This window comes from Desulfitobacterium dehalogenans ATCC 51507 (assembly GCF_000243155.2).
In the GTDB taxonomy this organism is placed as follows: Bacteria; Bacillota; Desulfitobacteriia; order Desulfitobacteriales; family Desulfitobacteriaceae; genus Desulfitobacterium; species Desulfitobacterium dehalogenans.
Genome location: NC_018017.1, coordinates 4206803 through 4264352, shown reverse-complemented (window position 1 = coordinate 4264352; position 57550 = coordinate 4206803). Strand labels below are relative to the sequence as shown.

Annotated in this window: 64 protein-coding genes, 1 pseudogene and 2 riboswitches (2 of these 67 cut by a window edge); of the genes and pseudogenes, 50 read left to right on the top strand and 15 right to left on the bottom strand. The window is 45.8% G+C overall.

The features are described 5' to 3' along the window. From eutJ to DESDE_RS20330, 13 genes are all read left to right on the top strand, one after another. Positions 1–492, top strand: partial view of an ethanolamine utilization protein EutJ gene (gene eutJ, locus DESDE_RS20390; protein ID WP_014795923.1) — the 3' portion only. The gene continues 351 nt to the left of window position 1, outside the view; only the last 492 of its 843 coding nucleotides appear in the window; its start codon lies beyond the left edge, outside the window; the stop codon is at positions 490–492. A 19-nt stretch (positions 493–511) separates the two neighbouring features. Continuing rightward, entirely contained in the window at positions 512–823 is a 312-nt protein-coding gene (locus tag DESDE_RS20385; protein ID WP_014795922.1) for a BMC domain-containing protein, read from the top strand. Then, positions 820–1080 (top strand): EutN/CcmL family microcompartment protein, encoded by a 261-nt coding sequence (locus DESDE_RS20380; RefSeq protein ID WP_014795921.1) that lies wholly within the window; start codon positions 820–822, stop codon positions 1078–1080. The genes DESDE_RS20385 and DESDE_RS20380 overlap by 4 nt, the downstream gene beginning before the upstream one ends. Before the next feature lie 20 nt (positions 1081–1100). Next, positions 1101–2429: a 4Fe-4S dicluster domain-containing protein gene (locus DESDE_RS20375; protein WP_014795920.1), complete on the top strand. Its 1329-nt coding sequence runs from the start codon at positions 1101–1103 to the stop codon at positions 2427–2429. A gap of 1 nt (position 2430) precedes the next feature. Then, entirely contained in the window at positions 2431–2979 is a 549-nt protein-coding gene (locus DESDE_RS20370; RefSeq protein ID WP_014795919.1) for a BMC domain-containing protein, read from the top strand. A gap of 51 nt (positions 2980–3030) precedes the next feature. Beyond that, the gene (locus DESDE_RS20365) at positions 3031–3693 is read left to right on the top strand and encodes a cupin domain-containing protein (RefSeq protein ID WP_014795918.1); all 663 of its coding nucleotides are present in this window, start codon (positions 3031–3033) and stop codon (positions 3691–3693) included. 29 nt (positions 3694–3722) lie between these two features. Then, positions 3723–4274 carry a BMC domain-containing protein gene (locus DESDE_RS20360; protein WP_014795917.1) on the top strand — a complete coding sequence of 184 codons (552 nt, stop codon included), beginning with the start codon at positions 3723–3725 and terminating at the stop codon, positions 4272–4274. A gap of 21 nt (positions 4275–4295) precedes the next feature. Further along, the gene (locus tag DESDE_RS20355; RefSeq protein ID WP_014795916.1) at positions 4296–5783 is read left to right on the top strand and encodes an acetaldehyde dehydrogenase (acetylating); all 1488 of its coding nucleotides are present in this window, start codon (positions 4296–4298) and stop codon (positions 5781–5783) included. A gap of 1 nt (position 5784) precedes the next feature. Then, on the top strand, positions 5785–6426 hold the full coding sequence (locus DESDE_RS20350) for a phosphate propanoyltransferase (protein WP_014795915.1): 642 nt from the start codon (positions 5785–5787) through the stop codon (positions 6424–6426). A 20-nt stretch (positions 6427–6446) separates the two neighbouring features. After that, entirely contained in the window at positions 6447–6734 is a 288-nt protein-coding gene (eutM, locus tag DESDE_RS20345) for an ethanolamine utilization microcompartment protein EutM (RefSeq protein ID WP_014795914.1), read from the top strand. Positions 6735–6846: 112 nt separating this feature from the next. After that, complete coding sequence (locus DESDE_RS20340; protein WP_014795913.1) at positions 6847–7173, top strand: thioredoxin family protein; 327 nt, start codon at positions 6847–6849, stop codon at positions 7171–7173. A gap of 317 nt (positions 7174–7490) precedes the next feature. Beyond that, on the top strand, positions 7491–9557 hold the full coding sequence (locus DESDE_RS20335; RefSeq protein WP_014795912.1) for a methyl-accepting chemotaxis protein: 2067 nt from the start codon (positions 7491–7493) through the stop codon (positions 9555–9557). Positions 9558–9736: 179 nt separating this feature from the next. Beyond that, a complete protein-coding gene (locus DESDE_RS20330) occupies positions 9737–10282 on the top strand; it encodes a 2'-5' RNA ligase family protein (protein ID WP_014795911.1) in 546 nt (181 codons plus the stop codon). A 47-nt stretch (positions 10283–10329) separates the two neighbouring features. On the opposite strand, the gene DESDE_RS20325 is transcribed toward DESDE_RS20330, so the two are convergent. After that, the gene (locus tag DESDE_RS20325) at positions 10330–11052 is read right to left on the bottom strand and encodes an MBL fold metallo-hydrolase (RefSeq protein ID WP_014795910.1); all 723 of its coding nucleotides are present in this window, start codon (positions 11050–11052) and stop codon (positions 10330–10332) included. Positions 11053–11183: 131 nt separating this feature from the next. Here DESDE_RS20325 and DESDE_RS20320 point away from each other — a divergent pair, with 131 nt between their 5' ends. After that, positions 11184–11567, top strand: a complete 384-nt coding sequence (locus DESDE_RS20320) for a VOC family protein (RefSeq protein WP_028305651.1) — start codon at positions 11184–11186, stop codon at positions 11565–11567. A 56-nt stretch (positions 11568–11623) separates the two neighbouring features. Here DESDE_RS20320 and DESDE_RS20315 read toward each other — a convergent pair whose 3' ends face one another. Continuing rightward, positions 11624–13006 (bottom strand): alanine/glycine:cation symporter family protein, encoded by a 1383-nt coding sequence (locus DESDE_RS20315; protein ID WP_014795908.1) that lies wholly within the window; start codon positions 13004–13006, stop codon positions 11624–11626. 152 nt (positions 13007–13158) lie between these two features. After that, positions 13159–13254: riboswitch (glycine riboswitch) on the bottom strand. Between the two features lie 504 nt (positions 13255–13758). Between DESDE_RS20315 and rnk the strand changes: the two genes are divergently transcribed. Further along, positions 13759–14175 carry a nucleoside diphosphate kinase regulator gene (rnk, locus tag DESDE_RS20310; protein ID WP_014795907.1) on the top strand — a complete coding sequence of 139 codons (417 nt, stop codon included), beginning with the start codon at positions 13759–13761 and terminating at the stop codon, positions 14173–14175. 144 nt (positions 14176–14319) lie between these two features. After that, positions 14320–15978, top strand: coding sequence for a glutamine--tRNA ligase/YqeY domain fusion protein (locus DESDE_RS20305; protein ID WP_014795906.1), 1659 nt, complete (start codon positions 14320–14322; stop codon positions 15976–15978). Between the two features lie 61 nt (positions 15979–16039). Here DESDE_RS20305 and DESDE_RS22165 read toward each other — a convergent pair whose 3' ends face one another. The 3 genes from DESDE_RS22165 to ybaK all read right to left on the bottom strand — a co-directional run bounded on the left by DESDE_RS22165 (position 16040) and on the right by ybaK (position 17918). Beyond that, the gene (locus DESDE_RS22165) at positions 16040–16198 is read right to left on the bottom strand and encodes a hypothetical protein (RefSeq protein WP_014795905.1); all 159 of its coding nucleotides are present in this window, start codon (positions 16196–16198) and stop codon (positions 16040–16042) included. 38 nt (positions 16199–16236) lie between these two features. After that, on the bottom strand, positions 16237–17322 hold the full coding sequence (locus tag DESDE_RS20300) for a putative NPN-dependent ornithine cyclodeaminase (RefSeq protein WP_014795904.1): 1086 nt from the start codon (positions 17320–17322) through the stop codon (positions 16237–16239). A gap of 116 nt (positions 17323–17438) precedes the next feature. Then, positions 17439–17918, bottom strand: coding sequence for a Cys-tRNA(Pro) deacylase (ybaK, locus tag DESDE_RS20295; protein ID WP_014795903.1), 480 nt, complete (start codon positions 17916–17918; stop codon positions 17439–17441). Positions 17919–18116: 198 nt separating this feature from the next. Between ybaK and DESDE_RS20290 the strand changes: the two genes are divergently transcribed. From DESDE_RS20290 to lysA, 3 genes are all read left to right on the top strand, one after another. Then, entirely contained in the window at positions 18117–18926 is an 810-nt protein-coding gene (locus DESDE_RS20290; protein WP_014795902.1) for a sulfite exporter TauE/SafE family protein, read from the top strand. Positions 18927–19007: 81 nt separating this feature from the next. After that, positions 19008–19220, top strand: coding sequence for a hypothetical protein (locus DESDE_RS20285; protein ID WP_014795901.1), 213 nt, complete (start codon positions 19008–19010; stop codon positions 19218–19220). 78 nt (positions 19221–19298) lie between these two features. Beyond that, a riboswitch (Lysine riboswitch) is annotated at positions 19299–19473 on the top strand. Between the two features lie 125 nt (positions 19474–19598). Continuing rightward, the gene (gene lysA / locus DESDE_RS20280; protein WP_014795900.1) at positions 19599–20849 is read left to right on the top strand and encodes a diaminopimelate decarboxylase; all 1251 of its coding nucleotides are present in this window, start codon (positions 19599–19601) and stop codon (positions 20847–20849) included. A gap of 113 nt (positions 20850–20962) precedes the next feature. On the opposite strand, the gene DESDE_RS20275 is transcribed toward lysA, so the two are convergent. Continuing rightward, positions 20963–21601 carry a hypothetical protein gene (locus tag DESDE_RS20275; RefSeq protein WP_014795899.1) on the bottom strand — a complete coding sequence of 213 codons (639 nt, stop codon included), beginning with the start codon at positions 21599–21601 and terminating at the stop codon, positions 20963–20965. Positions 21602–21919: 318 nt separating this feature from the next. On the opposite strand from DESDE_RS20275, the pseudogene DESDE_RS20270 reads away from it, so the two are divergent. After that, positions 21920–22171, top strand: a pseudogene (locus DESDE_RS20270) (hypothetical protein); the annotation flags it as partial. An 86-nt stretch (positions 22172–22257) separates the two neighbouring features. Here the strand turns inward: DESDE_RS20270 and gdhA are convergent. Then, positions 22258–23592, bottom strand: a complete 1335-nt coding sequence (gene gdhA, locus DESDE_RS20265; protein ID WP_014795897.1) for an NADP-specific glutamate dehydrogenase — start codon at positions 23590–23592, stop codon at positions 22258–22260. A 257-nt stretch (positions 23593–23849) separates the two neighbouring features. On the opposite strand from gdhA, the gene asnS reads away from it, so the two are divergent. The 30 genes from asnS to wecB all read left to right on the top strand — a co-directional run bounded on the left by asnS (position 23850) and on the right by wecB (position 51718). Further along, positions 23850–25241 (top strand): asparagine--tRNA ligase, encoded by a 1392-nt coding sequence (gene asnS, locus DESDE_RS20260; protein ID WP_014795896.1) that lies wholly within the window; start codon positions 23850–23852, stop codon positions 25239–25241. A 101-nt stretch (positions 25242–25342) separates the two neighbouring features. Further along, entirely contained in the window at positions 25343–25630 is a 288-nt protein-coding gene (locus DESDE_RS20255; protein WP_014795895.1) for a hypothetical protein, read from the top strand. A gap of 317 nt (positions 25631–25947) precedes the next feature. Continuing rightward, positions 25948–27120, top strand: coding sequence for a pyridoxal-phosphate-dependent aminotransferase family protein (locus DESDE_RS20250; protein WP_014795894.1), 1173 nt, complete (start codon positions 25948–25950; stop codon positions 27118–27120). 186 nt (positions 27121–27306) lie between these two features. After that, a complete protein-coding gene (gene sleB / locus DESDE_RS20245) occupies positions 27307–27993 on the top strand; it encodes a spore cortex-lytic enzyme (protein ID WP_014795893.1) in 687 nt (228 codons plus the stop codon). Positions 27994–28004: 11 nt separating this feature from the next. Further along, positions 28005–29369: a PepSY1/2 domain-containing protein gene (locus tag DESDE_RS20240; protein ID WP_014795892.1), complete on the top strand. Its 1365-nt coding sequence runs from the start codon at positions 28005–28007 to the stop codon at positions 29367–29369. 649 nt (positions 29370–30018) lie between these two features. Beyond that, the gene (locus DESDE_RS21410) at positions 30019–30264 is read left to right on the top strand and encodes a hypothetical protein (RefSeq protein WP_014795891.1); all 246 of its coding nucleotides are present in this window, start codon (positions 30019–30021) and stop codon (positions 30262–30264) included. 34 nt (positions 30265–30298) lie between these two features. Then, positions 30299–30730: a YwiB family protein gene (locus tag DESDE_RS20235; RefSeq protein ID WP_014795890.1), complete on the top strand. Its 432-nt coding sequence runs from the start codon at positions 30299–30301 to the stop codon at positions 30728–30730. Further along, positions 30727–32412: an arginine--tRNA ligase gene (gene argS, locus DESDE_RS20230; protein WP_014795889.1), complete on the top strand. Its 1686-nt coding sequence runs from the start codon at positions 30727–30729 to the stop codon at positions 32410–32412. The genes DESDE_RS20235 and argS overlap by 4 nt, the downstream gene beginning before the upstream one ends. Before the next feature lie 94 nt (positions 32413–32506). Beyond that, a complete protein-coding gene (gene rpoE / locus DESDE_RS20225) occupies positions 32507–32947 on the top strand; it encodes a DNA-directed RNA polymerase subunit delta (protein WP_014795888.1) in 441 nt (146 codons plus the stop codon). Between the two features lie 260 nt (positions 32948–33207). Continuing rightward, positions 33208–34806 carry a CTP synthase gene (gene pyrG / locus DESDE_RS20220; protein ID WP_014795887.1) on the top strand — a complete coding sequence of 533 codons (1599 nt, stop codon included), beginning with the start codon at positions 33208–33210 and terminating at the stop codon, positions 34804–34806. A 120-nt stretch (positions 34807–34926) separates the two neighbouring features. Next, positions 34927–36009 (top strand): lipid II:glycine glycyltransferase FemX, encoded by a 1083-nt coding sequence (locus DESDE_RS20215; protein WP_014795886.1) that lies wholly within the window; start codon positions 34927–34929, stop codon positions 36007–36009. Between the two features lie 33 nt (positions 36010–36042). Next, positions 36043–37227, top strand: coding sequence for an alanine racemase (alr, locus tag DESDE_RS20210; protein ID WP_014795885.1), 1185 nt, complete (start codon positions 36043–36045; stop codon positions 37225–37227). A gap of 41 nt (positions 37228–37268) precedes the next feature. After that, positions 37269–37625 (top strand): response regulator, encoded by a 357-nt coding sequence (locus tag DESDE_RS20205; protein WP_014795884.1) that lies wholly within the window; start codon positions 37269–37271, stop codon positions 37623–37625. 166 nt (positions 37626–37791) lie between these two features. Beyond that, on the top strand, positions 37792–38463 hold the full coding sequence (locus DESDE_RS20200) for a hypothetical protein (protein WP_014795883.1): 672 nt from the start codon (positions 37792–37794) through the stop codon (positions 38461–38463). 2 nt (positions 38464–38465) lie between these two features. Next, complete coding sequence (locus tag DESDE_RS20195; RefSeq protein WP_014795882.1) at positions 38466–39320, top strand: class II fructose-1,6-bisphosphate aldolase; 855 nt, start codon at positions 38466–38468, stop codon at positions 39318–39320. 14 nt (positions 39321–39334) lie between these two features. After that, positions 39335–39976, top strand: a complete 642-nt coding sequence (gene fsa / locus DESDE_RS20190; RefSeq protein WP_014795881.1) for a fructose-6-phosphate aldolase — start codon at positions 39335–39337, stop codon at positions 39974–39976. 282 nt (positions 39977–40258) lie between these two features. After that, positions 40259–41233 (top strand): class II fructose-bisphosphatase, encoded by a 975-nt coding sequence (glpX, locus tag DESDE_RS20185; RefSeq protein WP_028305648.1) that lies wholly within the window; start codon positions 40259–40261, stop codon positions 41231–41233. A gap of 52 nt (positions 41234–41285) precedes the next feature. Next, complete coding sequence (locus DESDE_RS20180; RefSeq protein ID WP_014795879.1) at positions 41286–41975, top strand: M23 family metallopeptidase; 690 nt, start codon at positions 41286–41288, stop codon at positions 41973–41975. A gap of 132 nt (positions 41976–42107) precedes the next feature. After that, entirely contained in the window at positions 42108–42305 is a 198-nt protein-coding gene (gene rpmE, locus DESDE_RS20175) for a 50S ribosomal protein L31 (protein WP_014795878.1), read from the top strand. Between the two features lie 138 nt (positions 42306–42443). After that, positions 42444–43511, top strand: coding sequence for a peptide chain release factor 1 (prfA, locus tag DESDE_RS20170; RefSeq protein WP_014795877.1), 1068 nt, complete (start codon positions 42444–42446; stop codon positions 43509–43511). Beyond that, positions 43511–44368 (top strand): peptide chain release factor N(5)-glutamine methyltransferase, encoded by an 858-nt coding sequence (gene prmC, locus DESDE_RS20165; RefSeq protein ID WP_014795876.1) that lies wholly within the window; start codon positions 43511–43513, stop codon positions 44366–44368. The genes prfA and prmC overlap by 1 nt, the downstream gene beginning before the upstream one ends. 5 nt (positions 44369–44373) lie before the next feature. Continuing rightward, entirely contained in the window at positions 44374–45420 is a 1047-nt protein-coding gene (locus DESDE_RS20160) for an L-threonylcarbamoyladenylate synthase (protein WP_014795875.1), read from the top strand. Between the two features lie 72 nt (positions 45421–45492). Then, complete coding sequence (locus DESDE_RS20155; RefSeq protein ID WP_014795874.1) at positions 45493–46080, top strand: manganese efflux pump MntP; 588 nt, start codon at positions 45493–45495, stop codon at positions 46078–46080. Positions 46081–46092: 12 nt separating this feature from the next. Further along, positions 46093–46539 carry a low molecular weight protein arginine phosphatase gene (locus tag DESDE_RS20150; RefSeq protein WP_014795873.1) on the top strand — a complete coding sequence of 149 codons (447 nt, stop codon included), beginning with the start codon at positions 46093–46095 and terminating at the stop codon, positions 46537–46539. 128 nt (positions 46540–46667) lie between these two features. Then, positions 46668–47117, top strand: a complete 450-nt coding sequence (gene rpiB, locus DESDE_RS20145) for a ribose 5-phosphate isomerase B (RefSeq protein WP_014795872.1) — start codon at positions 46668–46670, stop codon at positions 47115–47117. Between the two features lie 24 nt (positions 47118–47141). Then, a complete protein-coding gene (locus DESDE_RS20140; protein WP_014795871.1) occupies positions 47142–47690 on the top strand; it encodes a TIGR01440 family protein in 549 nt (182 codons plus the stop codon). 65 nt (positions 47691–47755) lie between these two features. Next, on the top strand, positions 47756–49009 hold the full coding sequence (locus DESDE_RS20135) for a serine hydroxymethyltransferase (RefSeq protein ID WP_014795870.1): 1254 nt from the start codon (positions 47756–47758) through the stop codon (positions 49007–49009). A 12-nt stretch (positions 49010–49021) separates the two neighbouring features. Further along, a complete protein-coding gene (upp, locus tag DESDE_RS20130) occupies positions 49022–49651 on the top strand; it encodes a uracil phosphoribosyltransferase (protein WP_014795869.1) in 630 nt (209 codons plus the stop codon). Then, complete coding sequence (locus tag DESDE_RS20125) at positions 49648–50112, top strand: deoxycytidylate deaminase (protein ID WP_014795868.1); 465 nt, start codon at positions 49648–49650, stop codon at positions 50110–50112. The genes upp and DESDE_RS20125 overlap by 4 nt, the downstream gene beginning before the upstream one ends. A gap of 418 nt (positions 50113–50530) precedes the next feature. Further along, complete coding sequence (wecB, locus tag DESDE_RS20120) at positions 50531–51718, top strand: non-hydrolyzing UDP-N-acetylglucosamine 2-epimerase (RefSeq protein ID WP_041917313.1); 1188 nt, start codon at positions 50531–50533, stop codon at positions 51716–51718. A 13-nt stretch (positions 51719–51731) separates the two neighbouring features. Here the strand turns inward: wecB and DESDE_RS20115 are convergent, their stop codons facing one another. The 8 genes from DESDE_RS20115 to DESDE_RS20080 all read right to left on the bottom strand — a co-directional run. Continuing rightward, positions 51732–52094, bottom strand: coding sequence for a hypothetical protein (locus DESDE_RS20115; RefSeq protein WP_014795866.1), 363 nt, complete (start codon positions 52092–52094; stop codon positions 51732–51734). A gap of 13 nt (positions 52095–52107) precedes the next feature. After that, positions 52108–52818 carry an N-acetylmuramoyl-L-alanine amidase gene (locus DESDE_RS20110; RefSeq protein WP_014795865.1) on the bottom strand — a complete coding sequence of 237 codons (711 nt, stop codon included), beginning with the start codon at positions 52816–52818 and terminating at the stop codon, positions 52108–52110. 2 nt (positions 52819–52820) lie between these two features. Then, entirely contained in the window at positions 52821–53117 is a 297-nt protein-coding gene (locus DESDE_RS20105; protein WP_014795864.1) for a hypothetical protein, read from the bottom strand. A 165-nt stretch (positions 53118–53282) separates the two neighbouring features. Continuing rightward, on the bottom strand, positions 53283–54371 hold the full coding sequence (locus DESDE_RS20100; protein ID WP_014795863.1) for an SLC13 family permease: 1089 nt from the start codon (positions 54369–54371) through the stop codon (positions 53283–53285). After that, positions 54358–55197: a radical SAM protein gene (locus DESDE_RS20095; RefSeq protein ID WP_014795862.1), complete on the bottom strand. Its 840-nt coding sequence runs from the start codon at positions 55195–55197 to the stop codon at positions 54358–54360. The genes DESDE_RS20100 and DESDE_RS20095 overlap by 14 nt, the downstream gene beginning before the upstream one ends. 10 nt (positions 55198–55207) lie before the next feature. Beyond that, entirely contained in the window at positions 55208–55651 is a 444-nt protein-coding gene (locus DESDE_RS20090) for a putative ABC transporter permease (RefSeq protein ID WP_014795861.1), read from the bottom strand. Next, positions 55630–56316, bottom strand: coding sequence for a DUF4376 domain-containing protein (locus DESDE_RS20085; RefSeq protein ID WP_014795860.1), 687 nt, complete (start codon positions 56314–56316; stop codon positions 55630–55632). The genes DESDE_RS20090 and DESDE_RS20085 overlap by 22 nt, the downstream gene beginning before the upstream one ends. A gap of 14 nt (positions 56317–56330) precedes the next feature. Then, positions 56331–57550, bottom strand: partial view of a hypothetical protein gene (locus tag DESDE_RS20080; RefSeq protein WP_014795859.1) — the 3' portion only. The gene runs 577 nt beyond the window's last position; only the last 1220 of its 1797 coding nucleotides appear in the window; the start codon falls outside the window, past its right edge — the gene reads right to left on this strand; the stop codon is at positions 56331–56333.

Genomic DNA, 57550 nt, shown 5'->3' with positions numbered 1-57550 from the left:
GTCGTTCAGGGAGCGGGGTTTGAAATTACCACCCTCTTGGATGAGCCTACGGCAGCCAATGCCGTACTGAAAATCCAAGATGGTGCCATCGTCGATATTGGCGGAGGAACCACTGGGATTACGATACTAAAGGACGGCGAGGTCATTTATGTGGCTGATGAACCGACCGGAGGCACCCACTTTTCGCTGGTTATAGCAGGGGCTTATAAGATGAGTTTTGATGAAGCGGAGCGCTATAAACAGAATCCCCAAAATCATCGGGAGCTGACGCCTGTGGTGGGGCCGGTGATCGAAAAGGTTTCTTCCATCCTTAACCACCATTTGCGGGATTATCAAGTTGAAACAATCTACCTGGTAGGCGGGACCTGCTGTCTGAAAGGAATCGAGGATAGCATCGCCAGGCAGACAAGGATTCCCACCTATAAACCGCTGAACCCCATGTTTGTGACACCCTTGGGTATCGCCTTGAGCTGTACGCAGGACATCCTTTAGAGAGGAGTGACCCTGATTTATGGAATATCGGATGATTAAATCTCCTTCTCAAGGGACGGTGGATCTCCTTTTCCGGCGCAAAGGTTCGGCGCCAAGTGTTCCACTGGAGAACTATGATGCAGTCGGTTTGGTTCAGGGACGGATGATTGATATGGTCGTGGCTGCTGATATTGCTGAAAAAGCGGCCGGAGTTTTTGTAGAGGATATTAAAGGTCATTGTCCGCAAAACTTGATTATGATCGCTATTTTTGGGGATACGGCCTCAGTGGAAGCTGCTATAAAAGAGATTCAATATAAAATGAAACTAATCAAAGTAGGTGAGAACCCATGATAGCGGCAAAAGTAATCGATAATATCTGGGCAACACGCAAGGCAGATTCACTCAGAGGACTGAAATTCATGCTGGTAGAGGTCCTCGGTGGCATAGATAAAGGCCGTCTCATCATTGCCGCTGATACCATCAGTGCCGGTATCGGTGAACGGGTACTCGTCTGTACCGGCAGCTCTGCCCGCAGAATGCTGGGCCAGGACGATATACCCATTGATGCTGTCATTGTAGGAATCATCGATGAAGACTGTACGTTTTGAGAAGCTGGAGGTGAGGGAAGTTGGATCTGCTGAATAGGGTTAAGGATGCCGGGGTTATTGGCGCAGGAGGAGCCGGGTTTCCGACTCATGCCAAATTATCTGCCAAGGCAGAATATATCCTGCTGAATGGGGCTGAATGCGAACCGCTGCTGCGGGTGGATCAGCAATTGATGGAACAGTTTCCTGAAGAAATCATTAAAGGACTGGAAGCGGCAGGACGTCATATAGAAGCTCGTAAAGCCGTGATCGGCATCAAAGGGAAGCATCAAGAGGTTATCAGGATACTGCGTGAAAAAATCACGGCTTTAGGGCTGGAAGATTATATGGAAGTCATGGAATTGCGGGATGTCTATCCGGCCGGAGATGAGCAGGTTCTGGTCTATGAGCTGACCAAAAGAGTTGTTCCGGAAGCCTCCATCCCCCTCAAAGTTGGTTGTGTGGTGATCAATTCGGAAACGGCTTTAAATGTTTTCCATGCTTTATCAGGAAAGCCGGTTACAGAAACCTATATCACCCTTGCCGGTGATATTCCCCACCGCTTAACGGTCAAGGTACCAGTGGGCATGGCCATCCGGGATCTGCTCCGACAATGCGGCCTGGAAAATGGGGATGACTATGCGGTGATCGACGGAGGTCCCATGATGGGTTCCCTCATGGACGGGATCGACGGCTATGTCACTAAGAAAAGCAAGGGCTTTATATTGCTTAAAAAGGATCATTTTCTCATCCGCAAAAAATCAGTCAATCTGAACCAAGGACGGGTCATCAGCAAAACAGCCTGTGAACAATGTCGGATGTGTACCGATCTATGCCCCCGCTATCTTTTGGGGCATGATATGCAGCCTCATAAGGTTATGCGGGCTTTAAGCTATGATCTCAAGGATGTGAAGGAACTGCAGATTGCTCAGTTATGCTGTGAATGCAATGCCTGCGAGCTCTTCTCCTGTCCGGCGAATCTCCATCCGAAAACGGTGAATATTTTTTATAAACAAAAACTGGCGGAACAAGGGATTCGCTACCAGCCCACCCAAGTGGAATTCCAACCCCGAGCGGCGAGAAACTATCGTCTGATCCCAAGTAAGCGCCTGGTGGCTAAAATCGGGTTAACCCCTTTTGATCTACCAGCACCTATGGCCCGGATTGAGTTTAAGCCCGCAACGATAGAAATTGGGCTGCGCCAACATATCGGGGCGCCATCCCTTCCCATCGTCAACCTGGGTCAACATGTAGAAGCAGGGCAGATGATCGGCAAAATACCGGAAAACAGTCTCGGAGCCCCGGTCCATGCCAGCCTGGCCGGCACCGTTACTGAGATTAAAGACAATTCTATTGTGATAAAGGTGGGTTAGTATGTATAGAGCAATAGGTATGATTGAGCTTACCAGTGTGGCCAGAGGAATCTATGCGACGGATCAGATGCTCAAAACAGCTTACGTTGATGTGGTCAGTGCAACCCCCGTCTGCCCAGGCAAATACATTGCCATCGTTCAAGGAGATGTGGCGGCCGTCGAGAGTTCGATCAGCACAGGAATAGCTATTTCCGGGGAATATTTAGTGGACAGCTTTGTGCTGCCCAATGTCCATGAAGGAATTTTCCCGGCCATCACGGCTACCACCATGCCGGACGGGACCGGGGCATTGGGAATTATGGAGTCCTTTTCCATGGCCTCCATGATCACAGCCGCCGATGCGGCACTGAAGGCCGCCGATGTCCAGGCTCTGGAGCTGCGCTTAGGAAGCGGGCTGGGCGGCAAAGCCTACTTTACGTTTACTGGGGATGTAGCCGCTGTCGAAGCGGGTGTCGAAGCAGGGAAGGCTGTCGCCATGGAGAAAGGCCTGCTTGTCGATATCGAAGTTATTCCTTCCCCGTCGGATAGATTGTGGATGTCCCTCTACTAATAGTTCAGGGATGGGCTTTTAGCCCCAGCAAGATGGAAAGGAGGTGGGATTTTGAAGAAACTCATTTGTGCTGACGACATTAAGTCAGCAGCAGAAAAGGGGCAAAAAAATTTCTACGTCGAAGGGGGAACGATTGTTACTCCTTCAGCCAGAGATCTGGCTAAAGAATTGGGTGTGGAATTGGCCTGCGCTGCAGCTGCTGCCGGGAATCAAGGGTGCCAACTTAGTGATCCGCAGAAAACAGGGCAGCGGGCAACCGAGTTTAACAGGGATATGATCTATCAAACCATAAAAATGGTCTTGACCAATCACCTTTTAACGGGAGCCGTTGCCCCCGCTGCTCAACCGCCATTTATGGCCGAGGGTGAACCACAAAGCGGATTGAAAATTGTCCGTGGCAGAACAGTGAATTATGTGGACTTTGACACCGGGAAACCGGGTGCTAATGCTGCCTATCGTGAAGTAGTCGGCCAAGACGAGTCTCAAATGAGTGCAGGTTTTTTGACTATTGAAAAATCCAGCTTTGACCGTAAATTGAACTGCGAAGAAATTCAGATCGTTTTGGAAGGAAGCTTGGCAGTTACCATCAATGGTAAGACTTTTGAAGCCTGCCAGGGAGATGTGCTTCACGTACCGAAAGGCTCCCAAGTGACCTGGAGCTCTTCAGGGTATGTCAAAATCTTCTGCGTCACCTACCCAGCAAACCGGGCCTGAATTCAGGTTCAACAAGAGGAGGATAGACTATGCAGGCTCTTGGCCTTATTGAGACACGAGGACTCCTTCCTGCCATTGAATGTGCAGATGTCATGCTCAAAACGGCGCAAGTTGAACTTGTGAGTAGGGCTTTTGTCGGCGGCGGTCTGGTGACCCTATCTGTAACCGGTGATGTGGGAGCGGTGAAAGCTGCCGTAGAGGCGGGAGCCAGCGCGGTTGCCAAGCTGAACCCTTTGCTGCTGGTCTCACAGCATGTTATTCCCAGACCTCATCAGGAGATCGCAGGGATAATCGGCCCCAACCCCGCTGAAAAGCAGGCGCTTCCTATGCTGCAACAAGAAAAAGTAAATTTGCTTCCGAGTTTTGATCAAACAACCACTAAAAAGGAAATTGATCAGGTTGTGCAAGAATTTGGCCTTGAACAATGCGTGGATGCCCTGAAATCTCTCCCCGTCTTAAAGCTCCGCAATCTGGCCAGAGAATACAAAGGACTTGCCATAGCAGGAAGAGCCATATCCAAAGCCAATAAAGATGACCTTATCCAGCAATTAAAAAGGTATTACGACCAAAAACAGGAATGACGGCGGAGGGAGGAAGAGTAAGTGCTTAACTTTGATTATGATTTACAATCTGTGCAAGAGACCAGACATCTTGCCCGTCAGGCCAAACAAGCCCAGACTGAACTGGCACAATTCAATAGCGAGCAGATTGATCAAATCATTCGTAATATGGTGAAAACAGCGGAGGAAAATGCAGTTTCTCTGGCCAAGTTAGCGGTGGAAGAAACAGGGTTTGGCAAAGTAGAGGATAAGATCTTTAAAAATCGCTTTGCCTCCACGGAACTCTATCAATTTATCAAGCCGATGCAAACCATCGGGGTCATTAAGGAAGACAAGATCAATAAAGTCCTGGAGATTGCTGAACCGGTGGGGCTGCTTATGGGGATCGTCCCCTCAACCAATCCCACCTCCACTACCATCTATAAATCGATTATTGCCATTAAATCCCGCAACGGAATTGTGTTCTCGCCCCATCCTTCGGCCTTGCAATGCACTCTGCAAGCCGCCAAATTGATGAATGATGCGGCAGTGGCGGCCGGAGCTCCGGCGAATATCATCGGCTGTATTGCCAAGCCGTCCATGAATGCAACCAATGAACTTATGAAATGCGATGAAGTCGCAATGATCATTGCCACAGGCGGTTCAGCTATGGTCAAGGCGGCCTATAGTGCGGGAAAACCGGCACTGGGTGTAGGCCCGGGAAATGTTCCCGCTTATATAGAAAGAACGGCCGATATTCCCAAAGCAGTCAGAAATATTATCGCCAGCAAAACCTTTGATAATGGTACTATCTGTGCTTCCGAGCAATCGGTAGTGGTTGAAGGATGCATTCGCAACCAGGTTATGGAAGAGTTCAGACGCCAAGGCGGCTACTTTATGAACCCTGAGGAAACAGAGAAAGTGGGCCGGAAACTGTTTACCAGAGGCCATGCTATGAACGCCAAAATGGTGGGGAGATCCGCCGCAGATATCGCAGCCGGTGCCGGAATTTCCATTCCCCCGGGTACAAAAGTGCTGCTGGGAGAGCAACAGGGAGTCGGTGAGGGATATCCACTCTCCTATGAAAAACTGACTACGGTGCTGGCCTTTTACACTGTCCAAGATTGGCATGAAGCATGTGATCTATGTATGAAATTACTCAATAATGGAGGGGTGGGCCACAGCCTTTCCATTCATACGGAAACCCCGGAAATGGCCATCAAATTTGCAGAAAAGCCCGTCTTCAGGATTTTGGTCAATACCTCATCCAGCCAAGGTGGTGTAGGAGCAAGCACAGGGCTGGCACCCTCCTTTACTTTAGGCTGCGGTACTTGGGGAGGAAGTGCAACCTCAGATAATGTAACTCCTATGCACTTGATTAATATTAAACGTGTAGCCTATGGAATCAAAGACTTTACAGGCAACGCAGGTGCTCCCCATTCAACCTGGGAGGCGCACCAGGGAGGTTCTGGCGGCACTGTCAGTGAAGAGCGGATTCAGGCCCTTGTCAATGAAGTCATGTCGCTGTTGAAACAAAGGGGTGATTGCTAAAGTGGGAAAGTATGACGCTTTAGTGGAACTTCTGCTGGAAGTGGTCAAAGAAGGGGGGGATATAAAACAGGAGGACTATTCCATACCTGTGGGAATATCTAACCGGCATATTCATCTATCCAGAAACGATGTGAACGCCCTGTTTGGCGAGGGATACCCATTGACAAAGATCAAGGATTTGTCCCAACCCGGGCAATATGCCTGCAAGGAAACTCTGACCATTTGCGGGCCCAAAGGGGCGATTGAAAATGTTCGTATTCTTGGACCGGAGCGCCAGGAGTCCCAGGTGGAGATACTCAAAACAGACTGTTTCAAGCTTGGTCTTAAGGCACCTGTAAAACTGTCCGGGGAGCTGCAGGGAACACCGGGAATCACTCTCGTAGGTCCTAAAGGAAGTATTCTTCTTGGCCAAGGTGTGATCATTGCCCAGCGGCATATTCATATGTCTCTGGAGAATGCCCAACGCTTCGGCGTAAGGGATGGAGAACTGGTAACGATTCAAATAAGCGGGCTGCGTGGGGGAACTTACGCCAATGTAGCCGTAAGAGCCAACACTACCTCGCAGCTTGAATGTCATATCGACACAGATGAAGCCAATGCGATGGAGCTTGCCCCCACTTCAAAAATAACAATAGTAAAATGAAATTTTAGGAGGAAACAATCATGAGTAAAACAGAAGCTTTAGGATTAATTGAGACCAAAGGTTTAGTAGGAGCTATCGAAGCCGCCGATGCTATGGTTAAAGCCGCTAATGTCTATCTTATCGGCCGCGAATTTGTCGGCGGTGGTTTAGTAACCGTTATGGTAAGAGGGGATGTCGGTGCTGTCAAGGCAGCAACCGATGCCGGAGCTGCTGCTGCTCAGCGGGTTGGCGAGCTCATCTCCGTCCATGTCATCCCCCGTCCCCACAGTGACGTGGAAATGATTCTCCCTGCCAAAAAAGAAGGTTAAGACGTATTAGAAACTCAATAAGACGAAGGTCGGCTCTCTCTTGGGGAGACCTTGGCCTTCGTCTGTTTTGAATCAAGGTGACTGCAGAATTAAAGTATGAGGAGTGTAAAAAATGTCTTTAAAAAAACTGGATACCAATATGTTTGAGCAGCTTATTTACGATGAAGGAAGAGCTTGCTTGGTGATGTTTTCCAGGAAGAACTGTCATGTCTGTCAAAAAGTTATTCCGGTATTAGAAGAGTTGCGTCTAAATTATGAAGAAAGTTTTGGCTTTTATTATGTGGATGTGGAAGAGGACAAAGCATTATTCCAACGATTCTCATTAAAGGGCGTTCCCCAGATTCTTTACTTTAAAGATGGAGAATATAAAGGCAAAATGGCCGGCGATGTGGAAGATGACGAAGTCGAACAGATGATCGCCGATGTGCTTGAGGACTAATTAAAAATTCTTTAGGATTAGCTGAACATAGGCACTCAGTCCCGCGAATAGAGTCCGGTTATAACCAGATCTTGACCAATCAGTAGCGTGCCTCCCTTCCTTGAAGGATATTGAGGCACATTTTTACATATCTTCGTTTATTCCAGAGGCCTTAATTCAATCATTCTCAGGATAGGAAAATCCGTACCACAGCTACTGAAAGTGTTCACATGGACTTGCTCTATTAACCGACATAATGTCTAAGCTGTCAGAATAGTTCGCGTGTCGCCTTAACTTAGCCAACAACCAGTGGAATTTTTAATATGGAGGATTAGATGATGCAGTTCAAGAGTATTCGAACCCAATTTTTAACCATTTCGATCATGATTGTCTTAAGTGCCTTAGTTATTGTTGGTGGTATTACTTGTTATAAGGTAATTCAGCAATCGAAAGATGACTACCTTAATTACTCCAACGAACAAATGAAAATAGCTGAGCAATCTATTAAGATATTTTATGATCAGATTGATAAAAACATCAATATGATGGCCACCCATCCCCTGGTCATGGCAGCGGCAGAAAGCAATATTACGTCTTACACCAACAGTATGGAAAAGGTGCAAATGACGCCTTCCCAAAATGGCGGGGTGGAACAAGAAATTTACGAAATCTTCGAGCACTATGCCGCCAGCCATCCAGGGACAATGTATGTTTATTTCGGTACGGAAGAGGGCGCTTACCTGCAGTGGCCGGAAGCCCCCATACCTGTTGAGAAATTTTATCCTCCCGAGAAAGGCTGGTACAAAACCGGTCTAGGCGGCAATGGAGCCATTGTGAGAACTGAGCCCTATCTTGATCCTATGTCCAATACAATGATTACGAGCAATGTGCGCTCGTTTACGGATGCCAACGGTAAGCTGGTCGGAACTCTGGGAATTGATGTGCAACAGTCGGTCATAAGCGATATGCTAAATTCAATGAAGACTGGAAAAACCGGATATTCGATGATTGTTCACACCACGGGAGTTATTTTAGCCGATGGCAGTAACCCCGAAAATAACTTTAAAAAATTAGATGAGATTAACATCCCAGGACTGGAGAAGCTGGGATCTGATGATTTAGCTCCTTTTGATGTAACGATTGACGGAGTAAAATACATAGTTAATCCTCATAAAGTCGACGGAACAGATTGGATTTTAGCGTCCTTAATGTCCGAGAAAGAGTTGACCCAGGGGGCGAACGGGGTGGCCTTAATGATGCTGGGGGTCTCCGTACTTATGCTGTTCATCACTATTGCCTTGATTACCATAACAGCCAATAAAATCACGACTCCCATCAAAAAGTCGGCTCAGTATTTGGACCTTGTGGCAAGCGGGGACTTTTCCCAGGAAATCGCCCCCCGATTTCTGGCCAGAAAAGATGAGGTGGGGTCAATTACCAACGCCATTAACGATATGAAGAATTCGATTAAGCAGTTGGTCAACAGTATCAAGAATGAATCGGTTGCTATTGAAGAAGAAGTGTATGCTGTCATGGATAATGTGGTGGATCTCAGCAAGAGCCTGGAAGAGATTTCTTCTACTACCGGAGATGTGGCGGCAAGTACGGAAGAAACATCGGCAGCATCGGAAGAAATGTCGGCGACGACCCAGGAAATTGAAAAAGCAGTGCAGTTAATCGCCGGCAAATCTCAGCAAGGGGCAATCTCGTCCAAGGAAATCACCCAGAGAGCGGAAGATACTAAGAAAAATGTCAATGCGGCACAGAAGAAAGCCGCCGATATATTTGTTGATACCCAAGTAAAATTGGAAAAGGCAATTGTTGAATCCAAGGTTGTCAGTCAAATTGATTTATTGACGGATGCCATCATGCAGATCACCGAGCAAACCAACTTACTGGCCCTAAATGCCGCGATTGAAGCGGCAAGAGCCGGTGAAGCCGGAAGAGGATTCTCGGTTGTCTCAGAGGAAATCAGAAAACTTGCCGAACAATCAAAAGGAGCGGTTATGCAAATACAGGAAGTTACCACCAAGGTAACCAGTGCTGTCGATAATCTCTCACAAAGTTCGAACGGCCTGCTTTCTTTCATGTCTGTAGATGTCAATAATGACTATCAAGTTATGCTGAATGTAGCAGAGCAATACAGCCAAGATGCCAATTTCGTAGACGAGCTGGTAGCCGATTTTAGCGCTACCACGGAGCAGCTTCTGGTGTCTATCCAAAACATTTCCGATGCCATCGGCGGGGTAGCCCAAGCTGCCAACAGTGGTGCCATCGGCACGGCGGATATTGCCAATCAGTCGGCAGAAGTAAGCATCAAATCCAATGAAGTTGAAGATCAGATTCTCAGAGCTAAGGAAAGCGTCAATAAATTGCAAGAAGAAATCAAGCGGTTCAAAGTGTAGTTTACAGACTGCAAGAGATATACGTCCGTTACTCTTATACAGCAAGTTAAACTTAAATCTAAAAAATTTTAAGCCAGATATTCATATAGGCTGTGAATGTCTGGCTTTTTGTTTGGGCTTGCAATTATTATTGGTGCGTTTTAAAGTAGAAGGAGCAATAATCTATGGAGAGGTATTGAATGAGCTATGCAATTAATCTCTACTTCAATGAAGAAGCAGAACAATCCATAATGAGAATATGGGAGTCATTAGCTCTCTTGAATATTGGCAAATGCATGTCCTGCACCAACGGCAGGCCCCATATCACCTTAGCTATATATAATGATCTGGACTTGACCAAGGCCAAAGAAATGATCAATGCTCTGGCTCAAGCAGTTCATTCCTTTAAGTTGGCATTTCTTCAAATCGGGATTTTTCCACTTCATAAGGGAACCATCTTTTTGACCCCTAACCTAACCGACGATCTGTTTCAAGTTCATAGAATGCTCCATGATGCCTTCTCAGCTTGGGAAGAGGAAGGCTGGGACTATTACAAACCCCAGATTTGGCATCCCCATTGCACCCTTTCCATGGAGACTCCAGTGGAGGAGATACCCAAGATGCTGGAAGAGATCTTAAAGGATTTTCAATCCATCGAGGTGACTATTGAATCCATAGGGATGGCTTCGTTGGATCCAATTGAGTATTTATGTGAATTTCCCCTGAATAAACATGAGGAACAGTAAGAAATTCATAGATACTGTATAAACCTTAAACGGCCCTAATAGGGCGATCAGATGGCAAAGTGCTGATTGCTTTGGGTGATTCCTAAAATTTCAGTGGAGGAAGAGGCCATTTTTTCCACAAAGGATTGAATGGATTTATAATCCTCTCCGAAATGCATGGGAACAAGGACTTGAGGATTGATCTCCTGAATAAAATACTCCGCTCCTATAGAATAATACTGTTCAAGTCGGGGATCCACAGGGAAGAAGGCAATATCAATCCTTTCTTCTTTTATTTTGGCGATTTCTTCTTTGAACATTTTTTCTGCCCAAAGGATATCTTCTTGGGGTTCTCCCCACCAGTGCCACCAGTTGAGGTCTCCGGCATGGAAGAGATGAATCCCTTCCTTTACGTCCAGTTCCACAAGAAAAGAGATTCCCACATCGGTAGATCCATAGGTCCTAATCTTCAGGTCATCCCTATGAACTTCTTCATAAGGGGATAAGAAAATAAGATTCTCTTGGACTTGAGGCAGTTGAGGATGGCCTTGAATATCCGAGCTGAGAATATAATGAATGTCGGGGTATTGGCTTTGCCACTGGAAGATTTCAGGATTATAATGATCCGGGTGGACATGGGAGGAAAAAACAGTGATCCTTTTATTGCTTGGAAATTGGACTTGACCCTGATAATAGTCAAAGACCAGGAAGTCCCGATCGGTTTCCACTGTGAAACCGCTGTGATGGATATACTCAATACGAAGTTCTAGCTTTTCTAGCGGAGCGTTCATTAAATCACCTCATACTAAAATGATCTGCAGGTTTGTGTTCTCTATAAAAAATTACTATAATATGGATAGATATGCAAGACAAAGGGAAGAGTCTAGTCGTTAATTCTATGAAAAGTAAAGAAAAAAAGGGGATGATTCTGATGAAATTTATATTTACTCACAATAATATCAATGTGCTGAACCTGGAAAAAAGCCTTAAGTTTTATGATGAGGCATTGGGGTTAAAAGAAGTCAAACGTATAGCTCCGGAGAGCGGGGAATTTATTCTTGTCTATCTGGGTGATGGGGTAACCGCCCATACTTTAGAACTTACATGGTTAAGGGATCGAACGGAACCCTATAATCTGGGCGAGAATGAATTTCATCTGGCTTTAACGGTGGATGATTTCCAAGCAGCTCATGAACATCATAAAAAAATGGGATGCATCTGCTATGAAAATGAAGCTATGGGTATCTATTTTATCAATGATCCGGACAACTACTGGGTGGAGATTCTTCCTAGTTCAATGGGATAAAGTATGCAAAAGCACCTCTCCGTACCGGAGAGGTGTCTTGCAATCTGTTTATTGACTTACTTATTCTGAATCACAGGAATGGGCTCTTCAGAAGCTTCATCCAGACGATCTTCCCATAAGTACTTCTTGGTTTCGGAGACAATAACTCCGCTTAAGAGGAGGAGTGCCACCAGGTTTGGAATAGCCATCATAGCATTCATCGCGTCCGCTAAATCCCAGACGAATTGAAGGGTTACCAAAGAACCGGCTAAAACGGCGAGAACCCAGAGGAGGCGGTAAGGAAGGATTCCTTTTTTACCGAAGAGATATTCTACAGCTCTTTCACCATAATAAGACCAACCAAGGATAGTGGAGAAAACGAAAGTCAGAAGACCAAAAGTTAAAACGATGGGACCAATTACCGGAATTTGATTAAAAGCCATGGAAGTCAAATCGCCGCCTTTTAACCCTTCGGCAGCAGTCGGGTTGCTAATGACACTGCTAACGACGACAAGACCGGTCATTAAGCAGACAACAACGGTATCCCAGAAGGTTCCCGTAGCGGATACGAGAGCTTGACGGACAGGGTTCCTGGTTTGAGCAGCCGCAGCTACGATGGGAGCAGAACCTAAACCGGACTCATTGGAGAAAAGCCCTCGGGCAATCCCGTAACGGGCAGCCATGATAATGCTGGCACCGATGAATCCGCCGCCGGCAGCCGTTGGGGTGAAAGCTGATTTACAGATCAAGACAACGGCTGGCCAGACATATTGAGAATTCATAATCAGGATAATGATACAACCAAGGACATAAGCAATCGCCATAAAGGGAACAAATTTTTCACAGACCCGAGCGATCCATTTTACGCCGCCGATAATAACAACCCCTGTGAGGGCAGCTAAGATAACGCCTGTCAAGATAGGGTTGATATTGAATTGAGTATCCAGCATAACGGAAATAGAGTTAGCTTGAGTCATATTACCAATACCAAAGGCGGCAATGGAAGTAAAGATACAGAAGAGTACAGCCAGCCACTTCTGTCCCAGGCCTCTTTCCAAAGCATACATAGGACCACCCAGCATGGTGCCGTCAGCGGTTTTAACCCGATATTTCACCGCCAATAAGGCTTCGCCATATTTTGTGGCAATCCCGAAGACCCCGGTAAGCCAGCACCAAAGTACTGCACCGGGACCTCCCAAAGCCACGGCCGTAGCTACTCCGACGATATTACCGGTTCCGATGGTAGCGGCGAGAGCGGTAGTTAGAGCTCCGAATTGACTCACATCACCGGTAGCATCAGGATCCTTAGTAAGTGATAATTTAATCCCTTTAAAAATGTACCTTTGAATACCACGAGTACGGAAAGTAAGGAATAAGTGCGTACCAAAAAGTAAAACAAGAATAGGTGGACCCCAGAGATAGCCGTTCAACCAGACAATAAAACTGTGCAAGGCCTCCATTGTGTTTTTCCTCCTTTAATCTCTTTCTCTGTATACTGCAATCTCCAGAATAAAATTGCTTTATATATAAAAAGAGTCAATCCTTAAGATTGACTCTGAATATTCGGACAATTTCCACAAAAGCAAGAGATTGCTCCATAGCAGGCAGTCCCTATTGCTTCTCTGTCCTTTTGCCTGAGAGATTTAACAACACATCATTGTATTGCCCCTTCGGCGCCCTAAATTAGAGTCTCTCCAGAGTGCTGTCAATTTACGGTCCCTAACTCATTCTAGTCACCTGAAAGTTTCAACTTCTTCGGCGGGCCTAAGCCCTTCTCCCGTAAATTTCATCCAGCATTCCCTATGCAATTTTCATAGATTCGAAATATCTCACAGGAGATTCTCGAATTTATTTATAATTATAAGTATCGCTCCCATTTTATTCAAGAATTATTTTGGGAATAATACTCGAATAACAGGTGATTAATGTAGTATTTTTACAGAATTTTGGTTTGTAAATCAGGGAGCTTCAGACTTGGAACAGGCTAAGGCAGGTGATGTATAGACATTCATATCCTATCGACTAACATTTACTTATTATAGAAAATAGGTTATAATTAAAATGATTTAGCGATTTCTCCCTTATTGAATTACATAAATTTTTAAAAGCGGCTATCTGGCGATAGTCGCTCTATGTTTAGCATGTTAAAAGGTGTGTATTTGCTGGGGCCAGCACAATTTGTTCATCATTAGAAAAGGAAGGTTCAGGAGAAATGAGTAGAAAGATCAGTATTACAGCTGTGGATCGTGAGCGTCTGCTAAAACTTATCAATAAAGAAAGAGAGTTTGGCACCGCCAAAAACAAGGATTACTTAAAAGATCTTGAGCATGAGTTAAATGGGGCAGATGTGGTGCCCTCGGAAGGAATTCCTTCGAATGCCATAACTATGAATTCGAAGATATTACTGAAGGATCTGGAGACGGGTGAAGAAACCATCTATACCTTAGTATATCCTGAAGATGCGGATCTTTTAGAGGATAAGATTTCGATTCTTGCCCCTGTGGGGACGGCTATTCTTGGCTATCGGGAAGGAGATATCATCGACTGGAAAGTTCCCGGCGGTGTTGTCCGGCTTAAGGTGGAAAAGCTCCTTTATCAGCCTGAGGCTTCAGGAGACTACGATCTCTAAGAATGAAGTGGGTGAAGGACAGAGATTCGGGTAACACTACTGGAGAGGTCTTTACCTTGCGGTGCTCCTTCATGGACATCTGATTATAGAATAGTGGTATAGATTAATATAGGATAAGACATTCCGTAGGAAAGGTTGATATTCGTGGATAATGAGAATAAGTCTTCCAATTTTTTACGCAGCATTATCCTTGAGGATTTACGAGAGGGAAAAGTAGAAGGAGTCACTACACGGTTTCCCCCCGAGCCCAATGGTTATTTGCATATTGGACATGCCAAATCTATTTGTTTGAACTTTAGCTTAGCTGGTGAATTCAAAGGAAAAACCAATTTAAGGTTTGACGATACGAACCCGGTTAAGGAAGATACAGAATATGTAGAGTCTATCAAAGAAGATGTCAAGTGGCTGGGGTTTGAATGGGATAACCTCTTTTTTGCCTCGGATTATTTTGATGAGATGCACAAGCGAGCCCTTCTTCTCATCAAAAAAGGCAAAGCTTATGTCTGTGACTTATCTGCCGAGGAGATTAGAAAAAGCCGCGGCACTCTGACAGAGGCCGGTAAGGAAAGTCCTTATCGCGATCGCAGCGCGGAAGAGAACCTGGAGCTCTTTGAGAGAATGCGTCAAGGTGAATTTAAGGACGGAGAGAAGGTTCTCCGGGCTAAAATTGACATGTCCTCTCCCAACATCAATATGCGGGATCCCGTTCTCTATCGGATCGCTCATGCCACTCATCATAATACAGGGGATACATGGTGCATCTACCCTATGTATGATTATGCCCACCCTTTAGAGGATGCTATAGAGGGTATAACCCACTCTATATGTACTTTAGAATTCGAAGATCATCGCCCTTTATATGATTGGGTCGTTCGGGAATGCGAGATGGAGCATGTCCCGCATCAATATGAATTTGCCCGCCTGAATATGACTAATACGGTAATGAGCAAGCGTAAACTAAAGCAGCTGGTGGATGAAAAGGTGGTGGACGGCTGGGATGATCCCAGAATGCCGACCATTTCCGGGCTGCGCCGTCGGGGCTATACTCCTGAGGCCATCCGCAATTTTGCCCAAGCTATTGGTGTGGCCAGAGCGGACAGTGTGGTGGATTCCAAAATGCTGGAGCACTTTATTCGGGAAGATCTGAAGCTCAAAGTGCCCCGGCCCATGGCTGTCATCCGTCCCTTGAAAGTGGTCATTACCAACTACCCTGAAGGCCAAGTGGAAATCCTGGATGCAGATAATAATAAAGAGAATCCTGAGATGGGAAAACGCAAAATCCCTTTCTCCCGGGAAATTTATATCGAGCAGGAGGATTTCATGGAAGTCCCTCCGCCGAAGTACCACCGGCTTTACCCAGGTAATGAAGTCCGCTTGATAGATGCCTATTTTATTAAATGTGAAGAGGTCATTAAGGACGATGAGGGCAATATCTTGGAAATTCATTGCACCTATGATCCGGAAACAAAAAGTGGTACAGGATTTGCCGGCCGCAAGGTTAAGGGGACCATTCATTGGGTAGAAGCCACCCAGGCAGTGCCGGCAGAATTTCGCCTCTATGATGTGTTAATTCAGGATGATGTGGTGGAGGAAGAAGGCAAGACCTTTCTGGATTATATTAATCCCAACTCTTTGGAAGTATGGCAAGGGTTTGTGGAGCCCCATATGAAAGAGGCCAAACCTCAAGATAAATTCCAGTTCCCCCGTCACGGATACTTTAATGTGGATCCGAAATATACTACCCCGGAAAACTTAGTTTTTAACTTGATTGTTTCCTTAAAGAGCTCCTTTGTCATAAAATAACTGTGAATAGAAAAATAGTCACGATTCAGTGTTCGTGACTATTTTTTATTCACTATCAGGGTTATTTTTTCTCTTTGTAAAGGATCATCACATAATGCTCTAAAAAAGCTTTCCATTGGATTTCGATGATTTCGATTTTACCTTCATTCTCTTGCAAGAAGGCATTCATTTTTTTCTCCAGCCCTTCTTGCCGAAAGGACTGGATGATTTTTACTCTCATTCTATTCTCCCCATAGGCCGTTGGCCTTATTGCCTTATTTATATAAGATTATTATTCACATTGACAAGAAAGTCCTGTACATTGGCCACGATGGTGGTTACTTCGAGTGAACCCCGATCTCTTAGCTTATTTAAGGCGAACTCTGCTACATCTACGGCGTAGATGTAGATTGGACGCAGTTGTCCATTCCGCTCAGTATAGGCGGGTGTCATATTTCCGGAAGCGATGGTATGGAGCTGGGTGGCCAGGCAAATGAGGGTGGTTGCCTTTTTGGTTTGTTTGCGCATTTCATCTTGGGCTTCGTAGACATTAGCCCAAACAGTGGGAAGGGGTCCGTCATCACGGATGGATCCTGCCAGAACCAAGGGGATATTCTTTTTTAAAGCAGCATACACTACACCCTCTGTCAGGTTCAGAGTTTTGATAAGCTTTTCCAGTGACCCGGCTTTTCGTGCCATATTGATCACATCCAAATGATTATAATGGCCATTGGGCTGAGACTCTTGGGTATATGTATTTTGACCCAAAGCAGTACCCAGGATACCGGCTTCAAGATCATGGGTGGCCATGGCATTACCGGCCAGAATAGCATGAACATAGCCTTTTTCAATCAAGGCGGCAAGAGCTATCCGGGAGTCGTAATCAAAAACCGTCGCCGGTCCTAACACCCAGACCACGTAGCCTTGATCTTTTTCGTGGCGCAGCACATCATAAAGATGATTATAATCCTTTGAATAAGCAGTCTCCCTGGAACGGCCGGATCGAAAGGCGAAAATATCTTCGTTGCTATCCTTGGAAGCAAAGCCTTCGGCATAGACATAAATGCCTTCACTAGCATCTTCTGTCCGCCCTACCACCACCTTATGGCCTTTCTTAAGATTGCGGAATTCAAGGATTTGGATCGTTCCGTCCTCCATAAGCACAGGGACACCGTCCATACGACTTTGGGAAGCAAGGACCCATTGACCATTGACTTTAAAGTACTCAGGATAAATGGACATACCATGGAAATGGTCGGGTGCGACACCATCCTGAAGGACTTCAACAAGGGTTGCATTGGGAGCGCCTGTAAAAGGCTCACCATCAAAATTAGGTGGGTTGAACTGAGGAAGCCGGAAACTCATAGAATCTCTCCTTTACCCTAATTCAAAGCGACATAAGATTAGTATTTACCTCTTGCCCATCTTCATACAAGGAAAGAGAGAGTTCATAGATTTCGAGGAGAAGATTGATCGGAGTTTTAGGAAGGATTAGCGATAGAGCCAACCTTTCCCTGGGTGATATTAAGCAGATCCTGAGGTAGAATAACGATCTGTAATCCTCGTGTTCCGGCGCTGATGGCAATTTTTCTGTGATGGAGCATATCCTCTTGAAAATAGACAGGGTATCTTTTTTTCGTTCCCAAAGGAGAGACGCCCCCCCGTATATAACCGGTTAAGGGCTGAATTTCTTTGAGAGGAACGACTTCCATTTTTTTATTGCCGCTCGTTTGAGCGAGAGCCTTAAGGTTCAGCTCATAATGGGCGGGGATGCAGGCAATGAGAACGCCTGTTTTATCTCCCCGGGTTACCAGGGTTTTATAGATAAGTTCGGGAGGCATCCCCACCTTTTGGGCGACGGTGGTGGCGGAAAGATCTGATTCATCCACCTCATAGGAGATCAATTCGTAGGATATACCGGCTTGGTCAAGGATTCGGGCGGCGTTGGTTTTTTGAGCCATAAGAATCACCTTTCTCTGGGTTCACCTGAGTATCACAGTGGCGCTTAAAAATTACTTCCTCATCCACTATAGGAAATGCAAGGGATGGCTGTCAAGCTTATAAACTTCTTAACCAGGGAAAGATTCGTGCAAAAAAAGGGAAAAGTTATGAGACCGAGAATAATACTAGATTGAATCTGGATTAAAGAGGGTGTTTGTGTGGAGATGTTATCAGGGGAATTATGGCTTGTCATGAGCGGAATCACTTTCTTTGCTACGTTTATTCAAGTCTTAACGGGTTTTGGATTCGGACTTGTGGCGGTACCCCTTCTCTTATTTGTTTTACCCAGTCAACAAGCTCTTTTGGCGGGAATGATTTTATCCATGATGGGCTCCGCCCTGCAGGGATTTAAAATGCGGCAGTTAGCCCGCTGGGATTTAATCCTCCGACTCTTGCTCTTAAGTATTCCCGGATTGGTTATGGGTGTTGCTTTAAGTGGATATATGAATGAAGTGTATATCAAAGGGGTTGTAGGAATTATTCTCATTGGTTATGTTTTCTATCAGTGGTTACAACTCAAAGGCAGCGCCTCTGAGAAGAAAATCCCTGTAGCCACAGCCCCGGTGGAAGAGGAAGGAAGCATCAATGTATCTTCAAAGGGCTTCACCTTAGTGGCCTTTTCTTCAGGTCTGCTCAATGGCTTAGCGGCCATCCCCGGTCCACCCGTCGTCGCGTTGCTTATTAAGCATCTATCCAAAGACGCCTTCCAAGCTACTACGGTCAACTTTTTCTTTTTCCAATACGCCATGACCACCGCTTCCAAAATTCTTGTATTCCGGGAGAGCTTTACTCTTTCCTTTGGAATAGTGCTTGTCAGCATGATTTTGGCCGTTATTCTTGGCTATGTGGCCGGTCAGCCCCTTAGGAAAAAAATTAATGAAGCTCAATTTAAGAAGCTGGTCTATGGATTGCTTTTGGTCATCGGTCTGACATCCATTGCTGAGCCTCTGAAGGTATTGTTTCTTTAACATGTTTTGGGCGTTTTCGGGTACTCTAAAGACAGAACCAGCAAGCAATTGATTTTGTCAGGATAAAAGGAGGAATCCCGCATGGACGACCGGAAGAATACCGCTAAAGAGATGAAGCGCCAATTATGGGAACCGGCAGGTGTGATCAGTCAGACTCAAGAGTCCGGATCAAATACAATGGATTATGGCGAGAAGCCCAAAGAAAGCACAAAGGGTGGCCAGCTTAACTTAGAGGTGGAGGATGTTTTTCACAATCGGGGGATCATGGAAAATCTGCAGAATGCGAAAGAATAAAGGCAGGGGCAATGTATACGGAAGCAATGTATTGACAAGGGTAACATCTTGTTCCATAATGTATAGATAATTCATAGAGTGAATGATAGAGGCGCAGTGCATTAAGAGTAATTATCCCGAGCGCGTCAGGCTATGACGGATAAGGAAAGGAATCACTGCCGAAGCAAAGGCCAAAGACAAAGGGTCTTAGCTGGTCTTCCATTGAAAAAATGCAAGACTGTCACCGGATTTTCGGTGGAGTGCTATCTCGTGAAGTTTTGGGGCTTAGACTATATTTTCGCCTTAGAGAAACGGTTACGGGGAGACTCGTAGCCTTTTTTTGCACTATCAGACTCTAACAATTTCTATCGATTGATAGTATTAGGAGAGGAGAAGAATATGGCAGCAAAAAAATTACCCTTTAATCAAGAGCAATTGCGGAAAATTATAGCGGACTATGGCACCCCTTTTCATATTTATGATGAGGTAGCCATTCGAAAAAATGCCCAAAGACTTCAGTCGGCATTTGCCTGGGCACCGGAGTTTAAGGAGTATTTTGCCGTCAAAGCTCTCCCCAATCCCCATATTCTGAAGATCCTTCGGGAAGAAGGCTTTGGAGCAGATTGCAGCTCTTTGGCTGAGCTGATTTTGGCAGAAAAGGCGGGAATCACAGAGGAGAACATTATACTGACCTCCAACAATACCCCTGCAGACGAATTTCAAAAAGCTAAGGATTTATGGGCGATCATCAATTTAGACGATATTACCCATATTGATTATCTGGAAAAGCATGCCGGCCTGCCGGAGGTGATCTCCTTCCGTTATAATCCCGGTTTCCTGCGGGAGGGAAATGCCATTATCGGCAGCCCTGAAGAATCCAAATATGGCTTAACTAAGGAACAATTATTCCAGGCTTACGAGATCGTTCGTGATAAAGGAGTGAAACGTTTCGGGCTTCATACTATGATTATCTCCAATGAGCTGAACCCTGATTTCTTCATTGAGACAGCAGAGATGATGTTTGATCTGGCCATAGAGCTGAAAGAAAGGCTGGGAATCCGCCTGGAATTTGTGAATTTTGGCGGAGGAATCGGCATCCCCTACCGTCCGGAACAAGAGCCGGTCAATCTGGAGACTATCGGTGAAGGAGTCCGTAAAGTTTACGAAGAGAAGATCGTTCCCAACGGCTTGGATCCTTTGCGCATTTGCTTGGAATGCGGGCGCATGGTAACGGGACCTTTTGGCTATTTGGTGACCCAGGTTATTCATCGTAAGGATATTTATAAACACTATATCGGTGTCGACGCCAGCATGGCGGATCTGATGCGTCCGGGAATATACGGCGCATACCACCATATAACCGTCATGGGTAAGGAAGACCTGCCTAAGGACCATATTTATGATGTGACCGGAAGCTTATGTGAGAATAACGATAAATTTGCCGTGGACCGGGAACTGCCCCGGATCGATATCGGGGATATCCTGGTGATTCATGATACCGGTGCTCACGGACATGCCATGGGCTTCAACTACAATGGCAAGCTGCGTCATGCTGAGTTATTGCTGCAAGGGGACGGCAGTGTGAAGCTGATCCGCCGGGCGGAAATCCTAGAGGATTATTTCGCCACCTTGGATTTCAGTGAACTATAGTTCTTAAGAGAGAAGGCAGGTCCTTCTCTCGTTTAAAAATACTAAAGACCGAGGCTGCATGTGCCCCGGTCTTTTTAACATATGAGAAGGTATAAGTGCGGAGCAAAGAGATCCTACTCCGCTTTTTGGATAGACAAATACTGAGAACCTTCCTCGGTAAAACGAATAGTATACACTTTAGTATAGAAAACCTCTGTATAATCGAAATCGTAATAATCTACGGTCAGCTTCAGGGTATCGTCACTCAGCTGTTCTTTGGAAACTAATTTCGGGAAACGGCCTCCACCAAATCCCCCCAGACCGCCGATGACAATCTCCTTGGTCTGCGGCTGGTAACCGTCGATTTGAGCGGGGTCGAAATGGTAGCCGTCAAAATAGCGGTTTAATACGTTTTCGATGTCGGCTATCGGCACATGGTATTTGTCATCGGTTTTATTATGCCATTGTTCCTGAATGTTCTCCGAACCTTCTGACGGACTGGTTATGTAGCAAAAAAATATGTACAGGGTTTCCGTCGGAATATCTTTGGCCTGAGTGAACAGCAAATTATCGGCTAGGGCGAGGTCGATGCCGCTGCAGTATTCGTAAACCAGTTCTTCATCGGATAGTTTTAAAGCCTGTGCTAAGGGTTGGGCCATGGCCGGAGCGCTGGGGATATTGGCCTCGGATACGGGTAGATCTTCTTTGGCGCATCCTGACAAGAGACTGGCTGTAACCAGCATGATTAAGAAAAGATAGCTCACTTTTCTCATTCTTTTATCCCTCCAAAAGTTTAATGGGGTGAGGTCATCATTATGCCTATCCACTCAGTAGACGAAGTTGAGGGCATGCTGTTTATATCCATTATATTCCGATTGGTCAACAAATAGCAAAGAATAGAGCAGGTCATAAGCCCATTTGTATCTGTCGGAAGGGTTCCTCCCTTTAAATTGCGAAATCCCCATAGGCTTCACTCTCCCTTGCCCGTCGGCATAGTGTGTCATGAGACACTATGACGAAAGGGCGGGCATTAGAGTGAATGATTGTGTGACCGAACGGACGCCGCCGCTTCCCCAACAAACACTACTCCCTTACCGACCCACAACCTCCCAACGGAAATTGATCCCAACGCCGCTGCCAAGTATGTGGAACGCTGCGATACCTGCTGCAAAACCATCAGCGCGACCTTTTTCGAGCTGACAACAGCCCTTACCAATTTGACTCATCTTGATGGGAAGCTAAAAGAGGAAAAAAGAAAAGAGGCCCAGAAGCTGCTTGAAACCATAGCTGAGACGATTAAGGAGTGGCCCCCTGCCAAAAAGCCCCTTAAAGTGATTCGTTGATTGCCGGCGGAAGGAAACACCCCCAGACGGGACAGTGTTTTTACCTCACTGTCCTATCTGGGGGTAGCATATCAATCCGTGAACGATTAAACCGTTCCCTGAGCCTTCATAGCTTCGGCTACCTTAAGGAAGCCGGCGATATTAGCCCCTGCCACCAAATTCCCTTCGAAACCAAATTCTTTAGCGGCTTTGCTGGCATTGTGGTAGATATTGACCATAATTGTTTTGAGCTTGGCATCCACTTCATCAAAGGTCCATGAATAGCGCATACTGTTTTGGGACATCTCCAGGGCGGATACAGCTACACCTCCGGCGTTGGCTGCTTTTCCCGGTCCGTAGATGATTTTGTTCTGGAGGAACACATCCACAGCTTCCGGAGTAGAAGGCATATTGGCTCCTTCGCCCACAGCATAGCATCCGTTTTGAACGAGAGCCTTGGCCGCTTCCCCGTCCAATTCGTTTTGAGTAGCACAGGGGAGAGCGATATCACAGGGAATCGTCCAGATGCCTGCACAGCCTTCATGGTATTCGGCAGTGGGATGAGTCATGACATAGTCTTTAAGACGTTTCCGTTCAACTTCTTTGAGCTGACGAACCGTATCCAGCTTAATACCCTCTTTATCATAAATATAGCCGCTGGAATCGCTCATGGCCACGACTTTAGCCCCCAATTGGGTTGCTTTTTGGGTAGCGTAGATGGCGACATTGCCCGAGCCGGAAATGATGACCGTCGCTCCGGCAAAGGATTTATCAATAGCTTTAAGAGCCTCGTCGATAAAATAGACCAATCCATATCCCGTTGCTTCGGTACGTGCTAAGCTGCCACCATAGGTCAGGCCTTTTCCGGTAAAAACGCTTTCATATTTGTTGGTAATCCGCTTATATTGACCGAACATATAGCCCACTTCCCGTGCGCCAACACCGATATCCCCCGCCGGGACGTCTGTATCGGCACCAAGGTAGCGATATAGTTCTGTAATGAAGCTTTGACAGTACCTCATGATTTCCCCTTCGGATTTTCCTTTAGGATCAAAATCACTGCCCCCTTTACCACCGCCAATCGGCAAGCCTGTCAGGGAGTTTTTAAAGATCTGCTCAAAACCTAGGAACTTTATGATACCCAAATACACTGAAGGATGGAAACGTATCCCCCCTTTATAAGGTCCAATAGCGCTGTTGTATTCCACGCGGAAACCACGATTCACTTGAACCTTGCCTTGATCGTCAACCCAGGGAACCCGGAATAGGATCTGCCGCTCAGGCTCGACGATTCGCTCGAGAATTCCTGCTTCCTTAAGATCGGGACGTTTGTCCAGAACGGGTTGGAGAGATTCCAATACCTCCCTCAATGCTTGGTGAAACTCAGTTTCACCGGGATTGCGCTTAATCGCTTGCTCCAGAACTTCTTGAACGTACGTCATGTCCAATTTTCCCCCTAAACGCCTTTGTTTAAGTTTTTCAGCTTCTGTCATGGTTAATGTAACAGAAGTAACGTTGAAATATTCTCTGTTATAGGTCAAATACCTTTTTGTTTTGTGAGTGTGTATTGTATTCATGAGGATAGAGGATTATTTAACAAAAATGTAGAATTAAATTGGGTATGAGGAAGACTATACTGGTCAAAGACAGATGAAAACTACAAGCAACAAGCTAGAATATGAAGGGAGATTGTCCAGTAATGGAAAACACCTTGATCAAGTCGATTTATCGTGATACTCAGGCATACCTTAATCAAGAGATTCAGATTTCCGGATGGGTTCGTACACTGAGAGTGTCTAAAGCCTTCGGTTTTATCGAAATCAACGATGGCACCTTTTTTAAGAGCATTCAGGTGGTTTTTGAAGAAAGTTTAAGCAACTTCGAAGAGATTTCCAAGGTTGCCACAGGAAGCTCATTAATCATAAAAGGCCTGCTGGTAGAGTCTCCCGGAGCAAAACAACCCTTTGAGTTAAAGGCTCAGTCCATCGTGATAGAGGGATCCTGCAGCATGGATTATCCTCTGCAGAAAAAACGTCACTCCTTTGAATATCTGCGGACCATCGCTCACCTTAGACCCCGGACCAACACCTTTTCTGCCGTGTTCCGTGTTCGCTCCCTGGTGGCCTATGCCATTCATAAGTTCTTCCAGGATAAAGGCTTTGTCTATGTTCATACCCCTATTATTACCGGAAGTGATGCTGAAGGAGCCGGGGAGATGTTTCAAGTCACCACCTTGGATTTGGATGCTCTGCCCAGGACTGAAGAAGGACAGATTGACTTTGCCAAGGATTTCTTTGGCAAAGAAACCAACCTGACGGTAAGCGGCCAGCTCAATGCAGAAACGTATTGCATGGCTTTCCGCAATGTCTATACCTTTGGTCCCACCTTCCGCGCTGAGAATTCCAATACAGCCCGCCATGCTGCAGAATTCTGGATGATTGAACCGGAGATTGCTTTTGCAGATTTACAAGATGATATGGAACTTGCCGAAGAAATGATGAAATACTTGATCACCTATGTCTTGGAACATGCTCCGGAAGAAATGGCCTTCTTCAATGAATTCGTGGATAAAACTTTATTTAGCCGCTTAGAGAATATCGTCAATTCAGACTTTGGCCGAATTACCTATACGGAAGCCATTGAAATTCTTCAAAAAGAAAAGGATCGCTTTGAATTTCCTGTGGAATGGGGAACGGATCTCCAGACTGAGCACGAGCGCTTCCTGACGGAACAGATCTTTAAGAAGCCTGTGTTTGTTATCGATTATCCCAAGGATATCAAAGCTTTCTACATGCGTTTAAATGATGACGAAAAAACTGTGGCGGCTATGGATCTTCTCGTTCCTGGAGTGGGGGAAATCATCGGTGGAAGTCAGCGGGAAGAACGTTTAGATTATTTGGAGAAGAGAATGGATGAGATGGGGCTGCATAAGGAGGATTACGGCTGGTATTTGGATCTCCGTAAATACGGAGGCACTCGTCATGCAGGCTACGGATTAGGCTTTGAGCGGGTGATTATGTATTTAACCGGAATATCCAATATTCGCGATGTAGTAGCTTTCCCGCGCACCGTTAAAAATGCGGACTTTTAATATTGCTGAAATATATTGAATGTTTAGGGGAAATCAGTTAAATTATATTATAAAGTAGAATTTGCTCTAACGATTAAAAAGCGCAACTGAAGTAGGAGGGAATGGGCTTGAAGCTCTTAGTAACAACCGCTGCCAAGAAATTTATCCTGGACAACGGAATGACGGCTATAGCTAAAAATGTGGGATGGCCAACTGTAGAGCTAGGTGAACCTAAAGAAGAGGAACTAGGTGAATATCAGGCGATTGACCTGGGGGAAGATATTAAGCTCTATACCCATATTAGTATATTAAGCCTGGACGATTTTAATCATTTTCGAATTGACTATGGTTGGAAACTGACCGGTAAAGGATTAACGATTAAAAGTCGTTGGTTCAAAGATAAAAAGTAGTTGGATTAAAAGTTAAAGATGTTCAATACTTCGTGGCGCTTATTGGTTTAACCTATAAGCGCTTTATCTATCTCAATAAGTTATATCTCTCGATAAGCGGAATAAGATAGTCAGTAAATAAAAACCTAAATTCCCCTAAATTGCATCTCAATTCGGGAAATAGCATTATTTTTCACCATGTATACAATGTTTTTAATGGAAGAGGCAGGAAAAATAAATCTGCTATAGAACACTTATTGATTCCTGTAAATATCATAAGATGATAATTTTCTATGGATTAGGAATAATACAGACGTAAATAAAAGGAGGATGACCCCATGCCTAATCAAGAAATGCTTCTCATACCTGGACCTACACCGGTTGTGGATGAAATATATGAAGCATTAGCTCAGGAGACCCATTCCCACACGGACCCCAGACTGGTTAAGAAATTCAAGAACAGCCTGGATATGACCAAGCGTATGTTCAATACCGATGGCGAAGTCTTTGTCGTCGCCGGTTCAGGAACTTTATCCATGGAGATGGCCATCGTCAACACAGTGGCACCTGGAGAAAAGATTTTGGTTATTAGTCATGGCTATTTTGGCGACCGTTTTATCCCTTTGGCCCAAACCCATGGTATTCAGGTTGAAGTGCTCCAGTCCGAGTGGGGCAAACATGTTGAAATCTCTGCTGTTGAGGAAAAGCTTGCCGAAGGAGGCTTCAAAGCTGTAACGGTGACCCATGCGGATACCTCCACCGGGGTAATGTCCAATCTGGAAGAGCTGGTTCCGGCAGTGAAGAAATACGGTCCTCTCTTTATCCTGGATGGAGTCTGTGCAACAGCCGCTATTGAAGAAGATATGCAAAAAGAATACGGACATCCCGACTACAGAATCGACCTCGTTCTCACCGGCTCCCAAAAAGCTATTGGAGTTCCTCCGGGCTTAGCCATCGTTGCTTTTGGACCGAAAGCTTTAAAGGCAAGAGAAGCCATGGATAAGGTAGCCGCGTACTATATGGATATCCTGCGCTGGCTGCCTACTATGCAGGATCCTGGTAAGTATTACGCCACCCATCCCGTCAATATGATTTATGCCTATGAAAAAGGAATGGAAATCGTCATGGCCGAAGGCCTGGAAGCTCGCTATAAGCGCCATGCTGCTTTAGGGAAGGCCGTTAGGGCGGGGCTCGCTCAGTACGGTATGAAGGCCTTGGCTTCTGAAGAGATCGCTGCCCCCACTCTGAGCTGCATCCTTTATCCGGAAGGAGTAAATGATGCCGAGTTCCGCTCCAAGCTGGCGGAAAAAGGTATGATCATCGCCGGTTCTCTGGCTAATCTAGCAGGGAAGGCTTTCCGTATCGGTCATATGGGTAATGCTACTGAAGAAATGTTTATTAGGGCTATGGAGCTTGTGGGCGAGACCCTTAACGAGATGGGCTTCAAGGCTGACGTGGCCAAGGCTGTGGAAACGTTTAAAGCCGTTTATCATGAAGGGTTAGGGAAGTAGTCAGGCTGCTCTCTGAACCGGTAAAAATACAATTTGGATAATTCGTTTGATCTACGCTAAGACAGTTCTCAAAGGACTGTCTTTTTACTTATTTGCCTGGCTATAAAAATTCCTTGGATTTCTGGATAATAATTCATTTCCTCAGCCACACTAAGAAAGATTAAATCTAGGTGTGAGGTGAGTATGATGATCACAAAAAAGAGAGTGTGGGTAGGGGTAATGGCTTTAGGCATTGCTCTAATACTTGCCAGTGGTGCTTATGGAGCTTTAGGTGATCGAACCCTAAGCCAAGGTTCAAGAGGCCCGGAGGTCACTGAACTCCAGAAAAAGCTTGTCTCTTTGGGCTATGTGGTCGGAAAGGTTGATGGCATTTACGGCTCGAAGACCAAGGCTGCCGTGACCCGTTTTCAGAAGGAGCGGGGCTTAAAGGTGGATGGAATAGCCGGAGCTCAGACCATTAAAGAGCTCAAGCTTATGACTGGGGGCAGCACCAATGCCTCAGGAAAATCTGTCGGACCGAAAAATGTGGATGTTAACCTATTAGCACGTTGTGTCAGTGCCGAGGCCCGGGGAGAACCCTATGTAGGACAGGTAGCTGTAGCTGCTGTGCTTCTCAATCGCATAGCGGATCCGGCCTTTCCTAATACCCTAGCAGACATAATCTATCAGCCTCTCGCTTTTTCCAGTGTGGCGGATGGGCAGATCAATATGGCCCCTACAGCTTCGGCACTTAAAGCAGCCCGAGAAGCGGTAACGGGAGTGGACCCTACAGGGGGAGCCATTTATTTTTTCAACCCGGCCAAGACCAAAAATAAATTCATCTGGTCCAGGCCGCAAATTATGCAAATCGGCAATCATATTTTCACTCGTTAGGAGGGGATTGCATGAGCAGAAACTTTTGGATTGGGATTTTAGGAACCGCTTTAATCCTCTCCCTGGCTTGGGGATTTACTGAGTATCGTCAGGCGGAACAACTGGAAAAAGTCAGCACAAACCAATATCAACGTTCCTTACGGGATTTTGCCAGCCATCTGGACCAATTGGAGACAGATTTGGCTAAAGGTCGTGTAGCTTCTACTTCCAGCCAAAAAGTACTTTATTTAAGCCAGGCAGGAAGCATCAGTGAATCTGCGGTTAAAGATTTGGCACAGCTTCCGGCCGAAGAAAATGGTCTAAGTTATATTAGTGAGTTTTTAAATCGTACAGGAGATCTCACAAGAAGTCTAGCGTATCAAATCTCAGTGGGTCATACACCCACTACAGAAGATGATAAAAATCTCACTGATGTTCACGCACGTCTTTTGTCCGTTAATGAAAAGGTACAGAATCTGGTCCAAAGAGTGGATACCGAGGGGCTGGCGTGGCTGGATAATCGGACTCTGTGGAATCGTATGGTTGGCCTTCTGAAGACAGGAACAGCGGAAGCCGCGGCGGAATCGGCAGATGGCCCTTCCAGTTCAGTGCGCTCCGGACTGGACCAATTGAATGCCAGTCTGCAAAAGCTCCCACCTTTCTCCTATGTGGGAGAATACGAATCCCGTTCTGTAAAGGAACCCCTCGGTCTGCCCCGTGATGAGGTGGATAAAGAGACTGCCATGAAGGCAGCCAAGGATTTCCTGAGCAAGGTAGGATATCCAGGAAGCAATCCGGAGTTTTCCGGCGTCAGTCAGGGCGCTTTAGGAGTTTACATCTTTAAGCAGGGAGATATCTTCCTGACTGTCAGCAAACGGGGCGGCAAAGTGTTGATTTATCGTGATCAGCGGGAGTTTAACGAGCGAACCATGAGTGCTGAGCAAGCTAAGGAAAAGGTAGCCCAGACCCTTAAGTCCTTAGAATGGAATCTGGTTTTGACCTCCACTGAGGATTTTGGTGGATATCTGCAGCTGGAGTACGTCCGGGATGAAAGCGGTACACGTTATTACCCTGATAAACTCCGAGTCACGGTGGCTTTAGATAATGGACAGATTATCGGTTACGATTCGACTCCTTACTATGCCTATCACCAAAAACGCAATTTCACCAAAAAGCTGACTCTTGAGCAAGCAAGAACCAAGCTCAGACAGGGCTTCCAAATCAAAGAGACCCGGACGGCTGTGATTCCGGTCAAGGGCAACCGGGAGGTTATGGCTTACGAATTCCGTGGACTCTATCAGGATGAGGAATACCTTGTTTACATCAATGCGGAGACTGGAATTGAGGAGAAGATCCAGCGTATCATCAAAACTCCCCGAGGGGAATATCTGCAATAAGTAGGAAGAAGTAACCCTTAAATAGGGTATACTAAAGAGCAAGGTGGTAATGTATGAAGCATTGCCATCTTGCTTTTCTGTATGGTTTTGTCAGGATAGAGCTTCATGTTGGCTTCGTGCTGCATAGGCGGCACGAAAAATAGTGTCCGGGTCGTGTAGCTTTACGCACAACGCTCACTCCATAGCTCCGGGGCTGGTTCACTCGCTTTCTTAACAGCCGGGCCAAACCCCGCTACTTTCTGCATGTAAACCAGTGGCCCGTCTAAGTTAAGAAAGCCTCGTTCACCTGGCCGCCCCTCCGCTAAATCCGTTCGCTTTTGTGCGTAAAGCTACACTTGCAGGTCTTTTTTAGTTTTTTCTTGGGGGCCTGAGATTGTTTGTAAGCGAGGGCCTTTTGTGAACCGTTTATGGGGCCGTCTTTAGAGTTGTTCTTTTCTTCGGAGCCCTTCCAGGAGTAGCCGACCATGCCGCTCAAGCGGCGTCGGTAAAGACGGAAAAAGCGGCTCGGATCAGGCGACTTGCACTGCATTTCCCACAACGCCCCGCTCGCTCAAACCCGAAAAGCAGCCCAAGGATTTTGCTTTACAAAAGTGAGCGAATTTAAGCGAGCGGAAACAAAACTTCGCGAAAAGCGCGCAGCGGAGTCGGGTTGGAAACAGGACGTTTCCAACCGGCCATTGAGCAGGAGCGATTTGGCCGGGTACCCGACGGAGCGGAGGGCTTGAGCGTTAGTTTTGTCCGCGCAGCTTATGGAGCTACCGGTGTAAAGCAAAATCCTGGAGATCGATTTCCAGAGACTTCACCCATAGACAACCCGCTCACAGCTCCTCTCCGGAACAGAAGCGCGCGTTTCTTTTCACTTTCCCTCACACAGAACGGAAAGGTTGATATATAATAGTACCTGCAGACAAGAGAGAAAGGAGACTCCCGTGGTCAAAGAAATGTTAATTCAGGTCGTAAGTACCCAAAGCTATGAAGAAGGGTCCGAGGAACGCATAGAGTTCTCCACAGTGGGAAACTTACATAAACGCCAGGGCAGCTATTATATTATTTACCGTGATTCGGAAACCGCCGGGGGAGCTGGGGTAACCACCAGTCTGAAGGTGGAACCTGCTAAGGTAACCCTAAATCGTATGGGGGCCATAGATCAAAAACAGGTTTTCGAACGGGGAATTCTCCACGGTTCAGCCTATGCTACGCCTCAAGGGTCATTGTTTCTTCAGGTTTTTACTGAGGATATGAAGATTGACTTGACAGAGCAGGGTGGAAATATTACTCTAAAATATAATCTTTTTATTGACGATCAATGGGTCAGTCATAATTCTCTGTGGATTAATATAAAGGAGGACGCTCCTCGATGAGTTTGTACATTAATATTAAAGACATGATTTATGCCAATCTGGCAAAGGCTGCGGCGGAGGCCCAAAAAACAGGTGAGCTTACCTTTGAAAGTTTACCCAATTATGTATTGGAAGAGCCCCGGGAAAAGCAGCATGGGGATTGGGCAACCAACCTGGCCATGGTCCTAACCAAGCAAGCTCGCAAAGCCCCCAGGGATATTGCCACTATCCTGATTAAGTATTTGGATACTGAAGGAACGTTTATTACCTCCAGTGAAATTGCCGGCCCCGGATTCATTAATTTTCGTTTGGATCCCAACTGGCTCACAGGGGTCATTCCGGAAGTTTTAAATCTTGAGGCAGATTACGGAAAAGTAAACCTGGGTCAGGGAAAGAAGGTCCAGGTGGAGTTTGTCAGTGCCAATCCCACAGGATTGCTCCATATGGGCAATGCCCGGGGCGCGGCTTTAGGGGATAGCTTAGCCTCCTTGCTGGCCATGGCAGGCTACGAAGTCAGCCGGGAATTCTACATCAATGATGCAGGAAACCAAATCCATAATTTTGCCCTCTCCCTGGAAGCCCGTTATCTTCAGCTCATGGGTCAGGATGTTCCTTTCCCCGAGGGAGGATATCATGGTGGAGACCTTATCGACACCGTTAAAGGGTTGATAGAAAAGGTAGGGAATAAATACCTCAATGTGGAGGAGGATCTACGCCGGGAGTTTCTCGTCCGTTATGCCTTGGAAGAGAAGCTGACCAGTATCCGTGAGACCCTTACCGATATGGGTGTCCACTATGATTGTTGGTTTAGTGAGCAATCCTTGCATGACTCCGGATTTGTTAAGGACACCATGGAAAAACTGGAGCAGCAGGGATATATCTATGAAAAAGAAGGGGCTCAATGGCTGAAATCCACCTTATTCGGGGATGAAAAGGACGAAGTTGTGGTACGCGGTAATGGGACGCCCACTTATTTTGCAGCGGACATTGCCTACCATCGGAACAAATTTGACCGGGGATTTGACCGGGTCATTAATATTTGGGGTGCTGATCACCATGGTCATGTAGCTCGCATGAAAGGGGCTATGTCCGCCTTGGGATACGATCCCGAGAATCTCCAAATCATTTTGATGCAGCTGGTTCGCCTCATTCAAAATGGCGAAGTGGTCCGCATGTCCAAGCGTTCCGGACAGTATATTACCTTAAGAGAATTGATGGATGAAGTAGGCAAGGACGCCGCTCGCTTCTTCTTTATCATGCGTGATCCTGATTCCACGGTAGAATTCGATTTGGATTTGGCTAAAGCGGAGTCTTCAGATAATCCCGTGTACTATGTCCAATATGCTCATGCACGGCTGTGCAGCATTCTGCGCCAAGCTGCCGAGCAGGGCTACAACACGGCTGGAATACCTCAAGAAGGGGACCTGAAGAGACTCCAGAGCAACGAGGAGCGGGAGCTTCTGAAGAAAATCGCCGAATTGCCTAATGAGATTGAAGTAGCTGCACGTTTAACAGAGCCTCATCGCTTGGCACGCTATGTATTGGATTTGGCAGGGCTCTTCCACTCCTTCTATAACAGCCAAAGAGTTTTGGTAGATGAGGAAGGATTACGGGAAGCACGTTTAGGCCTGGTTCGTTCCACCAAGCAGGTTCTGGCTAATGTTTTGGGCATCCTCGGTGTTACTGCTCCGGAGAGAATGTAGTAAGAAATTAATGTAAGTTTTAAGTGTTACAGAATACTAGCAGGAAATAATTAGGGGTGAGTCGAATATACTGTCTAAATATTCGGAGATGAACATGAAGGGCGGTGTAATATTGACCCATTCCTTAACACAGAAAGTAAAGCTCTCTGATGAAGATATGGCTTATGAGATTCTTGCATCCCAAGGACGTGCTATGCATTACCAGGATTTAATCATGGAAGTGCTCACACGGCAAGAACGTGCGCAAGATCCGGCTGCTATCTCGGGCGTATTGACTCACATCAATTTAGATGCCCGTTTTGCCTATGCAGGCAACGGAGAGTGGGGACTTAAAGTTTGGGTCCCCAGCAAAAGTTCGCGGAAAATACCAACCATCACCTTATTGAATAAAGGATTAGCCTATGATGATAGTAATGAAGAACTCGAATTAGATTTAGAGGGCAAGGATATTCTTTTTGATGACGGGGAAGATGGTGGGGATGAATCGGATTCGGAGCTTGAAGAGGGTTCCTTTAACAACGAAGAATCCTGGTAGGTTTGATGAATTTGAGCTTGATGAAGAATCTTGGCGAAAGAAAATAAACTAAGAGGTATTCTCTTGAATCGCCTTGACAGCCAATCGAAATCTGGCTAGAATAAGTATAAATGGTGAAAATAAAGCTAGTGCGTCTTGCGGACTAGCTTTTTTTATGTGCATGCGTTCGGCTTTTCAATGATTAATTATCATTTTACTGCTGTGCGGAAATCCTAAATACAAAGAGACGTTAGAAATTGGTCGAGAAAGGATAGGGAAAGATGACGAAGTTTATTTTTGTCACAGGTGGTGTAGTATCCTCCTTGGGAAAGGGGATCACGGCATCCGCTCTGGGGTGCTTGCTCAAAAATAGGGGATTAAGTGTGGCCATACAAAAATTTGATCCTTATATTAACATTGACCCAGGGACTATGAGTCCTTACCAACATGGTGAAGTTTTTGTTACCGATGATGGAGCGGAGACGGATTTAGATCTTGGGCATTATGAGCGTTTTATTGATGTACCTGTGTCTAAAAATAGCAATGTAACCACAGGAAAAATCTATTGGTCCGTCCTCAACAAAGAAAGACGAGGAGATTACTTAGGCGGAACAGTACAGGTCATTCCCCATATTACTAACGAAATTAAGGAACGCATTTACCGAGTAGCTCGGGAAAACCACCCGGATATTGTGATTACGGAAATCGGTGGTACCGTTGGAGATATTGAATCCCTGCCCTATTTAGAAGCTATTCGTCAAATGCGCAGTGATATCGGCAGAGACAATGTCCTTTATCTTCATGTGACCCTCATTCCCTATCTGAATGCCTCAGGTGAGCTCAAGACAAAACCCACTCAGCATTCCGTTAAAGAGCTTCGGGGAATCGGCATTCAGCCCAATATTCTGGTTTGCCGCACAGAACATGCTATTTCCAACGATATGAAAGAAAAACTAGCCCTCTTCTGTGATATCGATCGTGAAGCCATTATCCAAATGGTGGATGCTAAGAGTATTTATGAAGTTCCTTTAAATATCTTAGAAGAAGGCATGGATGATATCGTTCTTAAGATTCTGGGTATTGAAGCACCTCCTGCTGATATGACAGAGTGGAGTGCTATGGTTGATCGCATTAATAATCCTCTGAGTGAAACGGAAATTGCCATTGTCGGAAAATATGTGGAGCTTCCCGATGCCTATTTGAGTGTAGCCGAAGCCTTGCGTCATGCCGGAATTGAACATCTGGCGAAAGTTAAAATACGCTGGGTCAACTCGGAAGAGATTGAAGGGTCTTCGGCCGAGGCGCTGCTCAGGGGCGTATCCGGAGTTCTTGTACCCGGCGGATTCGGCAACCGGGGAATTGAAGGTAAGATTGAAGCGATTCGCTATGCGCGGGAAAATAAAATACCCTTCTTAGGAATTTGCTTAGGCATGCAGACTGCAGTCATTGAATTTGCGCGGAATGTATGCGGCATGAAAAATGCCAACAGCTCTGAATTTGATATAGACACACCTTACCCTGTCATTGATATCCTGCCTGAACAGAAAGAGATCGAAGACAAGGGAGGAACCATGCGCTTGGGAATATCTCCTGTCAAGCTTATCGAGGGCACTAAGGTCAGCTCCATTTATCAGGATGAAGTGATCTATGAGCGCCATCGCCATCGCTATGAAGTAAATAATCAATTCCGCGCGGAATTAGAAAAGGGCGGTCTGAAATTCTCAGGAACTTCCCCTGATGGACGCCTTGTAGAGATCACAGAGTATCCTGATCATCCATGGTTTGTGGCTTCTCAGTTCCATCCGGAATTCAAATCCCGTCCTTATCGTCCACATCCCCTCTTTAGAGAGTTTGTCCAAGCCACATTAACCAATAGATGATTTAAAGGCGATTCCATGGCTCCTAGGGGCCATGGAATAGTTTTAGGTAAAAGTCGTTTGGGCTTGCCTATTTGTGGCAAAAATTAACATAAGAAGTATGATATACGGGAGGCTGTTGGGATGCCATATACAGCAAGACTGATAGATAACGCTGAAAAAGAGCGTTTTGATGAATTTATGGCTCGCCACTCGAAGGGTCATGTACTGCAGACCTGGGGCTGGGGAGAACTTAAAAATAGAACCGGCTGGAAACCATGGCGTTTAGTCCTTGAAGACCATGGTGAAATTGTAGCCGCCATCTCTATTCTCGAACGGAAGATACCTGTCGTGGGAATTCCCATTTTTTATGCTTCCCGGGGACCCGTTCTCGATTGGACCAATCACGAATTATTTGATGCCCTTCTTCTCGAGGTTAAAAAATTAGCCCAAAAGCGGGGGGCTATTTTCCTGAAAATCGACCCGGATGTTCCCTCTTCAGACAAAGATTTAGAGAATTACTTGAAGAGCCGGGGGTTCCGAAGTGCAGAAACCGGCAAGGGCTTCGAAGGAGTTCAACCTAAATATGTCTTCCGTCTGGACATCGCCCCTGACGAAGAGACTCTATTGGCTCAAATGCACCAGAAGACCCGCTATAATATTAAATTAGCGACAAAAAAGGGAGTCACCATCCGCATTGGTACTAAAGGAGATTTGCCCGATTTTTATCGAGTGCTCAAGGAAACTACGGAGAGAGATAAATTCCTGGTCCGGGCCTACTCCTATTTCGAAGATATGTATGATGAACTTCATTCTGCCGGCATGGCGGAGCTATTCATTGCCGAATATGAAGGACAGATTATCGCAGGTACCTTGGCCCTGATTATCGGAGAAAAGGCCTGGTATCTCTATGGTGCCTCTTCTAACTCCCATAGAAATGTGATGCCCAATTATCTGATTCAATGGGAAATGATCCGCTGGGCTAAATCCAAAGGCTGCACCCTCTACGATTTCCGCGGGGTACCTGGCCATCTCACCGAGGACAATCCCCTCTATGGCCTTTACCGTTTCAAAAAAGGCTTCAACGGAGAGTACACCGAATTCATCGGCGAATGGGATTTGGTCTATCGTCCTGTGGTCTACTTCCTCTGGAACACCCTTGAGCCGGTATACTCCGATGTGGTCAAAGGAATTATCGGGAAGCTGCGGCAGAGAAATAAAGGGTAAAATGAACAAACTCACAAAAGGTGGCGATACTCTATGAGTGATGCATGGATTGATATTGATCTGGACGCCATAGCGAATAATTACCGAGAAATAACTCAGCATCTTAGCCCGGGTGCACGAGTCATGAGCGTAGTCAAAGCTGACGCCTATGGCTTGGGAGCGGTTCCTGTTGCCCGTACGCTCCAAAAACTTGGCTGCCAGGCTTTTGCGGTGACCACTGCGGAAGAAGGTCTTATTCTGCGTGAGCATGGAGTGGAAGGGATTATTTTGGTTTTGGGGCCGGTATCCTCGGAGCAAATGGCAGAGGCCCTTGAAGGAGACCTCCAGCTGACCCTATCGGATTTTTATATGCTAAGGAAATGGGAAGCTGTCGCTGCAGAATTGGGCAAAGAGGCTAAAGTCCACCTTAAGCTGGAGACGGGAATGGGGAGAACCGGCTTTTTCGAGAAGGATTGGGAACTACTTGCCGGGTTATTAAAGGAATCCCCCCACATCACCCCTGTAGGCGTCTATACCCATCTGGCTCGGGCTGCTCAACGGGATCAAGCCTATACCCGGCAGCAAGTGGAATGTTTTCAGAGAGGGGTAAAAGTTCTCGAGGAACATGGGTTTACAGGCTTATGGAAGCATGTGTGCAATAGTGCTGCCTTTTTGGACTATCCTGAATGGCATTATGATTTTATTCGGACGGGAACCCTCTTGATCGGCCACTTCCCTGCCACGGCCTTTGCAGGCAAGCTTAAACTGCAGGATCCATGGGTTGCCAAGGCCCGTATTGTTAGCCTGCGCCGGGTACCCAAAGGAACCTTTGTCGGCTACCAAAGTATTTATCGAACTAAGGCCGAGACTCAATTAGCTGTGATTCCTGTGGGTTATGCCGATGGATTTGGTGTTCAGCCTCATTTTGTTCCCCAAGGAGTTTGGGATTTTATTAAGATTGTCATCAAGAACTTTTTAGCCCTTTGCGGAATTTATAGGGGACAAGAGACTGTGACCTTACAAGGGCATAAGATTCCTGTTGCCGGAAAGATTGGTATGCAGTTAACGGTTCTTGATGTAGGAGATCTTTCTTGCGAGACGGGGGACGAGGTGGTTCTGCCTCTGAGACGGACCCAAGCCAATCCGCGATTATTAAGACAATATTGGTCTGAAAAAAGATTAATCGCGAAACGCAATATAAAAGAAGGATTTTTACAATCTTATCCAGAATATCCATAAATAATAGTAGTGAGGAATCACTAGAGGAGAGGGGGCAATTTATGGCTAATATTTTGGTTGTAGATGACCAAATGGGGGTGCGAAGGCTCCTCTTTGAAGCCTTTAAAGAGGAGGGCCATCTGGTAAAAATGGCGGAGAACGGTAATGAAGCCCTGCGTGTACTCGAAGATTACAAGCCGGACTTAATTATTATGGATATGAAAATGCCGGAAATGAATGGGATTGATACCCTCAAGGAGATTCGTACCTTTAACCAGGATGTCCAGGTCATCATGATGACTGCTTATGGGGATGCACAAAATATGGAGAGAGCACAAGAGCAAGGAGTAAGGCATTATATCAGCAAACCTTTCGACCTTTTTGAGCTGCGGGATGTGGTTCGCGATTTGCTCAAATAAATTATATAGTATAGATTTTTAGTCAAAAATTGATTTTGTTTCGGAATTTTTGAGGTACCATGGCATTAATTGTTGTGAGGTTACCTCTTATTTTTTTAGATAAAAGATGGAGGAAAAACCCCCCCACTTGCCGAAGTATAGTTTCGAGTAGAAAGAGGTGGGAAAATTGATCCTGACAACCCATACATCCGTTGCTATGCAGTGTCCCAAATGTGGAGAATTAGAGTTTCACGCCCTTTCACTTTTTGCGTTTTCAGGTAAGGGACGTGAAAGTTTATATTGCCGTTGCGGCGAATCCTTAATGTCTGTGGCGAGCAGAGACCACAAGAATTTCAATGTTTCCTTTAATTGTGCTTTTTGTGGTAAAGTACATTATCTGCGCTTAAAGAGAAGAGCCTTTTGGGGCAAGAACGCCATCCCTTTGCTATGCCCGGAAGTAGAGGCTTCCACAGGCTTTGTCGGTCCCAAACAAAAGGTAGCCCAAGCTTGTCAGGAGCGGGAGAAATCCATCGCTGAACTGGCTTCGGAACTGGGCTATGAGGATGAATTTGAGAATCCGGAGGTTATGCTAAAACTCCTGGACCATCTTCATAATTTAGCCAGGGACGGAGCTTTAGGTTGTAAATGCGGCAACCATAATCTAACCTTTGAGCTCTTGCCGGACCGCATCGAGCTCTATTGTGAGATTTGCGATGCGGTAGGTGTGATTTACGGAGAAAACACGGAAAACATTCGGATCTTCGAGGGAATGACATCCGTGAATTTGGATGAGAATAAGACCGTACTGTTAAATTGTACACAGCACGGACATTTTTGTAAGGTAATTGAGGAGGAATAAGAATGAGTTTGGTACCAATGGCTCAGCTTTTACTTGACGCCCAGAAAGGGCACTACGCAGTGGGAGCATTTAATTGCAATAATATGGAGATTGTTCAAGCCATTGTGAGTGCGGCAGAAGCAGAAAAATCCCCGGTTATCGTTCAGGCAAGCCAAGGAGCGATTAAATATGCGGGAATTGAATATATAGCTACCATGACCCGTTTGGCAGCTGAGAAAGCCAGCGTGCCTGTGGCCCTCCATCTTGATCATGGAACCAGTTTTGCTCAAATTATGAGTTGTGTAAGAAATTCCTTTACTTCCGTTATGATTGACGGATCGAAGCTTCCCTTGGAGGAGAATATAGGGTTGACCAATAAAGTCATCGAAGCAGTCCGTCCTCTCGGAGTCTCCGTAGAGGCAGAGCTGGGTAAGATCGGTGGAACGGAAGACGATATTACCGTCAGTGAGAAAGAAGTTCTCTTTACTGATCCCGCAGAGGCTGAGCGTTTTGTCAGTGAGACGAAAGTGGATGCCTTAGCCATTGCCATCGGTACTGCCCATGGTCAATATAAAGGAGTGCCTAAGCTTGATTTCCAACGCTTGACAGAGATCCGCAAGAGGGTTAATGTCCCCATCGTGCTTCACGGATCGTCAGGAGTGCCGGATGAAGCCATTCAAAAAGCTATTTCCCTGGGGGTATGTAAAGTCAATATTGATACAAACATCCGGGAGGCCTTCGTAGCCGCTGCCCGCAAAGTAATGGCTGATTATCCCCAGGAGATTGATCCCAGGAAAATGCTCGGACCGGCACGGGAAGCCACCGTCGAGATCATCCGGGAGAAGATCCGGCTCTTTGGGAGCAGTGGAAAAGCCTAAGGAGGAGGAGTGTCATGGAATTTTTATTGGACTCAGCCAACCCGGAGGAGATTAGGCAGGCATGGGACATGGGAGTCATCGGGGGGATAACCACCAATCCCAGTCTGGTAGCCAAAGAAGGAAGAGATTTTCACCAGCTTTTGCAGGAGCTCGTTCAAATTGTTGATGGCCCTATTAGTGCCGAAGTGATTGCTTTAGATGTGGCTGGGATGCTTCAAGAGGCTCGGGAGCTTGCCGCCATGCACCCCAATATCGTCATCAAAATTCCCATGACGGAAGATGGGCTCAAGGCGGTCAAAGTTCTAAACGCCGAGGGCATTAAAACCAATGTGACCTTAATCTTTTCAGCAGTTCAAGCCTTGCTTGCCGCTCGGGCGGGAGCGACCTATGTTAGCCCCTTCCTGGGCAGACTTGATGATATCGGTGAAAATGGACTTCTTTTATTGGCTGATATTTGTGAGATTTTTGGAGTCCATGGACTAGAGACGAAAGTCATCGCTGCCAGTATCCGTAATCCTGTTCATGTGACGGAAGCGGCCAAAACCGGTGCGGATTATGCCACTGTTCCCTTTCATGTTTTGTGCCAACTCTTTAAGCATCCCTTGACTGAGGCCGGCATTCAGAAGTTTTTAGCCGATTGGCAAAAGCTTAAATAGCAGGATTATAAGTGGCGGTTAGCAATGATAAATTTTAAATAAAAGCTCTGGCAGACGATTTTCGGCTGATAGAGCTTTTCTTTTAGCACATTGTACTCTGCCTTGCATCTATAAAAAAAGTATGGGACAATTACAGATGGTGTTTATGAATAGTGGAATCGTTGTTTGTAAAGCAGCCAAGACTTTGCGAAATGGATAAAAGATGCAACTCATTTCTCATTGAGTTAGGATTAGGTTGGAGTTAAATAATTTGGAGGGATCATCATGAATAATGAAATGGCCATGGAACGGGAACTCACCATGGAATTTGCCCGGGTTACTGAGGCGGCAGCATTGGCTTCGGCTCGTTGGGTTGGTCGTGGAGATAAAGAAGCCGCAGATGATGCTGCAGTACAAGCCATGCGCTCAGTGTTTGACACGATTCGTATGCAGGGGACGGTTGTCATCGGTGAAGGGGAAATGGATGAAGCTCCCATGCTCTACATCGGTGAAAAAGTAGGAAGCGGAGAAGCTCCGGAATTGGATGTAGCCGTCGATCCCTTGGAAGGAACGAATAGTGTAGCCAAAGGCTTAGCCGGAGCCATTGCTGTGGTCGCTATAGCCAAAAAAGGCGGCCTCTTACATGCTCCGGATATGTATATGGATAAAATTGCCGTCGGACCTCAAGCCAAAGGCAGAATACACTTGGATGCCCCGGTCAAAGAGAATTTAGCCAATGTGGCTCAGGCTCTGGGCAAGAGTATGGATGACCTTACCGTAGTTATCTTGGATCGCTCCCGTCATGATAAGATCATTCATGAGGTTCGGGAGGCGGGAGCCCGGATTCGCCTCATCACTGACGGAGATGTATCGCCGGCGGTGGCTTGTGCTATTGAGGGAACCGGAGTAGATGTCATGATGGGGATCGGCGGAGCTCCGGAAGGGGTACTGGCTGCGGCTGCTTTACGGTGTTTAGGCGGAGAAATGCAGGGAAGGCTTTGGCCGGAGAATGATGAGGATATCCTGCGGGCTCAGAAGTTAGGCGTTCATGATATCAATAAACTTTTAACGATGGATGATCTGGTCTGCTCTGATGATGTCTTTTTTGCAGCTACCGGTATCACAGAAGGCCCACTGCTTAAAGGTGTGCATTTTACTTCCCAAGGAGCCCTAACCCATACTGTGGTTATGCGTGGAAAAACGGGGACAGTCCGCTTTATTGAGGCACGGCATCGTTTTGACAAAAAGCCCGCTTATGCCATGAAGGGTGTCCAGTAGGTATTTTTTACCTGGACATGGGTAAAGCTACCCTTGAGGTGGTTATTTAACAATGAATAATGAAGGACATGGGCAGAGGGCATTGTATCGTAAAGGGTGTGCCCTCCTGTTTATGTGTTGTTTCTGGATTAATGCCTGGTCTTCCGATGCTTTTTCTCAAGAAGAACAGGCTACCTATTCTGTAGTCACACTTCAAGAAGGACAAAGCCTTGACGATTTGGCTAAAAAGTATCAGACGACCAGGTCTCAGATTCTGTTGGATAATCCATCGGTAATCGCGAACCCTGAGGCTACACTGACCATTCGGGAGAATACCGTTCAGGAGATCCCTGCGGTGGTCGAAGCCTTATCCCGCGGGGCATCCTTAACCTGGAGCTGGCCGGTCTCTGGCCCCATCAGTTCAGATTATGGCTGGCGAAAGGGAGAATTTCATCATGGTATTGATTTTGCCATTCCCCACGGAACGGAAATTCTTGCCGCTCGCGAGGGCAAGGTCGTTAAAGCCCAATGGATCGATATTTATGGTTTGACCGTGCTTTTGGACCATGGTAATGGAGTGCAAAGCCTTTATGCCCATAATCAAAAACTCCTGGTACGTCCAGGAGAGTGGGTTGAGCAGGGGGATCGTATCGCCTTGGCGGGAGATACGGGAAGAAGTACGGGTCCCCATCTTCATTTTGAGATTCGCTTGAATGGGAAAGCTGTTGACCCCAAGCCCTATTTGCCCCGAAACCCAACCTAAAACGACTCGGTTCTTAACGAAAAAAATAGTTGAGGGCATTGAAGCATTCTATGTTTTTTGCCTTGACCTGTATGAAGCCAATGTGCTACAATGTTTAGAGTTGACGACTCGGTTGGGAAAGAAGGTGACGACATGAAAGAAAAGACACACCCTAAATATGAACAAACCACTATCACTTGTGTATGTGGGGAAGTAATTCCTACCGGCAGCACTAAGAAAGATATTAAGGTGGAAATTTGTTCTAAATGCCATCCCTTCTATACCGGTGTTCAACGTTTTGTTGATAGTGGTGGACGAGTGGATCGCTTTAAGAAGAAATATGGCATGTAATATGAACAACGGCCTGCGGTCGTTGCTAGAGAAAAGGCGGAGCGCATGCTCTGCTTTTTCTTTCACCATAAGGTGTATAAAATTAGTGCAAGAAGCCTTGGAAATCCAAAAATTAAATGGCTACTTGAGGTGTAATAAATGCAAAGAAAATTAATTGAAATTGAAAGGCGCTATGATGAGCTTACCCAGCTCTTAAGCGACCCCGAGGTCATTGCCAATCAGGCTGAATGGCAAAAGTATGCCAAAACTCAGGCAGGAATGACGGATATTGTGGAAGCCTTCCGTGACTATTCGGAGATCCTTAAACATCTTGAAGAGACACAAAGTCTTCTTGAGGAAAAATTAGACCCTGAGTTTAAGGAAATGGCCGAGCTGGAGCTCGAGGAACTAACTGAAAAGCGGGATGAGTTAGAAGAGAAAATGAGAATTCTGCTCTTACCCAAAGATCCTAATGATGACAAAAACGTCATTATGGAAATCCGCGCCGGCGCAGGTGGAGAAGAGGCGGCTCTTTTTGCCGGAGATCTTTATCGAATGTATACCAAATACGCGGAGCATCAAGGCTGGCGTACGGAGCTCCTCAGCGCCAGTTACACCGATATTGGGGGCTTTAAGGAGATTATCTTCCTTATTGAAGGACAAGGGGCTTATAGCAAACTGAAGTTCGAAAGCGGTGTCCACCGGGTGCAGCGGGTACCTACTACAGAATCCGGCGGTCGGATCCATACTTCCACCACCACGGTAGCGGTGCTTCCCGAGGCGGAAGAAGTGGATGTCGATATCAACCCCAACGATTTGCGGATTGATATTTTCTGCTCCAGCGGTCCCGGGGGACAGTCGGTCAATACCACCCAATCAGCGGTCCGCATCACCCACGTTCCCACAGGTACCGTTGTCTCTTGCCAAGACGAGAAATCCCAGCTGAAAAATAAAGAAAAAGCTCTACGGGTTTTGCGGGCTCGTCTATTGGAACGTGCCCAGGAAGAGGCTATGGGAGAATTGGCCAGTGAACGCCGCAGTCAGGTGGGAACCGGCGATCGCAGTGAGCGAATCCGCACCTATAACTTCCCTCAAGGTCGGGTGACAGATCATCGCATTGGCTTGACCCTTCATCGCTTAGATTCCATCTTGTTAGGAGAGCTGGATGAGGTGATTAATGCCTTAATCACTACGGATCAAGCTGAGCGTCTGAAATCGGAGGCATAATGCGTATCATTGATGCTCTTTTATGGGGAGAGCAAGAATTAAACCTTGCCCAAGTGGAAAATCCGCGCTGGGATGCGGATCTCCTGCTTGGGCATATTCTCAGCTTAAGGCGGGAACAACTTTATTTGGAGAGAGACCAAGCTCTTAGTTCTGATCAGGAGGCCGCTTATAAACGGCTGATTAGCTGCAGGGCCGAACGGGAACCACTCCAGTATATTTTAAAGCACCAAGAATTTATGGGGCTTGATTTTTATGTAGATGAAAGAGTTCTTATTCCAAGGGCAGATACAGAGATCCTTGTGGAAAAGGTTCTGGAGATAAAAAAGAAATGGAAGCACTCGGCGGATGAGGCCGGTGGTGGAGCTCCCCCCCGCATTGCGGATCTCTGTACAGGAAGCGGAGCTTTAGCGATCAGCATTGCCCACTATTGGCCTCAAGCTGAGGTTGTAGGGACAGACTTATCCAGGAGTGCTCTGGACGTGGCGCAGTTCAATGGAGAGCGTCTGGGAGTGCGGATCAAATGGCGTCAAGGGGATTTCTTGGTACCCATTCGAGGAGATGTTTGGGATCTCATCGTAAGCAATCCACCCTATGTAACTCAAGAAGAATACAGCGAACTCGCCCCGGAAATAGCTAAAGAACCGAGTATGGCTTTTCTGGGGGGAGTAGACGGCTTAGATTTTTATCGGGAACTTGCCCGAGAAGCCCGTTCTTTACTTAAAGAAAAGGGTATGATCCTTGTCGAGATCGGTTGGCAGCAAGGAGATTCGGTAGCAAGACTTTTTCAGCAACAGGGTTTCCACACTCGGATCTTTCAGGATTTGGGGGGGAGAGATCGGGTAGTTTTCGCGAGGTGAGAATTTTGCAAACAAAACGGGTCACGATCAATGCACAGCATCCTGAGACGGAGTGGATTAAGGAGGCGGCCCAGCTGATTCGTGAAGGGCAGTTGGTGGCCTTGCCTACCGAGACGGTCTATGGTTTAGGGGCTAATGCCATGGATGCCAACGCCTGCAAAGAGATTTTTAAAGTCAAGGGCAGGCCTCAGGATAATCCTCTCATCGTTCATGTCTCAGACTTGGAAATGGTCAAAAGGCTGGTGGAGGAATGGACGCCTCAAGCAGCCCTTTGTGCAGAAAAATTTTGGCCAGGCCCTTTGACTCTTGTCTTGGAAAAAACCGCCTTTGTACCGGATGTGGTCAGCGGAGGCCTAGGAACTGTGGCCATTCGGATGCCCAAGCACCCGGTAGCTTTGGAGCTCATTAAGGAAGCCGGGGTTCCTATAGCTGCTCCCAGTGCCAATCTTTCCGGCAAGCCCAGCCCTACCCAGGGAATTCATGTCTGGAAGGATTTAAAAGGCAAGATCCCCATGATTTTGGATGGGGGGACTTGTTCTGTAGGTGTTGAATCCACGGTCTTGGATTTGACCGGTGAAGTTCCTACCATTCTTCGTCCGGGAGGTATCACCAAGGAAGAGCTGGAAGAAGTATTGGGAGAAGTGGTGGTGGATCATCCTTCACCCAATCAGGCCCCTAAGGCTCCGGGGATGAAGTATCGCCATTATGCTCCGAAAGGAGATTTGACCCTCCTTATTGGGGAGAGGAAAAATATTATCCGCAAAATGAGCGACGAGATTCGCAAAGGACACTCCCGTTTAAAGAAAGTAGGCATCCTCTGTACCCTGGAGAGTGCACCGGACCTGCATAGCCAGCTTCCGGATCTGCTCTTTGTCTTAGGGTCAGAGAATGCTCCTGAAGAGGTGGCCGGGAATCTCTACGAAGGATTAAGGCTCTGTGATGAACAGGATATGGACATTATTCTGGCCGAAGGAGTCTCGGAAAAGGGTCTGGGCTTCGCGATCATGAATCGGTTGCAGAAGGCTTCCGGGCACAGGATTGTTCGGGTGTAAGCATGCAACCTCCCCCCATAGCATAGAATACAGAGATATTGTATTCTACCCTTCGAACAGGAGGAATGGGGATTGAATCTTGCATGGATATTGGCTCTGTCCGTTGCTTTAGGGGCGGATGCCTTTTCTCTGGCCTTGGCTATCGGTCTCGTAGGAGTCGGAAAAAGGATGACCTTGAGGCTTTCTCTGTTGGTTGCTGTCTTTCATGTTTTTATGCCCTTAGGAGGGCTGTTTTTGGGACAGACCTTGGGAATATTTCTTGGCCATTTAGCCAGAGGGATCGGTTCCCTGGTTCTTCTATGGTTAGGGGGACGTATGATTTTCCATGTCTGGAGGCCGGAGGCGGAATATATCCCCCTTTCTGAAGCAAGACCGGCTCTTAATCGTAAACAATTGCCGACCGGGGTTTCCCTAAGTGGTATCGGTATGTATGCTTTGGCAGCCAGTGTGAGCTTGGACGCCCTTAGTGTAGGATTTTCTTTAGGGACAGTGGATAGCCGGATCGGGCTTACCGTTCTGGTCATGGGCACTGTGGCTGGAATTATGATGGGGAGCGGTTTGGTCCTCGGCCGTTATGTAGGTTCTTGGTTAGGAAAACGGGCTGAAGTCGTCGGAGGCTTTGTCCTTGTTATCATTGGATTAAGAATGTTACTGGGATAGGAGTAATCATTTGTGCGAATTGTATTTATCTGTACTGGAAATACCTGCCGAAGCCCCATGGCTGAAGGTTTGGCGAGGGAGATTTTGGGACCGGATATTCAAGTGGAATCCGCAGGTTTAGCAGCTTGGGAGGGGGAGCCCGCCAGTGTTCAAGCGGTTCAAGTCTTAAAGGAAAAAGGCATCGATCTCACTTCCCATCAAGCACGCTTAGTGCGTAGAGAAATGCTGGCTACTGCGGATTGGATTGTCCCCATGACCGGTACCCATGAGATGCAGCTTAAGGAGGCTTTCCCTGAGTTCGCCCCAAAAATCAAAAGGTTGGGTAGCTGGGTAAGGGAAAGGAGCCATCAGGATATCTCAGATCCTTGGGGCGGAAGTGTTGAGCGGTATCGCCGGTGTGCTGAGGACATGGCGGCATTGCTTTATGAGGTCAAAACAAGCCTGGAGGGACAGCGATAATAGCTTTGGAAAATGATGGACAAACTAATGATCGATGGTTATTATGTGAAAATTCCTTTTTCATAGCCATAGGCAGGGATTGTCTAATTAATGTAGAAAACTGCTATAGATAATTGGAGGTGTCCCTTTTGAAAATCGCGTTAGGAGCAGATCATGGCGGGTACGAACTTAAAAATGAGATTCGTGCCCATTTAGAAGACCAAGGGATCGAGATCTTGGATTTCGGTACAAACACTAAAGATTCCGTGGATTACCCCAGGTATGGTTTTTTTGTGGGTGATGCAATAAATAAAGGCAAAGCAGACTTAGGAATCGTGGTCTGTGGGACGGGCTTAGGAATCTCTATAGCTGCCAATAAAGTGCCGGGTATTCGTGCTGCAGTCTGCACTGAGACCTATTCGGCACGTATGGCGCGGGAACATAATAATGCCAATGTCTTGGCCCTCGGAGGCAGAGTCACCGGTTTAGGATTAGCCTTGGATATCGTGGATAGTTTCATTAAAACTCCTTTTGCCGGTGGACGGCATGCCTGTCGGGTCGAACTCATCAGTTCTATTGAAAAGGGAGAGACACTCTAATCCCCTGTAGGGAGGCAATCATCGATGAATTTTGAGGATATGAATAAAGCTTGGAATCAGGTTTTAGATGAATTCTTTTCTCAAGCTAATTTAAGACCCCGGCAAATTGTCGTTCTTGGCTGCAGTACCAGTGAGGTTATGGGACAACATATCGGGAAGGCAAGCAGCGAAGAGGTTGCTGACGCCCTTCTTCCCCCTTTGCTGGCCAAAGTCAGGGCACGGGAACTCTATCTGGCTGTCCAAGGCTGTGAACATTTGAACCGCGCTCTCGTGGTGGAAGAAGCTTGTGTGGAGCATTACGGCCTTGATGCCGTAACCGTTGTCCCCTCGCTATCAGCAGGGGGCTCCATGGCGGTTAAGGCTTGGCAGACCTATAAGGAACCTATGATGGTGGAAACCATTCGCGGTCATGCTGGAATTGATGTGGGAGATACCTTTATCGGGATGCACCTGCGGCCGGTGGTTGTGCCTATACGCCCTTCCATTAAGGAAATTGGCCATGCTCACCTTACCATGGCCAGAACCCGACCACGGCTGATTGGTGGTCCGAGGGCGATGTATCCTGTAGTATAGCTGGTCGGCAATGTATTCGCGCTCAAGCCAGGTTTTCTTAATTTATGGAGGTAGGAGTGGGTAATATGGATTATATTAAGGAATGGATTCTCCCTCAGGATCCCGAAGTAGCGGAGGCTATCGCCCAGGAGGAAGGGAGACAACGCAATAAAATCGAGCTGATTGCATCAGAGAATTTTGTGAGTAGAGCCGTCATGGCAGCCCAGGGTTCCGTTCTAACGAATAAGTATGCGGAAGGGTATCCGGGAAAACGCTATTATGGCGGTTGTGAGTATGTGGATATTGTTGAGGATTTAGCCCGGGAGCGAGTGAAAAGGCTTTTTGGCGCAGAACATGCTAATGTCCAGCCCCATTCCGGCGCCCAAGCTAATACCGCCGTATATTTTGCCATGCTTAAACCTGGGGATACGGTTCTTGGTATGAATCTTTCCCATGGGGGGCATTTAACCCACGGCAGCCCCGTTAATATTTCCGGCGTGTATTATAACTTTGTTGCCTATGGCGTAGATCAGTCGTCAGAACGAATTGATTATGATGTGGTGCGCAAATTAGCCCTTGAGCATCGCCCTAAGATGATTGTAGCGGGAGCCAGTGCCTATCCCAGACAAATCGACTTTGCCCGCTTAAGAGAAATCGCCGATGAGGCAGGCTCTTATTTCATGGTAGACATGGCCCATATTGCGGGCTTAGTCGCAGCAGGACTTCATCAAAGCCCTGTTCCCTACGCTCATTTTGTCACCACCACCACACATAAAACTCTGCGGGGGCCTCGTGGGGGGCTGATTCTATGCAAAGAAGAATTTGCTAAAGCTATCGATAAAGCCATCTTCCCCGGCATTCAGGGCGGCCCCTTGATGCATGTAATTGCGGCAAAGGCCGTTGCTTTTGGTGAAGCGTTAAAACCGGAATTTGTGGAATATCAAAAACGGATTGTGGAGAATGCTAAAGTATTAGCAGAAGCTCTGGCTGAAAAAGGCTTCCGCGTCGTTTCTGGAGGCACGGACAATCATCTGATACTTGTGGATGTACGGCCTAAAGGCTTGACAGGGAAAGAAGCGGAGCATATTTTAGATGAGGTCGGTATTACGGTGAACAAGAACACTATTCCCTATGATCCGGCCAGCCCAATGGTAACCAGCGGCATCCGGATTGGCACCCCTGCTGTGACCAGCCGCGGCATGGATGCTCAGGCAATGGAAAGAATTGCCGAAGCCATCAACATTGCTTTGTCGGAACCCAATGAAGCAGGGGCGGCCAAAGCTCGGGATATTGTTACAGCACTCTGTGCAGAATTCCCTCTCTACCCAAATTTAGATTAGGAGTTGACACCCATGGCAAAAGTTCATATTCTGGACCATCCTTTAATACAGCATAAATTATCTTTAATCCGGGACGAAAACACAGGGTCCAAAGACTTTCGTGAACTGGTAGAAGAAGTAGCCATGCTCATGGCCTATGAAGTGACCCGGGATTTTCCTCTGCAAGATGTGGAAGTGAAGACTCCGGTAGCTACTATGACAGCAAAAGCAATAGCAGGACGCAAAGTAGGCTTGATTCCTATCTTAAGAGCCGGTCTGGGAATGGTGGACGGGATGCTGAGATTAATCCCCACAGCCAAAGTTGGCCATGTAGGACTTTATCGGGATCCGGAGACACTGAAGCCGGTGGAATACTACTGCAAGCTCCCTACCGATGTAGAAGAACGTGATTTAATTGTCATTGACCCCATGCTGGCTACGGGGGGGTCCGCTGCTGCGGCCATTACCTTCCTGAAGGACAGAGGAGCAAAAAACATCAAGCTCATGTGTTTAATAGCCGCTCCGGAAGGCATCAAAGAAGTTCACACCTACCATGACGATGTGGATATTTTTGTGGCGGCAGTGGACGATTATTTAAACGACCACGGCTATATCATTCCCGGTCTCGGTGACGCCGGGGATCGGTTATATGGTACGAAATGAAAAAGATAGAGCGACCCAGTTGGGATGAATATTTTATGCAGATGGCACAAGTCGTAGCAGGACGTTCCACATGCCTGCGCCGTCAAGTGGGTGCTGTGCTCGTTAAGGATAAACAGATTCTCAGCACCGGTTATAACGGCAGTCCTACAGGGCTGAGTCATTGTGCCCAAAAGGGCTGCCTCAGACAACAGCTGGGTATCCCTTCCGGGGAACGGACAGAGATTTGCCGGGCGGTTCATGCGGAGCAAAATGCTTTGGTTCAGGCAGCCAAGCATGGGGTTTCTATTAATGGAGCGGATATCTATACTACATTTCAGCCTTGTGTGCTTTGTACTAAGCTCCTTATTAATGCCGGTATAAAACGCGTCTTTTTCCTTTATCCCTACCCGGATCCACTGGCTTTGGAGATGGCGGCTGAAGCGGAATTAGAGCTCATCCAGCTGGAATCTTCAGCTCAATAGAAGAAAGAAAGGGCTAGGGTCTCCTAGCCCTTTCTTTGCAGTACTGGACTGAAAGAGGTTTGAAAGTTGATTCTCCAGGATTTTGCTTGTAAAGCAAAATCCTTGGGCTGCTTTTCGGGTTTGAGCAGCGCGTTGTCAGATAATGCTAACTGATCCGAGTCGTTTTTTCAACCTTTGCCGGTGCCGCTTGCGGCATGGCCGGCTCGAAAAAGATTCTTAAGAAGTCCCCAAAAAGAGCTGACAAAGACCCATAAACGTAGCTTTGCGTACAAAAGGGAACGGCTTTAGCGGAAGAGCGATCGGGTCAACGATGCTTTCTTAACGTAGCGTAGCCACTGGTTCGCATGCAGAAAGCAGCGGGGTTTGGCGGAGCTGTTAAGAAAGCGGGTTGACCAGCTCTGGAGCTATAAAGTGACCGTTGTGCGCAAAGCTACGCGACCCGGACAAAAGAAAGCTATTTTGCTGGAAGGAGAGTATTCAAGTGGAAGGAAAAAAGGTTATGGTAGTCTTCGGGACACGGCCTGAAGGGATTAAGATGGCTCCCGTTGTTCAGGCCCTGAAAAAAACGTCTCTGCACTGTGAGGTTACTGTGACTGCCCAGCATCGGGAAATGCTGGATCAGGTGCTGGATCTGTTTCAAATTAAACCGGATTATGACTTAAATCTCATGCAGGCGGGACAGACTTTAACGGACATTACTACCCGTGCCCTTAACGGTTTAAAGGAAGTGTTGGAAGAGGCTAGGCCCGACCTGGTCCTGGTCCACGGGGATACTACAACTACCTTTGTTGCGGCTTTAGCCGCCTTTTATGCCCAAATTCCCGTAGGCCATGTGGAAGCGGGATTGCGTACGGGCAATAAATACTCTCCTTTCCCGGAGGAAATGAATCGCAAATTGGCCGGAGCTTTAACGGATTTGCATTTTTCACCTACGGAAACATCCAAAAGAAACTTATTAGCTGAAGGGGTCCCGGAAGAGAAAATATATGTCACAGGAAATACAGTGATTGACGCCTTACTGACCACCGTAAAGAAGGGTTATACCTTTTCTGATTCCGCCTTAAAGGAAATATTACGCCAAAATGAAGGTCAACGCATGATTCTTGTGACCACTCATCGCCGGGAAAACCTCGGTGAGCCTATGCGGCAGATCTATCGGGCTTTAGCGGAGGTTTTAGAGTACTATCCAGATACTTATGCGGTGTTCCCTGTACATAAAAACCCCTCTGTCCGTCAAGTAGTTAATGAAGTTCTAGGTCATAATCCCCGGGTCCATATGATTGAGCCTCTGGACTATGAACCCTTTGTCAACCTCATGGCTCAAGCCAATATCATTATGACCGATTCCGGAGGAATTCAGGAAGAAGCCCCTTCCCTGGGGATTCCTGTGCTGGTGGTCCGGGATACCACCGAGCGGCCGGAGGCGGTGGAGGCGGGGACCGTATCTTTAGTGGGAACCAGCTATGAAAAAGTTCTTCAGGAACTGAGCCGCCTCCTGGGTAATCAGGAAGCCTATGAGTACATGGCTCATGCTGTTAACCCCTATGGTGATGGCCGAGCTGCAAGCCGGATTGCGAAGATTACTGAAGATTTTCTCCAATCATAGAGGGCTTTGTTGCTTATCCGGGATCAGCTTCCTTGTCGTCCTTAACTGGCGCGGTAAGGGTCTTTCCCTCCAGGCTCATTAAATAATTCTTGGCATCATCATAGAGTCTATCTGCCAATTCAACGAACATTTTATAACTAAAGATCAACCGTACATATTTGGGCAAAAGCTGATAGCCCTTTTCCACCACAAAACCAAACTTCTCTTCCCCGGTCTGCAGCGCGTACTCCTCAGCCTGTTTCTCCAACCTCAGCATCAACGAGAGCACAATCTTCCCCGCCTTGGTCCTTCCCAGGCTGATCAGATAAATAATAAAGACTGCCACAACAAGCAGCAGCCCCCAAAAGTTCTGGATATAACCTAATGCGGTTTCCATGGCCGATCTCTCCTTACAAACCTAACTTCGCGGTTTCTATCCGGTCGCTCCCGGCATAGTAGACATTTCCGTCGCCGTTCGTCCCCTGCACCCCAACCCAGTACTTATGTTTGGCCTGGATTTTCTCAGCAAAGGCTTTATGGACCATCGGGCATTTTAGCTTAAAGCTGAGCAAAAGCGCTGCTCCTACGTCTCCATCGGCATAGATTACGAGATGATCCACGTCATGCTCTCCTTTCAAATCAGCAAATAATTTAGCCCAGGGAAACTTAATCCCTGGGCAGTTTGGTCTGTTTATACTGTCAATTCTGTAATGGCCAATGATATGCCGGTTATCAATGGTGATCGCTGGGTACTTGGTTATGAGCTGTTTGTGGAGCCATAGGGTGGACTGATACTGAGCTTCTGTCAGCTCATCTCCAGGCATTCCTTCGTGTTCAATGCCGATGGTATAGTAGTTCGGATTCGTTCCATCATACAGGTTCCAATTGGGTTTATTCGCTATACCTGCATGCCAGGCTGTGTTTTCCTCTTTGACCAGTTGTAGTATGCGGCCGTTTCTTAAGACCAAATAATGTGCACTTGCCTGGGAGCCAGGATGCTGCATCCAGTCTAAGCAGCCCGGATAATAGCCGGCAGTGATATGATTGACAATGGCCAAGGGCTGGAGGGCATTGCGGCCATACCTAAAGTTGGGGGTACCTACCCATTCGATTTGCGGCATGTTTACTCTTCTTTCTGCTCGATGCGGTCAATCCGCTTGTGAGCCTGTTTTGATGACTCTTCAACCCGGGTAAGGCGTTCACCCATGGCATCTACGCGCTGCCCTTGGGTACGCTGTTCAAGTCGGATATCATCTACCCCGCGCTTAAGATACTCCATATCTGTACGGAGGGCTGTGTCGATTTCGGCATCTTTTCTGACTTCCTTCTCTGCTTCCTTAGCTCTTGCCGACCAGCCTAAGATGATTCCGGACAAAGTAGCCGCTACCCCAATGAGGGCAGTAATAAGTGTAAAGTCCAAAGGCTATCACCTACCTCTTTTAAACATGAAAGCTCCGAGCCCCACTCCTCGCCACCTCTGGCGGGGTTCGGGCCTGGATTTGGGGTATAAAAAATACGCCCTGTGTTGGCGTTGCGGTGCTGCGCAAAAAGGGTATATTACGTAGTAAGAATTTCCTTATTATCTCTAATATATTGATATATGTCCTCTCATAAAGTAAAAGTATAGTGAGAATATAGCTAACTGTACAAACACGACAAGTAACCCTTTTAAAAACATATCTTTTTGCGATAGTCCATAGCTTGACGAAACTGCCAAACCTGAGTTGGCAAAAATAGTAAGGTAACACATGCTGATAGCTTTTGTTACTAAAACATACAACCAGATTTTATCGACAAATTGACTAGCCATAACAAGAGGAAGAATAATAGTAGTAAGACCTGTATTAGTCATAATATTTGTTAGTCCACAGATAATAGTTAAAATCAAAACAATCCCTGCAAAAGAGTACAAGTATTCAGGTAAGATAAGCTGATAATGACTTTTAACTAAGTTACCGATAAGGGAACCTATTATAATGCAGAAAGTCCATATATAAACTCCCTTAAGTGGCATATTCTTCAGTTCATCTTTGCCAAGCCTAGCTATGACCAAAGACGTTAAAGTAATTAAACACATGTATAAAGGACTAAAGCCTGTTAAAGCTCCAATAATACCTATAACTGAAAGCGCTCCGATAACGGCAGTTTTTAATGACGGTTTTTTGAACTGTACTTCTTGGGGCTCTACATATGTATTTTTAATAAACATAAGTAAGCAAATAGCCGTACCTACCAAAGATAAAAAAGAAGGAAGCCAAAAAAGGCTTCCCCAGGTTAAGATATCTAATCGTTCACCAGTAAATTGTTCAAGTAAAGTCCAGCCAATAATTGTATCTCCACCGCCGAAGTAAGTCCATTCACTTCCTACCATGTTACCCCAGGTAGTGGCGAGTAATATCTCTACTTTACTTAATCCTCTAGAATTTGCATAGAATAAAACAATAGGCGTTAATATTAAAGCTAATGTGAGATCAAGCGTGAATGCACTTAAGATTGTAGCAATCATAAACCATGCAAGCATGATAATACGGGAACTTTTTATATTCTTTAATGGCATGTAAAGATATTCAAGCAAACCTACTTTATTTGCACTGATTATCAATATAGTTAAAGAAAACATTAAAGTAATGTTTGTGAGTATCTTACTCCATAGGCTCAAACTAAATATGTCCAAAACTAACCTCCCCTTTGTAACCATCAGGGTAACAACAAGTGCATCCCTTTAGCTTTCTGCTTATTTCTTGTCTGATTTTGAATTCGTTGAAATTAAATATTGTTCCAAACTTATATTTACCTAACAATGGACATGGGATAATATTCCCATGTTGATCAATCCCTATTTGGGTTGATTTACCCTCTGGGGTTGTGCATTTATATTTTACACCTCTACAACTACACCCCTTGTTTTCAATAAATTCATCCATATCATAATCAATATTTATAACTTCTTTATTACCACTTGCTCTACCAGAAGGGGCCATACGTTGAAATTTAGGATGTATATTAAATTCATTTACACTGAAGTTAATAAATTCTTCTACCTCATCTCTAGTAGTTTCTTCTTGAAGGACTTGCATAATATTAACTTTGTACCCCGTTTTTGTTACTCTCTTAATAAAGTTCACTGTTTTTTCAAAAGTACCGTTCCCCCTTAACGACTCATGTTTTTCTTTAAGACCATCTAAGCTTACCTGAAAATTAAGAAGTTCTTTATCAAAATCGCCTGTAAATTTATATGTTCCATTTGTATTAAGCTGTGTTCTTATGCCTTTACTTATGGCATACTCTACAATCTTCTTAGTCTTTTCATAAACTTGTGGGGATAATGGTTCTCCACCAGTTAACTTAAATACTTTAGGAGCAACCTTACCACTTTCAAAGAATGATATAAGGCTCTCTGCTGATATTTCTTTACCATTGTTTACAGTTGCATTTTGTAAACAGAATGGACATCTAAGATTACACCAGTTGCTTAAAATAATTGTAAACCTTTCATACATACTAAAACACCTACCTCAAGGTTATTAGCTCTATATAATTTTCATATATAGGATAATAACTACCTTCGTTAAACCATTTCCACCTAATATAGTCATCTAACCATATCCCAAAAGGGATAAGGAGAACCCACAATATTGAATACTGTGGGCATATTTGACCTAAGACATTACCAAGCTTATCAGAGTAATCCCAAACGGCAAAACCTAGATATTTGTTAATAAACAATCCTGAAAATAATTCTATTGTTAAAACTGCTGGAAGACCAACTAAGACTTGCTTATATACTTTTAAGTTTGTTTTCTGATTAAGCAGACCAATAAATAATCCACAAATCCCTCCAACAAAAAGCATACTGACATGCGTCCATCCTTTCCAAACAGCTTCTAATGAAAGGTAAACCATTCCAATCATAACAATAATAAAAAGATATTTTACCAAACTTTTTTTGTCCATTCTATCACCTCTACTTCTTCAACAGTTGTAGCAGATAATATTTGCGCCTTAAGCATATCAAAAGCTTTAATTCTTTCAGTTTTAAAGACCGCACCATCAGTTGACAACTTAATAATCTGTTCCATTGTAAAGTCAGTACAGATATATTCCGTGGCACTTTTCCACTGAGGAATAAAAGAAGGGTTAAGAGTAGCCAATGTAGCTTGACCAATTAAATTATTTTGATCATCTCTACTATTGGTATACCATTCTATTTCACCTCTGGCATCAGAATAAAAACCGGACAAGATTTCATCTTCACACTCTTTAGATATTTCATAGGCCTTATTGGCTTTATGTTCTTCCAACGATAAAGGATTTTGATATGGAGAAATTAAATTCAATTGCTTCTTTAATAGCTCTAATTCTTCTAAATTCATGTCGCCATTGTAATCATTACTTCTTGAATACTCATAAAAAAGCTCATCTGTTTCTGGATTGATATACAAAATTGAAACATATCCATTTTGAAGTTCTGGCTCTGGAATTGAATTGAGCATTCGGGCATTTTCATTACTCAACATATCTTCTGTAACACCGGTGATAGGGTCATTTGGTGTATAATTTTGATAAAACACACGTGCCTTGTCTGGGGTAATTTCTTCGTACATAATAAATACTGCCATTTGATTTCCTCCTCTTAACTTACAATTTTTAAACCATGTTCGATGGAATTCAGATATGCGTAACTATAACTCCGCCAAATACCATATGCATTAGTTGCATCCATATACTTAATATCGTCTATCGTATTACCGCCACCAGATTCTATATCACCTACAAGCTGACAATTACCTGTAAATATCTTATATCTAACTTGTACTCTATTATCTTGTGTTCTTCGTATTTCTTCACTATCACTATAATAAACGGCAGTTGGAGTGCTTACAGTTCCCGTCAGTTGCAAAGATGTATTGAATGATCGCAAAGTATTTATACGGTCAGATTGATAGATTATACCATTACAGATACCCATTCTTCCATTACCCTCAATCATACCCGAAGGATTAGGTGTAGTATTACTTGGTTTAGAGCCGATTGTGTAAGTTACAATAGGATTACCACCGGATGGGTTAAATTTCCATAAAGTATTCTCCCAATATGCATAATAATCCCGGCAACAATTAGCATATCCGGACCTAGCAATATTATATCCAATATAAATATATCCTGAAGAATCTACACATGCCCTAAAAGCAGGCATAGGACGGTTTCCAGGTATTGTGCATGTGATAGTTGCTATTCTAGCTAGAGTATTAGGGTCATACTTTTCAATAGTGACAATAGTTGGATTATTACCACTAGGTGTACACCCTACCACATACACATATGAATCATCACTAGAAGCGATTTCAAATGTCCCTGTTAGACCAATCGCCACACCACTTCTAATAGTAGCGCCATTAGAAAATTGTATCCTTTGCAATTCATTAAGCCCTTGAAATATAGTGAAATATAAGTAGCCATTTCTGGTTAAAGTTATAGGATTTATACGGTTATAGCTACCAGAACCTCCAGTTACAGGCGGACTCTGTACTGTCCATGAGGCAGATGACCCAGGCACATTTTGGAGGTATGCGTAGGAACTATAATTGCGTAATCTTAAAATGTAGTTATCATAACTAAATATCCTATCAGCATAAGTGTCACTAGCATTGGGTTGACTTCGCTGAGTCACTATAGGAGCCTTATTAAAAGCGAGTCTTAGTGATAGTGTATCACCAACAGCATATTTAGGACCTGTGCCTGTTACACCAAGAATAGACACACCTGCTTTTATATTTTGTGGAACTAAATCAGGTTGATACCATCTAATCCAATTAACCCCACTACCAATAAATGTACCTGGAGATATACCGA

Excerpts from the sequence above, each read along its gene's own strand:
- DESDE_RS20385 (WP_014795922.1), top strand. The coding sequence starts at position 512 with ATGGAATATCGGATGATTAAATCTCCTTCTCAAGGGACGGTGGATCTC.
- DESDE_RS20380 (WP_014795921.1), top strand. The coding sequence starts at position 820 with ATGATAGCGGCAAAAGTAATCGATAATATCTGGGCAACACGCAAGGCA.
- DESDE_RS20370 (WP_014795919.1), top strand. The coding sequence starts at position 2,431 with ATGTATAGAGCAATAGGTATGATTGAGCTTACCAGTGTGGCCAGAGGA.
- DESDE_RS20360 (WP_014795917.1), top strand. The coding sequence starts at position 3,723 with ATGCAGGCTCTTGGCCTTATTGAGACACGAGGACTCCTTCCTGCCATT.
- eutM (WP_014795914.1), top strand. The coding sequence starts at position 6,447 with ATGAGTAAAACAGAAGCTTTAGGATTAATTGAGACCAAAGGTTTAGTA.
- DESDE_RS20340 (WP_014795913.1), top strand. The coding sequence starts at position 6,847 with ATGTCTTTAAAAAAACTGGATACCAATATGTTTGAGCAGCTTATTTAC.
- DESDE_RS20335 (WP_014795912.1), top strand. The coding sequence starts at position 7,491 with ATGCAGTTCAAGAGTATTCGAACCCAATTTTTAACCATTTCGATCATG.
- DESDE_RS20330 (WP_014795911.1), top strand. The coding sequence starts at position 9,737 with ATGAGCTATGCAATTAATCTCTACTTCAATGAAGAAGCAGAACAATCC.
- DESDE_RS20325 (WP_014795910.1), bottom strand. The coding sequence starts at position 11,052 with ATGAACGCTCCGCTAGAAAAGCTAGAACTTCGTATTGAGTATATCCAT.
- DESDE_RS20320 (WP_028305651.1), top strand. The coding sequence starts at position 11,184 with ATGATTCTGATGAAATTTATATTTACTCACAATAATATCAATGTGCTG.
- DESDE_RS20315 (WP_014795908.1), bottom strand. The coding sequence starts at position 13,006 with ATGGAGGCCTTGCACAGTTTTATTGTCTGGTTGAACGGCTATCTCTGG.
- rnk (WP_014795907.1), top strand. The coding sequence starts at position 13,759 with ATGAGTAGAAAGATCAGTATTACAGCTGTGGATCGTGAGCGTCTGCTA.
- DESDE_RS22165 (WP_014795905.1), bottom strand. The coding sequence starts at position 16,198 with ATGAGAGTAAAAATCATCCAGTCCTTTCGGCAAGAAGGGCTGGAGAAA.
- DESDE_RS20300 (WP_014795904.1), bottom strand. The coding sequence starts at position 17,322 with ATGAGTTTCCGGCTTCCTCAGTTCAACCCACCTAATTTTGATGGTGAG.
- ybaK (WP_014795903.1), bottom strand. The coding sequence starts at position 17,918 with ATGGCTCAAAAAACCAACGCCGCCCGAATCCTTGACCAAGCCGGTATA.
- DESDE_RS20285 (WP_014795901.1), top strand. The coding sequence starts at position 19,008 with ATGGACGACCGGAAGAATACCGCTAAAGAGATGAAGCGCCAATTATGG.
- lysA (WP_014795900.1), top strand. The coding sequence starts at position 19,599 with ATGGCAGCAAAAAAATTACCCTTTAATCAAGAGCAATTGCGGAAAATT.
- DESDE_RS20275 (WP_014795899.1), bottom strand. The coding sequence starts at position 21,601 with ATGAGAAAAGTGAGCTATCTTTTCTTAATCATGCTGGTTACAGCCAGT.
- gdhA (WP_014795897.1), bottom strand. The coding sequence starts at position 23,592 with ATGACGTACGTTCAAGAAGTTCTGGAGCAAGCGATTAAGCGCAATCCC.
- asnS (WP_014795896.1), top strand. The coding sequence starts at position 23,850 with ATGGAAAACACCTTGATCAAGTCGATTTATCGTGATACTCAGGCATAC.
- DESDE_RS20255 (WP_014795895.1), top strand. The coding sequence starts at position 25,343 with ATGGGCTTGAAGCTCTTAGTAACAACCGCTGCCAAGAAATTTATCCTG.
- DESDE_RS20250 (WP_014795894.1), top strand. The coding sequence starts at position 25,948 with ATGCCTAATCAAGAAATGCTTCTCATACCTGGACCTACACCGGTTGTG.
- sleB (WP_014795893.1), top strand. The coding sequence starts at position 27,307 with ATGATCACAAAAAAGAGAGTGTGGGTAGGGGTAATGGCTTTAGGCATT.
- DESDE_RS20240 (WP_014795892.1), top strand. The coding sequence starts at position 28,005 with ATGAGCAGAAACTTTTGGATTGGGATTTTAGGAACCGCTTTAATCCTC.
- argS (WP_014795889.1), top strand. The coding sequence starts at position 30,727 with ATGAGTTTGTACATTAATATTAAAGACATGATTTATGCCAATCTGGCA.
- rpoE (WP_014795888.1), top strand. The coding sequence starts at position 32,507 with ATGAAGGGCGGTGTAATATTGACCCATTCCTTAACACAGAAAGTAAAG.
- pyrG (WP_014795887.1), top strand. The coding sequence starts at position 33,208 with ATGACGAAGTTTATTTTTGTCACAGGTGGTGTAGTATCCTCCTTGGGA.
- DESDE_RS20215 (WP_014795886.1), top strand. The coding sequence starts at position 34,927 with ATGCCATATACAGCAAGACTGATAGATAACGCTGAAAAAGAGCGTTTT.
- alr (WP_014795885.1), top strand. The coding sequence starts at position 36,043 with ATGAGTGATGCATGGATTGATATTGATCTGGACGCCATAGCGAATAAT.
- DESDE_RS20205 (WP_014795884.1), top strand. The coding sequence starts at position 37,269 with ATGGCTAATATTTTGGTTGTAGATGACCAAATGGGGGTGCGAAGGCTC.
- DESDE_RS20195 (WP_014795882.1), top strand. The coding sequence starts at position 38,466 with ATGAGTTTGGTACCAATGGCTCAGCTTTTACTTGACGCCCAGAAAGGG.
- fsa (WP_014795881.1), top strand. The coding sequence starts at position 39,335 with ATGGAATTTTTATTGGACTCAGCCAACCCGGAGGAGATTAGGCAGGCA.
- glpX (WP_028305648.1), top strand. The coding sequence starts at position 40,259 with ATGGAACGGGAACTCACCATGGAATTTGCCCGGGTTACTGAGGCGGCA.
- DESDE_RS20180 (WP_014795879.1), top strand. The coding sequence starts at position 41,286 with ATGAATAATGAAGGACATGGGCAGAGGGCATTGTATCGTAAAGGGTGT.
- rpmE (WP_014795878.1), top strand. The coding sequence starts at position 42,108 with ATGAAAGAAAAGACACACCCTAAATATGAACAAACCACTATCACTTGT.
- prfA (WP_014795877.1), top strand. The coding sequence starts at position 42,444 with ATGCAAAGAAAATTAATTGAAATTGAAAGGCGCTATGATGAGCTTACC.
- prmC (WP_014795876.1), top strand. The coding sequence starts at position 43,511 with ATGCGTATCATTGATGCTCTTTTATGGGGAGAGCAAGAATTAAACCTT.
- DESDE_RS20140 (WP_014795871.1), top strand. The coding sequence starts at position 47,142 with ATGAATTTTGAGGATATGAATAAAGCTTGGAATCAGGTTTTAGATGAA.
- DESDE_RS20135 (WP_014795870.1), top strand. The coding sequence starts at position 47,756 with ATGGATTATATTAAGGAATGGATTCTCCCTCAGGATCCCGAAGTAGCG.
- upp (WP_014795869.1), top strand. The coding sequence starts at position 49,022 with ATGGCAAAAGTTCATATTCTGGACCATCCTTTAATACAGCATAAATTA.
- DESDE_RS20125 (WP_014795868.1), top strand. The coding sequence starts at position 49,648 with ATGAAAAAGATAGAGCGACCCAGTTGGGATGAATATTTTATGCAGATG.
- DESDE_RS20115 (WP_014795866.1), bottom strand. The coding sequence starts at position 52,094 with ATGGAAACCGCATTAGGTTATATCCAGAACTTTTGGGGGCTGCTGCTT.
- DESDE_RS20110 (WP_014795865.1), bottom strand. The coding sequence starts at position 52,818 with ATGCCGCAAATCGAATGGGTAGGTACCCCCAACTTTAGGTATGGCCGC.
- DESDE_RS20095 (WP_014795862.1), bottom strand. The coding sequence starts at position 55,197 with ATGTATGAAAGGTTTACAATTATTTTAAGCAACTGGTGTAATCTTAGA.
- DESDE_RS20090 (WP_014795861.1), bottom strand. The coding sequence starts at position 55,651 with ATGGACAAAAAAAGTTTGGTAAAATATCTTTTTATTATTGTTATGATT.
- DESDE_RS20085 (WP_014795860.1), bottom strand. The coding sequence starts at position 56,316 with ATGGCAGTATTTATTATGTACGAAGAAATTACCCCAGACAAGGCACGT.